Consider the following 57,671-nt stretch of genomic DNA (forward strand, 5'->3'; position numbering starts at 1 on the left):
ATGAACAGGGCGAAGGACACGATCCGGGTCTTGACGATGCCGCGGACGCCGTCGAGGCCGTACATGACGGTGATGGTGTCGATGAAGACGTTGACCGCGCGGGAGCCCGACCACAGGGCGAACAGGAAGCCGATGGAGATGACGTCGGGCCGGCCGCCCTTCATCACGTCGTGCAGGATCGGCTGGGCGATCTCGTGCACGCCCTTGTCGGACAGGACCGTGCGGGACGCCTCCAGGATGTTGTTCTCCAGGCCGGCGATGCTGTCGGCGCCGGTCCAGCTGTCGACGTAGCCGAGCAGACCGATGAGGCTCAGCAGGAGCGGCGGCACGGACAGCAGCGTGAAGAACGCGGCCTCGGCCGCGAGGCCCAGGATGCGGTACTCCATGCAGGAGTTGACGGTGTCCTTGACCAGCAGCCAGGCGGTCCTGCGCTTGGAGACGTTCCGGTAGAGGGCACGCGCCCGGTGGAACCGGCTGGTGGGCCGCTCGGGGGGTTCACTTGCTGACTGCACGCCCTAAAGGTATCCGGCGGGCCGGGATGCACTCGTCCCCCGGGGGCGCCGGCCGGGCGGCACGCCCTCGGGGACGGTCGTGTCATGCTCGCGGTGGCCGAAAATAATCGCCCCGGCAATCGAAGCCGCATTCGATACTTCGGCGGCCGTTTCGGAAAGTCTCCCGGTGAGGACTTCGGCCGTCAATTCATGTTGACCCGCACCCCGGTGGGCGAAGACGAAAAAGCGCCATTGACCGAAACAGCCTTGACCCGTTCCGGAATGTCCAGAAATAATCCGGACTGCATTCGTTGCGCGCGTTGGGACGACGTCAGCGCACACGACTCGGGGGAATCAATCGGCCCAGGACCAGGGCCCGGTCCATATGGAAACTCAGCACACAACAGGGAACTCAAATCTCAGGAATTCCCATTTACCCCACCCGTTTCGCGTGTTATTCAATTTGCCCCTGCCGTGAACAACGGGCGCGACTCCACCGTATTCGCCTTTGACAATTCAAAGGCGACGATCAGCACCAAGGAGCCACGTGGTGGGAAAACCCGGCACCGTCACCGAGACCGTCCTCGCGGAGGTCCTGGCCGGTGTCGTACGCAAGGAAGTCATACCCCTCGACAGTCACTTCTTCGAGGATCTGGGCGCCAACTCGTTGGTGATGGCACATTTCTGCGCCCGGGTCAGGAAACGCGAGGATCTGCCGTCGGTGTCGATGCGGGACGTCTACGGATATCCGACGATCCGCAGTCTGGCGGCGGCGCTCGCCGACACACCCGAGCCCGCCGCACCGGTCGAGGCGGCGGTGACGCCGGCCGGGAGCACGGCTCGCTATCTGCTGTGCGGGGCGCTTCAGTTCATCATTTTCGCCGTGTATTGCGTGCTCGCCGGGATCGTCACGGGACAGGGCTACGAATGGGTTTCCTCCGGTGCCGGAGTGGTCCAGGTATATCTGCGGTCCGCGATATTCGGCGGCGCGGTGTTCGTCGGTGTGTGCACGGTTCCGGTGGTGGCCAAGTGGATTCTCGTGGGCCGCTGGAAGGAGACCGAGTTCCCGGTCTGGGGCCTCGCCTACGTCCGGTTCTGGACGGTCAAGGCGCTGCTGCACGCCAACCCGATGATCCTGTTCGCCGGCAACCCGGTCTACGTCCTGTACCTGCGTGCCCTCGGCGCCCGGATCGGCAAGGGCGTCACGATCCTGTCCCACTCCGTACCGGTCTGCACCGACCTGCTGACCATCGGCGACGGAACGGTCATCCGCAAGGACACCTTCTTCCTCTGCTACCAGGCACGAGCCGGCCGTGTCCGCACCGGCCGGGTCACCCTCGGCAGCGAGGTGTACGTCGGCGAGAAGACCGTCCTCGACATCGGCACGGTCATGGGCGACGGGTCCCAACTCGGCCATTCCTCCGCCCTGTACGACGACGCCCAGGTCCCGGCGGGCCGGCGCGTGCACGGCTCCCCGGCCCAGCCCACGGACGTCGACTACGTCCGCGTCCCGCACGCGGACTGCTCGACCCCGCGCCGCTTCGGCTACGGCCTGGGCGCCGTCCTGCAGATGCTGCTGGTCTACGTCCCGCTCGCGCTCGGCGGCACGTACATGCTGCTGACCGTGGCACCGGGTCTCGACCATCTGCTCGACCCGAACGCGAAGGACCTCGACTCGGCCCGGTTCTACGGCGAGACGCTGGCCCTGTCGCTCGTCGCGTTCGTCGCGTTCGTCGTGCTCGGCTTCGCCGCCGTGTCACTGGTGCCGAGGCTGCTCCGTCCGCTGCTGCGCCCCGACACGGTGTATCCGCTGTACGGCTTCCACTACTCGGTGCAGCGCGCGGTGGCCCGGATGACCAACCTGAAGTTCTTCAAGTGGCTGTGCGGGGACAGCTCGTTCATCGTCGGCTACCTAAAGGCGATCGGCTACGACCTCGGCGAGGTGGAGCAGACCGGCTCCAATTTCGGTACGGAGGTGCAGCACGAGACGCCGTATCTGGCCACCGTGGGCAGCGGCACGATGGTCGCGGACGGGCTGTCGATCGTCAACGCGGACTTCTCCGGTACGTCGTTCCGGCTGTCGCGCGCCGAGATCGGGCCGCGCAACTTCCTGGGCAACAACATCGCCTACCCCTCAGGGGGCCGCACCGGCGACAACTGTCTGCTCGCCACCAAGGTGATGGTGCCGATCGACGGCGAACTCCGCGAGGGCGTAGGCCTGTTGGGCTCGCCGTGCTTCGAGATCCCGCGCTCGGTGGAGCGCGACAGCCGCTTCGACCATCTGCGCGAGGGCGCCGAGCTGAAGCGCCGGCTGGCCGCGAAGAACCGCTCCAACCTGCGCTCGATGGGCCTGTACCTGTTCGTGCGCTGGCTGCACTGGTTCGTGCTCACCGTCCTCGGCTTCGCCGCCGTCGACCTGTACGGGGGCGAGGGCATCGGCGGGGGGCTGCTGATCGGCGCGTCCCTGATGCTCGGACTCGGTTTCACCGCCGGGTACTACGTGCTGGTGGAGCGCCTGGTGGGCGGATTCCGGCCGCTGGAGCCGAAGTTGTGCTCGATCTACGACCCGTACTTCTGGTGGCACGAGCGGCTGTGGAAGGTGCCGGACACCTACATCCAGGTGTTCAACGGGACGCCGTTCAAGAACCTGATCTGGCGGCTGCTGGGCGTGCGGATGGGTCGCCGGGTCTTCGACGACGGCGCCTACATCACCGAGCGCACGCTGACCGCGATCGGCGACGACTGCACGCTGTCGGCGCACACCAAGGTGCAGTCGCACTCGCAGGAGGACGGCACCTTCAAGTCCGAAATGATCACCATCGGCGCCGGCTGCACCCTCGGGGTGGGTGCGCTCGTCCACTACGGCGTCTCGATGGGTGACGGGGCCGAACTGGCCGCCGACTCCTTCCTGATGAAGGGCGAGGAGATGCCGGCGCGGTCCCGGTGGGGCGGGAATCCGGCGGTGGCGCCACGGCGCGCCGGACAGCACAGGACTCCCTGACGGCTCGTGCCGCAGGGGGAAGGAAACAGGGGGGAAAGAGAACGATGGAGATCATTCCGCGGTGGACGCTCACTCCGGTGCCCGGTGTGGCGGAGTACGAAGTGTCCCTGCCCGAAGGGCTTTCGACCGAGCCCGCCGCACTGAAGGTCGCCCACACCAAGGTCCTCGGGGCGCTGTCGGGTGAACCCGCCGAGGAGGACCCGGCGTTGGAGGTGAGCGTCACCGGCCGGACGCTGCGGCTGCGGTACCGCACCGACGTCCTGGACGCCGGGGCCGCCGCCCGCATCGCGGGCTATCACCTGACCGCGCTCACCGAGCCGGACCGGCCCATGCTGCTGTCGGACGCCGAACTCCGCTTCCAGCTCGACGAGTTGACGGGCCCGTACCGCGAGCTGCCCGAGCGGCGGGTGCACGAGCTGTTCGAGGACATGGTGGCGGTGTGCCCGGACGCGGTCGCCGCCGTGCAGGGCGACCGGCAGTGGACCTACCGGGAGCTCAACTCCCGGGCGAACCAGCTCAGTCGGGCGCTGCTGTCCCGGGGACTGACCCGCGAGGGTGTCGTCGCCGTGGTGCTGGAGCGGAACCTGGACTGGATGGCCGCCGTCCTCGCCGTGTTCAAGGCGGGTGGGGTGTATCTGCCCGTCGAGCCGCACTTCCCGGCCGACCGGGTCGCGAGGGTGCTCGAACGCGCGGGGTGCGCACTGGTGTTGACCGAGCGCGGCAGCGACGGCGCGCTGGGCGACCCGACCGACGGCACGCTCTATGTCGACGAGGCGTATTCCGAGGGCCACTCGGACGGCGACCTCGGGATCGCGGTGTCGCCGGGTCAACTCGCCTACATCTACTTCACGTCGGGCTCCACGGGTGAGCCCAAGGGCGCCATGTGCGAGCACGCGGGTTTCCTCAACCACGTGTTCGCCAAGCTGGACGACCTGGGGATCGGGGCCGGGCAGGTGGTCGCGCAGACCGCGCCGCAGTGCTTCGACATCTCGCTCTGGCAGTTGGTGTGCGCGCCGCTCGTGGGCGGGCGGACGCTGCTGGTGGCGCAGGACGTGATCCTGGACGTGGCGCGGTTCGTGGACACGATCGAGGCGGGGCGCGTGAACGTGCTTCAGGTCGTGCCGTCGTATCTGGAGGCCGTGCTGGCCGAGTTGGAGCGGCAGCCGCGTGAACTCCCGGACCTGCGCTGTGTGTCGGTGACCGGGGAGGCCGTGAAGAAGGAACTCGTGGACCGTTGGTTCGCGGCCCGCCCCGGGGTGCGGCTAGTCAACGCCTATGGCCTGACAGAGACTTCGGACGACACCAACCACGAGGTCATGGACCGGGCACCGGACGGCGACCGCGTCCCGCTCGGCCGGCCCGTCTCCAACGTGCGGGTGTACGTCGTCGACGAGGATCTGGTGCCCGTGCCGCTGGGGGCACCCGGCGAGATCGTGTTCTCCGGTGTGTGCGTCGGCCGGGGGTACGTCAACGATCCCGAGCGCACGAGGGCCGCGTTCACCGAGGACCCGTACCGGCCCGGCGAGCGGCTGTACCGCAGCGGTGACCACGGGCGCTGGCGGCCGGACGGGAAGCTGGAGTTCCTGGGACGCCGGGACAGCCAGGTGAAGATCCGCGGCTTCCGTGTCGAGATCGGCGAGATCGAGAACGCGCTGCTGCGGGTGGACGGGGTGCGGGACGGCGCGGTGGTCGTGGTGCGCGGGACGCAGCTGGTGGCGTTCTGCACCGGCCCGCTGCCCGTCGAGGCCGGCGCGGTGCGGGCCACGCTCGGCGAGTCGCTGCCCGCGTACATGGTGCCGTCGGTCGTGCACTGGCGGGCGAGCCTGCCGTTGACCGCCAACGGCAAGACCGACCGCAGGACGCTCACCGCGCTCGCCGGTGATCTGGACGCCGTGGGGGACGGGCCGGACACGCCCGCCGAACGGCGGTTGGCGGCGGCCTGGGCCGTGGTCCTGGGCATCCCGGCCGAGCGGATCGGCCGTCAGGACCACTTCTTCGACCGCGGCGGCACCTCGCTGGCCGCGGTGAAGCTGGCGGTCGCCCTCGACCGGGCGATCAGCCTCAAGGACGTCACCCGACACCCGGTCCTCGCGGACCTGGCCGGACTGCTGGACCCGCCCGTCTCCTCCTGAGACCCGCCGCACCGCCGGCCGAACGATCGACAGCACCACCGAAAGGAACACCGAGATGTCGCTCTCTTCCGCGACGCTGCTCAACTCCGTCGCCCTGAGCCCGGACAGCCCACCGCTGCTGCACGCCGATGTCGGCGGAGACCCGGTCGGCTGGGCCGCCGGGCACCGTGACGCGCTGCGGTCCGTCGTCGCCGAGCACGGCTGCGTCCTGGTCCGCGGGCTCGGTCTCGCCGACCCGGCCGGGGCGGAGACCGTCTTCCGGCGGCTCACCGACTCCCTGATGGCGGACCGGGAGCCGTTCGCTCCCCGCCGTACGTACGCGGAGGGCGTGTACTCCGCCACCAAGTGGCCGACCGACCAACCGATGTGCCAGCACCACGAGTTGAGCTACGCCCTGGACTTCCCCGGCCTGCTGCTCTTCGCCTGCCTGGAGGCGCCGACGGAGGGCGGCGCGACCCCGGTCGCCGACGCCGAGGCCGTCCTCCAGTCGCTGCCCGCGCCGCTGGTGGAGCGGTTCGAGCGGGAGGGCTGGATGCTGACGCGGACGTACCACGAGGAGATCGGGGCGTCGGTCGCCGAGGCCTTCGGCACCGACGACCGTTCCGTCGTGGAACGTTACTGCCGCACCCAGGGCATCGAGTTCGCCTGGCAGCACGACGGCTCGCTGCGCACCCGCCAGCGCCGCGCCGCCGTCCTCCGCCACCCGGTCACAGGACGGCGCTGCTGGTTCAACCAGATCGCGTTCCTGAACGAGTGGACGATGGAACCCGAGGTCCGCGAGTACCTCGTCGACGTCTACGGCGCCGACGCGCTCCCCTTCAACACCCGCTTCGGGAACGGCGATCCGATCGACGCGGGCGTCGTGACGACCGTCAACGAGGCCTACGACCGGCATGTGCGGCGCGAGCCGTGGCGCTCCGGGGACCTGCTGCTGGTGGACAACATCCGTACCGCGCACGGCAGGGAGCCGTTCGAGGGGCCGCGCGAGGTGCTCGCCGGGCTCGGCGATCCGGTGCGCCTGACGGACCTCGCCCCGTCGGCCGGCGGGAGGGCGGCATGAGCGTCGACACACCGTCGTTCTCGGTCATCAGCGGCGAACAGGTCCAACAAGCCCTGACCGGACGGGAGTCGGAGATCGCCGACCTCGTGGAGGCCACCTACCGGCTGCACGGCGCGGGCGACTCGGTGAACCCGCCGTCGTACTTCCTGCGCTTCCCCGACCGTCCTTCGTCCCGGATCATCGCGCTGCCCGCGTCGCTCGGGGGGCCGTTGCGGGTGGACGGGCTGAAGTGGATCTCCAGTTTCCCGGGGAACACCGGGTCGGGGCTGCCCAGGGCCTCGGCGGTGCTGATCCTCAACGACCCGGACACCGGCTATCCGTACGCCTGCCTGGAGAGTTCGGTGATCAGCGCGACCCGTACGGCGAGTTCGGCGGCGCTCGCGGCCGACAAGCTCAGCCAGGGACGCGAACGGCCACTGCGGGTCGGGTTCGTGGGGACGGGCCTGATCGCCCGCTACATCCACACCCATCTCCGCGCCACCGGCTGGGAGTTCGAGGAGACGGGCGTGTACGACCTGTCCGCGGACAGCGCGGAGGGGTTCCGGGGATACCTGGAACGTTCGGGTGCGCCGGGGCGGGTCACCGTGCACGACAAGGCCGAAAGCCTGGTCCGCTCCAGCGACTTGCTGGTGTTCGCGACGATCGCCGGCTCGCCGCATGTGCACGATCCGGCCTGGTTCGACCATCATCCGCTGGTCCTGCACGTGTCGTTGCGGGATCTCGACCCGGCGATCCTGCTCGGGTCCGCGAACTTCGTGGACGACGTCGAGCACTGCCTGAAGGCCGACACGTCCCCGCACCTGGCCGAACAGGCCACCGGGGGGCGGGAGTTCATCGACGGCACGCTGGACGACGTACTGACAGGCCGCGTGAGCGTACCGACCGACCGGACGGTGGTGTTCTCGCCCTTCGGCCTGGGGGTGCTCGACCTCGCGGTCGGCAGGTTCGTCCATGACGAAGTGGTCCGACGGGGCGAACTCCACGTCGTCGACGGGTTCTTCCACGAGCTGCGCCGGTACGGCTGACGGCGATCGTGGCGCACCAATAGGGGGAGAACATGGCTGTTATTTCCGATCCCGCGGAGTTCAACGAGGACGACCTCTACGTCGACCTGCGGGCAGCGCTGGAACTGCCGCTCTATCTGAAGTGCGAGGGGTTCAACTTCGCCGGCTCGGTCAAACTCAAGGCCGCCACCGAGATGGTGGACGCCGCCGAGCGGGCCGGCATCCTGCGGCCCGGCTCGGTGCTGGTCGAGTCGTCGTCCGGCAACCTGGGGGTGGCCCTGAGCGTGCTCGCGGCGAGCCGCGGCTACGGGTTCCTCTGCATCACCGACAGACGCTGCAACGTGCCCACGGTGCAGCTGATGGAGGCGCTCGGCAGCCGGGTCCACGTCATCGACCAGCCCGACGCGCACGGCGGTTTCCTGGGCGCCAGGATCGCGTACGTGCGGGCGCTGTGCGCCTCCGACGAGCGGTACGTATGGCTCAACCAGTACAGCAACCAAGGGAATTGGCGGGCGCACTACCGCACCACGGCACCCGCCATCGCCCGCCGGTTCCCACAGTTGGACGTGCTGTTCGTCGGCGCCGGCACCACCGGGACGCTGATGGGCTGCGCGCGCTGGTTCTGGCAGTGGCGGCGCCGGGTGCGGATCGTCGCCGTGGACGCGGCCGGGTCGGTCACCTTCGGCGGGGAGGCCGGGCCCCGGATGATCCCGGGCCTCGGCACCAGCGTGGCGCCGCCCTTCCTCGACACGTCGTACATCGACGACGTGATCCATGTCGGGGAGCCGGACACCGTGGCGACCTGCCGTCGGCTGGCCGCGCGGGGCTTCCTGTTCGGCGGGTCCACCGGCACCGTCGTCAGCGGGGCCGAACAGTGGCTCGCGCGGAACGGCCGGCACGGCACCACGGCGGTGGCGATAGCCCCTGACCTGGGCGAACGCTATCTGGACACGGTGTACCGCACCGGCTGGCTGGAGGAGGAGGTGCCCGAGACCGCGATGCTGGCGGCCATGTCCCGCTCGGCCTGACGCCCGCGACGGCGGTTGTGCCAGGGTGGAGATCCACCGCACGGCAGGGTGGAGATCCAGACCACCGCCGTCCCCACGGGTAGGTTCCAGCCATGGCACGCACCACCCACACCGTGACCAACCAGACTCCCCCGCTGGTCGGATACGACGTCTTCACCGCCGACCGGGTCCTGACGGCGGCGGTCGAGCGGCACACGGCACCAGGACTGCTGGACGAGGTCCGCGAGGACCTCTCGGCACTGGGCCGCGCCGCCGGCTCGGCCCAGCTCCAGGAGTGGGGTGTGCAGGCCAACGACAACCCCCCGGGCCTGCGTACCCACGACCGCTACGGGGACCGGATCGACGAGGTCGAGTTCCATCCGGCCTGGCACCGGCTGCTCGGCAAGGGTGTGTCGGCCGGGCTGACCGCCGCCTGGGACCGGCCCGCCGGACATGTGCGGCGGGCCGCCGGACTCCTGGTCTGGACCCAGGTCGACGCGGGCAACGTCTGCCCGCTGTCGATGACCCACGCGGCGGTGCCCGCCCTGCGCGCCGACCCCGCGCTGGCCGCCGAGTGGGAGCCCCGGCTGACGTCCACGGTCTACGACCGTGAGCTGCGGCCCGCCCACCTCAAGGCCGGGGTGGTCTTCGGGATGGGCATGACGGAGAAGCAGGGCGGCAGCGACGTCCGCGCCAACACCACGGAGGCGCGCCCGCTCGCCGAGGACGGGACGTACGAGCTGACCGGCCACAAGTGGTTCTGCTCGGCGCCGATGTCCGACGGTTTCCTCGTGCTGGCGCAGGCACCCGGCGGACTGACCTGTTTCCTGGTCCCCCGGGTGCTGGCGGACGGCACGCGCAACGTGTTCCTCCTCCAGCGCCTCAAGGACAAGCTCGGCAACCGGTCGAACGCCTCCGCCGAGGTCGAGTTCGACGGGACCTGGGCCCGCCGGGTCGGTGACGAGGGCGCCGGGGTGCGGACCATCATCGGGATGGTCGCGGCGACCCGGCTCGACTGCGTGCTGGGCTCGGCCGGTCTGATGCGGCAGGCCGTCGCGCAGGCCGTCCATCACGCCGCCCACCGCGAGGCGTTCGGCGGCAAGCTCATGCACAAGCCGCTGATGCGCAACGTGCTGGCCGACCTCGCCCTGGAGTCGGAGGCGGCCACCGCCCTCGGACTGCGGCTCGCGGCGGCCTACGACGACGGTGGCGAACAGGAGCTGGCGTTCCTGCGGTTGGCGGTCCCGGCCGCCAAGTACTGGGTGACCAAGCGCTGTTCGCCGCTCACGGTCGAGGCGGCGGAGTGCCTGGGCGGCAACGGATACGTCGAGGAGTCCGGACTGCCGCGCCTGGTGCGGGAGTCGCCGCTCAACTCGGTCTGGGAGGGCGCCGGGAACATCCAGGCCCTCGACGTCCTGCGGGCGTTGCGGCGTGAACCGCAGGCGCTGAACGCCTTCCTGGTCGAGGTCGGCCGGGTGCGCGGCGCCGATCACCGGCTGGACGGGGCGATGAAGAACCTGCTCGCCGAGTTCGCCGACCTGGAGGGCATCGAGGGCCGCGCCCGGCGCGTGGTCGAGCGGATGGCGCTGGTGCTTCAGGGGGCGCTGCTCGTGCGGCACGCTCCGCCGGAGGTCGCCGACGCGTTCTGCGCCTCCCGGCTGGGCGGCGACTGGGGCTCCGCGTTCGGCACCCTGCCGCCGAGCCTGGACCTCACGTCGATCGTGGAACGGGCCCGGCCGGCGGTCTGAGGCGCACCGGCACAACGCGAGGGTGGTGCTGCGCCGACACGGCACCACCCTCGCAGCTGGGACAAGTTTCAGACACCGTACGGCTGTTCACCAGGGTTGCAGAGGGTTGCAACTTGGCGGCTTCTGTGTCCGGACTGTCTCCCTCCGTCACCGCGGAGCGGCACTATGAGACCAACAGTCGATACGAGAACAGCAGTCGACAGATACCGGACCGGAGAGAAGGACCCATGGCGAACCCGCCGGCCGGACTGCCGCGGCGCACCACCGTCGACGCGGCGCGGACGGCCCGGATGCTGAGCGACGCCCGGTACGCCACGCCCTTCGGACAGCGCGCCCGCACCGTTCCGCGCCCGGTGATCGAGGAGTCCTGGGAGCGCGCGTTACGCGGCGGGACCCACCCCGACCACGATCTGCGGACCGGGCTGCTCTCCCGCGAGGAGGTCGAACGGCGGCGCGGGACAAGCCCGTTGAGGCATGTCCTGCCGGTGCTGCGGGAGGGCCTGGTGTCGGTCGCGGACGCCGCCCACCACATCGTGCTGGTCGCCGACGACGAGGGCCGGGCGCTGTGGCGGGAGGGCAGCGCCGCCGTGCTGCGCAAGGCCGACGAGGTCGGCATCGAGGTCGGCACCGACTGGCGCGAGGACGTCATCGGCACCAACGGCGTGGGCACCCCGGCGGTCGTCCGGCGGCCCGTGCAGGTCTTCGCCGGCGAGCATCTCTCGCGCGCGCTGGCCGCGTTCACCTGCGCGGGGGCTCCGATCACGGACCCCAGGGACGGCCGGCTGATCGGTGTCGTCGATGTGAGCGGCCCGCTGGAGACCATGCACCCGGCCACCCTCGCCTGGGTCGACTCGGTGGCCAAGCTCGCCGAGGCCCGGCTGCGTGAGTTGCACATGACCTCGCTGGAGCGGCTGCGCGCGGTGGCGGCGCCGATCCTGCCCCGCGTCGGCGGCCGGGCCCTGGTGGTGGACCGGGACGGCTGGACGGCCGCGGTCACCGGGATGCCGTACGTGACGCGGATCGCGCTGCCCAAGTCGCCCTCCGGGGGCCGCCGTTGGCTGCCGTCCCTCGGGCTGTGCTCGCTGGAGCCGCTGGCCGGGGGCTGGTTGGTCCGCGTCGCCGACGCACCGGTGCCCGGCGCCGCCCGGATCGTCCTCGACCTCGCCCTGCCGCGCCGCTGGTCGGTGACGGTCTACGGCAGCGCGGGCTCCTGGACCCGTGAACTGAGCCCCCGGCATGCCGAGTTGCTCTACCTTCTGGCCCTGCACCGCACCGGCCGCAGCGCGGCGGCCCTGGCCGAGGACATGTTCGGCGACCCGGGCCGCACGGTGACGGTGCGTGCCGAGATGTCGCGGGTACGGCGCTACCTCGGGGCACTCCTGGAGCACCGTCCGTACCGGTTCCGCGAGGACGCCGAGGTCGAGGTGCTGCTGCCGGACGACCCGCGCGAGCTGCTGCGGCACTCGACGGCACCCGGGGTGACCAGGGGACGGACGGCGACCCAAGTGCCGTAGCGGAGAGGTCGGTTTAGCTGCCGCGGCCCGGACGGCAGGAGCCCGCCGGAGGCGGAGGCGCGGGTCAGGGCACTGCTGCGGACAGGTGGCGCAAAAGGCACGTCCGGCTGCATCTTCCGCATATTTGCGGGGTCTTACCCCTGGGGCGGCCATGACTGCCGTAGCATCCCTTTACGGGCCACCCCACCTGCTCCCTGGTCAACGCACGGATCACCAGGCGCAGTTGGCTCGCCTCGGGAGGACACTATGAGTGCACGTGGGCGACATCGCCGGCGCAGGCGGGGCAGGGCGCTGCGCGCCGTGCTCACCGGGGCCGCGCTCGGCCTCACCGCGGCCGCGACCCTGATCAGCGCCTCGCAGGCGACGGTCGGTTCCGATCCCGGGGCGCTGAAGCCCCTCACCTCGGCCTCCGACATGAGCGCGTTGCGGCTGCGGGAGCATCTGGAGCCACAGCGGTCCCTGGACCGGCTCTCCTCGGCGATGGGCCGCCCGGTGGGCGTCGGCACCGTCCTGGAGAGCGCCGACCACACCCTGCGCGACGCCGCGGACTGCACGACCGACGAGAAGTCGGCGCTGCCCGTCGAACCGGCGGCCACCCGCGCGTACTGCTGGGACAGCGGCGACGCGGCCGACCCCGCCTGGACACCACGCTCGGTGACCACGTCGGGCGACGCCGACGAGGACGGCTGGTGGGGCTCGAACCGGGTGATCCTCTCCGGCTGGAGCGCGAACACCCGCGGCCTGGCCAGGGTCGCCTTCGTGAACGCCGCCGACACCGCGCATCTCACCTACACCTGGGCCCTCCTCGCCGTACCGACGGACGGCGGGCGGGACTATCGAGGGCTCGTCTCCAAGATCTCCGGCATGGTCTGGTACGAGGACAAGCTCCTGGTCACGACCACCAGCGGGACCCGCGACGCGCTGTACGTGTACGACATGAACCGCATCCAGCGCACCACGGTGACGGCCTCCGCGGTCGGCCGGGTGCGCGAGGGCTGGTCGGCGGCCGGGTACCGGTACGTGCTGCCCGCGGTCGGGTCGTACCGGCTGGCCGGCGGCAAGGCGGCCGTACGGCCCGCGGGTCTGTCCCTGGACCGGAGCACCGTGCCGAACAGTCTGGTCGCCAGCGGGTCGAAGCGACTGTGGCGCTACTCCTTCAGCGGGGACCCCGCGCGTCCGGGGCTGCTCGCCACCGACTCGGCGGGGCGCGCGGCCGCCGACGAGGCGTACGCGACGAAGGTCGACGGCGCCGGGGGCTTGCTCGCGAACCGGTCCGCCTGGTACCTGGGCGGCGCGGCCGGGACGGACGGCGGCCGGGGCTCGATGTGGCGCCAGAACGAGCACGGCGCGAAGGCCACCGAGTGCGGGGCCGACGAGACGCACCAGTGCTGGAGCCCGCAGACCGACTCCCTCTCCTACTGGCAGGAGACCGGCGAGGTCTGGTCGGTGTCGGGGCGGATGCTGTTCGCCCTGCCGCTGAAGTCGATCGACAGCTCGCTCCGTTGATCAGCTGATCGACAGATCCCGTGCCCGGATGATTCCCTGACGGACATGACGAACATGCCGGTGACCACCTGGTCCCTGGAGCAGACCGACCCGAGCGACCTCCTCCCGGCCATCGCGCCGGAGGGGGACGTGCGGATCGCCCGCTCCGAGCTGCCCTCCCCCGAGTTCAGCCGCTATCTGTACGCGTCCGTGGGCGGGGACATCCTCTGGATCGACCGGCTGCACTGGACGTTCGCGCAGTGGCAGGAGCACCTGGACCGGCCGGGAGTGGAGACCTGGGTCGTGTACGACCGGGGCACGCCCGGCGGGTACGTGGAACTGGAGCCGCAGGACGACGGGGTCGTCGAGATCGTCTACTTCGGTCTGGTCCCCGCCTTCCGTGGCCGCCGCCTCGGCGGCCACCTCCTCTCCTACGGCGCCGCCCGCGCCTGGGACCTCGCCGACCGCTGGCCCGGGCGGGCCCCCACGAAGCGGGTCTGGCTGCATACCTGCAGCCTGGACGGCGTGCATGCGATGGACAACTACCAGCGCCGGGGCTTCAAGCTCTTCGACACGCAGGTCGAGGAGGTGACACAGGCGCCCACCCCGGGCCCCTGGCCGGGCGCCTACCGCGCCTGACCTGCGCCGACAAGACAGCGTGCGCGGCTTGTGACCGATGACACCCTCGTCTCACATAGCGGGACCAGGGTGTCCGCATGACGGACGAAGCTGGACTGTGTCCAGAACGCCGTGACACGCTTCCGTCATGTCCGGAACTGGAATTGCCTTGGTGAGTCGGCGGCACGTCGACCTCGGCCGCATGTCCAGCGCCATCTGTCCGGCGGGCTAGCCGAGCCGCAGCACCGCCGGTTTTCCCCGTATCTGCCTCATACTGCGCAAAGACGCGCGCGTATGCCCGCATGCGCCCGTACACGCAGGTCAGAGCCGATCACCCGCCTGTCCCGGAGGACGTAGAACCATGGCCGCCACCCCTGAGAACCCTGCAGCCGCAGCGCCCCGCCGCAAGGTGAGCCGTCACCGCGGTGAGGGTCAGTGGGCAGCCGGACACTTCACCCCGCTCAACGGGAACGAGCAGTTCAAGAAGGACGACGACGGTCTCAATGTGCGGACACGCATTGAGACGATCTATTCCAAGCGCGGGTTCGACTCGATCGACCCGAACGACCTCCGCGGCCGTATGCGCTGGTGGGGGCTGTACACCCAGCGCAAGCCCGGGATCGACGGCGGCAAGACCGCGATCCTGGAGCCGGAGGAGCTGGACGACAAGTACTTCATGCTGCGCGTCCGGATCGACGGCGGCCGGCTGACCACGGACCAGCTGCGGGTGATCGGCGAGATCTCGCAGGAGTTCGCGCGCGGCACGGCCGACCTCACGGACCGGCAGAACGTGCAGTACCACTGGATCCGCATCGAGGACGTGCCCGAGATCTGGAACCGCCTGGAGGCGGTCGGTCTCTCCACCACCGAGGCCTGCGGCGACACGCCCCGCACCATCCTCGGCTCGCCGGTCGCCGGGATCGCCGAGGACGAGATCATCGACGGCAGCTCGGCCATCGACGAGATCCACCGCCTCTACATCGGCACCAAGGAATTCTCCAACCTCCCGCGCAAGTTCAAGACGGCGATCTCAGGATCCCCGCTCCTGGACGTCGCCCACGAGATCAACGACATCGCGTTCGTCGGCGTCGAACACCCCGAGCACGGCCCCGGTTTCGACCTGTGGGTCGGCGGCGGCCTGTCCACCAACCCGAAGATCGGCGTCCGGCTCGGTGCCTGGGTCCCGCTGGACGAGGTCCCGGACGTCTGGGCCGGCGTGATCGGCATCTTCCGCGACTACGGCTACCGGCGGCTGCGCACCCGCGCCCGTCTGAAGTTCCTCGTCGCCGACTGGGGCCAGGAGAAGTTCCGCCAGGTCCTGGAGGACGAGTACCTCAAGCGCAAGCTCGTCGACGGCCCCGCCCCCGCGCAGCCGGTCCAGCGCTGGCGCGACCACGTCGGCGTCCACCGCCAGCAGGACGGCCTCTTCTACGTCGGTTTCGCCCCGCGCGTCGGCCGCGTCGACGGCACCACGCTCACGAAGATCGCCGAGCTGGCCCACGCGCACGGCTCGGGCCGGCTGCGCACCACCGTCGAGCAGAAGATGATCGTGCTCGATGTCGAGGAGGGGCAGATCGAGTCCCTGGTCGAGGGTCTCGAAGCGCTCGGCCTCACCGCCAGGCCCTCCCCCTTCCGGCGCGGCACGATGGCCTGCACCGGCATCGAGTACTGCAAGCTGGCGATCGTCGAGACGAAGCAGCGCGGCATCACGCTCATCGACGAACTGGAGCGCCGTATCCCGGAGTTCGACGAGCCGATCACCATCAACATCAACGGCTGCCCGAACGCCTGCGCCCGTATCCAGGTCGCGGACATCGGTCTCAAGGGCCAGTTGGTCCTCAACGACGAGGGCGAGCAGGTCGAGGGCTTCCAGGTGCACCTCGGCGGCGCCCTCGGTCTTGAGGCCGGCTTCGGCCGCAAGGTCCGTGGCCTGAAGGTCACTTCGGAGGAACTGCCCGACTACGTCGAGCGGGTGCTCACCCGGTTCCAGCAGGAGCGCGAGGACGGCGAGCGCTTCGCCACCTGGGCGACGCGCGCCAGCGAGGAGTCCCTCACGTGAGCGAGCGGGCCGCCCCCTTCTACTGCCCCTACTGCGGCGACGAGGACCTGCGTCCCAACGAGCAGGGCCACGGCGCATGGGAATGCGCGGCATGCAATCGGGCCTTTCAGCTGAAGTTCCTCGGGCTCCTCGCCCGGGGGCTCCGGCAGACCGACGCAGGGGGAGACGAGATATGACGACGACTCAGAAAGCGCGCCCCACCGACGACTTGAAAGCCCTGGCCGAGCAGGCGGGCCGCGACCTGGAGGACGCCTCCGCGCTGGAGATCCTCCAGTGGGCGGTCACGACCTTCGGCAAACAGTTCTGTGTGACCTCCTCGATGGAGGACGCGGTGGTGGCCCACCTCGCCTCCCGCGCGATGCCCGGCGTCGACGTGGTGTTCCTCGACACCGGCTACCACTTCCCCGAGACCATCGGCACCCGCGACGCGGTCGAGGCCGTGATGGACGTCAACGTCATCACGCTCACCCCGCGCCGGACCGTCGCCGAGCAGGACGCCGAGTACGGCCCCCGACTGCACGACCGCGACCCGGACCTGTGCTGCAAGCTGCGCAAGGTCCAACCCCTGGAGCAGGGCCTGACCAAGTACGCGGCCTGGGCGACCGGACTGCGCCGCGACGAGTCCCCGACCCGGGCGAACACCCCGGTCGTCGGCTGGGACGAGAAGCGCCGGAAGGTCAAGGTCTCCCCCATCGCCCGCTGGACCCAGGACGACGTGGACGCCTACGTCGCCGAACACGGCGTCCTCACCAACCCGTTGCTGATGGACGGCTACGCGTCCGTCGGCTGCGCGCCCTGCACCCGCCGGGTCCTGGAGGGCGAGGACGCCCGCGCCGGCCGTTGGGCGGGGCGCGGGAAGACCGAGTGCGGGCTGCACGAATGACCATCACGGAGAAGGAGTCGCACGTGACGACCGGAGCCACCGTCTGGCTCACCGGACTGCCGAGTGCCGGCAAGACCACCATCGCGTACGAGCTGGCCGACCGGCTGCGCGAGGAGGGCCACCTCGTCGAGGTGCTCGACGGCGACGAGATCCGCGAGTTCATCTCCGCGGGCCTCGGCTTCAGCCGCGAGGACCGGCACACCAACGTGCAGCGCATCGGCTTCCTGGCCGAACTGCTCGCCCGCAACGGTGTGTTGGCGCTCGTCCCGGTCATCGCGCCGTACACCGACAGCCGCGAGGCCGTCCGCAAGCGGCACCAGGAGAGCGGCGCCGCGTACATCGAGGTGCATGTGGCCACCCCGGTCGACGTGTGCTCCGTACGCGATGTGAAGGGTCTCTACGCCAAGCAGGCCGCCGGTGAACTGACCGGGCTCACCGGGGTCGACGACCCGTACGAGGAGCCCGAGTCGCCCGACCTGCGGATCGAGTCGCAGCACCAGACCGTGCAGGAGTCGGCGGCGGCTGTCCACGCGCTGCTCACCGAGAGGGGACTGGCATGACGACGACCGCTGCCAAGGCCGAGGACGGTACGGACACGCCGTACGCACTCTCCCACCTCGATGCTCTTGAGTCCGAGGCGGTGCACATCTTCCGTGAGGTGGCGGGTGAGTTCGAGCGGCCGGTGATCCTCTTCTCCGGCGGCAAGGACTCGATCGTCATGCTGCACCTCGCGCTGAAGGCGTTCGCGCCCGCGCCGGTGCCGTTCTCGCTGCTGCATGTGGACACCGGACACAACTTCCCCGAGGTCCTTGAGTACCGCGACCGTGTGGTCGCCGCACATGGGCTGCGGCTCCATGTGGCCTCCGTACAGGACTACATCGACCGCGGTGTGCTGCGCGAACGCCCCGACGGCACCCGGAATCCCCTCCAGACCGTGCCGTTGACGGAGAGGATCCAGAGCGAGAAGTTCGACGCGGTCTTCGGCGGCGGTCGTAGGGACGAGGAGAAGGCGCGCGCCAAGGAGCGGGTGTTCAGCCTCCGCGACGAGTTCTCGCAGTGGGACCCGCGCCGCCAGCGCCCCGAGCTGTGGAATCTCTACAACGGGCGGCACGCGCCCGGTGAGCACGTCCGCGTGTTCCCGCTGTCCAACTGGACCGAGCTGGACGTCTGGCAGTACATCGCCCGCGAGGGGATCGAGCTGCCCGAGATCTACTTCGCGCACGAGCGTGAGGTGTTCGCGCGGGACGGCATGTGGCTGACCGCAGGTGAGTGGGGCGGGCCGAAGGCGGACGAGACCGTGGAGAAGCGGCTCATCCGGTACCGGACCGTCGGTGACATGTCGTGCACCGGTGCCGTCGACTCGGACGCGGTGACGCTGGAGCAGGTCATCACCGAGATCGCGGCGTCCCGGCTGACCGAGCGGGGCGCGACGCGCGCCGACGACAAGATGTCCGAGGCCGCGATGGAAGACCGCAAGCGCGAGGGGTACTTCTAACCATGAGCACCATCACGACCGAGGAGCTCTCGGCCACCACGCTGCTGCGGTTCGCCACGGCGGGCTCCGTCGACGACGGCAAGTCCACTTTGGTCGGGCGGCTGTTGCACGACTCCAAGTCGGTCCTCACCGACCAACTGGAGGCTGTGCAGCGGGTGTCGGCCGACCGCGGCCAGGACGGTCCCGACCTCGCGCTGCTCACCGACGGTCTGCGGGCCGAGCGCGAGCAGGGCATCACGATCGACGTGGCGTACCGCTACTTCGCCACGCCCCGGCGCCGGTTCATCCTCGCCGACACGCCCGGTCACGTGCAGTACACCCGCAACATGGTGACGGGTGCCTCCACGGCCGAGCTGACGGTGATCCTCGTCGACGCCCGCAACGGTGTCGTCGAACAGACCCGGCGCCATGCGGCGATCGCCGCGCTGCTGCGCGTCCCGCACGTGGTGCTCGCGGTCAACAAGATGGACCTGGTCGAGTACCAGGAGACCGTGTTCGCCGCGATCGCCGAGGAGTTCACCGCGTACGCAAGCGAGTTGGGCGTCCCGGAGATCACCGCGATCCCGATCTCGGCGCTGGCCGGCGACAACGTGGTGGACCCGTCCGCGAACATGGACTGGTACGGCGGGCCGACCTTCCTGGAGCACCTGGAGTCGGTGCCGGTCGCCCACGACCTGAGCCACTGCCACGCGCGGCTGCCCGTGCAGTACGTGATCCGGCCGCAGAGCGCCGACCTCCCGGACTACCGGGGTTACGCGGGTCAGATCGCGGCCGGCAGCTTCCGCGTCGGCGACCCCGTGACGGTGCTGCCCTCCGGGAGCACCACGAAGATCTCCGGCATCGACCTCCTCGGCAAGCCGGTCAGGACCGCGTGGACCACACAGTCGGTGACGATCCTGCTGGAGGACGACATCGACGTCTCGCGCGGTGATCTCATCGTGCCCAGCAAGGACGCCCCGGCGACCACGCAGGACATCGAGGCGACGGTCTGCCATGTCGCCGACGCGCCGCTGACCGTGGGCCACCGGGTGCTCCTCAAGCACGGCACCCGCACGGTGAAGGCGATCGTGAAGGACATCCCGTCCCGGCTCACGCTCGACGACCTGTCCCTGCACCCGCATCCGGGACAGCTCGTCGCCAACGACATCGGCCGGGTGAAGATCCGCACCGCGGAGCCGCTGCCGGTCGACTCGTACGCCGATTCGCGCCGAACGGGCTCGTTCATCCTGATCGACCCGGCCGACGGCACCACGCTCACCGCCGGCATGGTCGGCGAGTCGTTCGCGGCGCCGGAGCCGGTCAAGGACGCGTCGGACGAGGACGGTTGGGACTTCTGACCATGAACTCCACGGACTTCTACTCGACGTTCGCGAAGGAGGGCGGCCGCGTCGGCAGCGGCGCCCTCGGCAGCGGGCAGGGCGGGGTGGCGCGATGTGCGTGCTGACGTACGCGCACCGCTTGCGCGCCCAGTCCCCCCACCTTCCCCCACATTCTCGACTTCGCTCGAATCCGGGGGGACACCCACCCCGGACGCGACGAAAACGAAGACCTGCCGACCTCCCGGCCACGACCTGAGACCGTGACCGCCGGGCCAACGAGAGGAACACCTCCCGTGCCTGCCAACCGCTCGACTTACCTCCGTCGCGGCATAGCCGTGTTCGCCGCGCTCCCTCTGCTCACCCTCGCCGCCTGCGGTTACGGGTCCGACTCCAAGAGCACCAACTCCAAGGAGAAGGTCGCCGCCGGGTCCTCGAAGATCGAGGGTCTCGCCTCCGTGAAGATCGGCTACTTCGGTAACCTGACCCACGGGACCGCACTGGTCGGCCGTGAACAGGGCCTCTTCCAGAAGGAATTGGGCGCCACCAAGGCCGACTACGCCACCTTCAACGCGGGCCCGTCCGAGATCGAGGCGCTCAACTCGGGCTCCATCGACATCGGTTGGATCGGCCCCTCCCCCGCGATCAACGGTTACACCAAGTCCGACGGCAAGAGCCTGAAGATCATCGGCGGTTCGGCGTCGGGCGGCGTGAAGCTGGTCGTGAACCCGAAGAAGATCAAGTCCCTGAAGGACGTCAAGGGCAAGAAGATCGCGACGCCTCAGCTGGGCAACACGCAGGACGTGGCGTTCCTCAACTGGATCGCGGACCAGGGCTGGAAGGTCGACGCGCAGAGCGGCAAGGGTGACGTGACCGTCGTCCGCACCGACAACAAGATCACCCCGGACGCCTTCAAGGCCGGTTCGATCGACGGCGCCTGGGTGCCGGAGCCGACCGCGTCGAAGCTGGTCGCCGAGGGCGGCAAGGTGCTGCTCGACGAGTCGACGCTGTGGCCCGACAAGAAGTTCGTGATCACGAACATCATCGTGTCGCAGAAGTTCCTGAAGGCGCACCCGAAGGTCGTCGAGGCGGTCCTGAAGGGCTCGGTCGCGGCCAACAAGTGGATCAACGCCAACCCGACCGAGGCGAAGGCCGCGGCGAACAAGCAGCTGGAGGCCGACTCCGGCAAGGCGCTGCCCGCCAACGTCCTCGACCCGGCGTGGAGTTCGATCCAGTTCACCAACGACCCGCTGGCCTCCACCCTCAACTCCGAGGCGGAGCACGCGGTCAAGGCCGGTCTGCTGGAGAAGCCCGACCTGAAGGGCATCTACGACCTGACGCTCCTCAACAAGGTCCTCAAGGCGGACGGCGACAGCACGGTCGACGCCGCCGGCCTCGGCACGAGCTGATCGAGGGATCCCGATGACTTCCCAGGAGGTGACGACCATGGCCACGACCCTCGCCAAGGAGACCGCCACGTCGGTCGAGCACGCGGCACGCCTTGAGCATGTCTCGAAGTCCTTCGCGACGCCGCGCGGGCAGCAGCTCGTCCTCGACGACATCAGCATCGATGTCGCGCCGGGCGAGTTCGTCACCCTCCTGGGGGCCTCGGGCTGCGGCAAGTCCACGCTGCTGAACCTGGTGGCGGGCCTCGACAAGCCCACCGCCGGGTCCATCACGACGGACGGCCGCCCCGCGCTGATGTTCCAGGAGCACGCCCTGTTCCCCTGGCTCACCGCGGGCAAGAACATCGAACTCGCCCTGAAACTCAGGGGAGTTCCGAAGGAGGAGCGGCGCGGCAGGACCGAGGAGCTGCTCGAACTGGTCCGGCTTCAGGACGCGTACGGCAAGCGGGTGCACGAGCTGTCCGGCGGTATGCGCCAGCGTGTCGCCCTGGCCCGCGCGCTCGCCCAGGAGAGCCGCATCCTGCTGATGGACGAGCCGTTCGCGGCCCTCGACGCCATCACGCGGGACGTCCTGCACGACGAACTGACCCGTATCTGGGGCGAGACGGGCCTGTCCGTCCTGTTCGTCACGCACAACGTGCGCGAGGCGGTACGGCTCGCGCAGCGGGTGATCCTGCTGTCCTCCCGGCCCGGCCGGATCGCCCGCGAGTGGACGGTCGGCATACCGCAGCCGCGCCGCATCGAGGACGCGCCCGTGGCCGAACTGTCCCTTGAGATCACCGATGTACTGCGTGGGGAGATCCGCCGTCATGGCCAGCACTGAGACGACGACGGTCAAGGACGGCGGCAGCGTCGAAGCGGGCCTGGACGCACTGGAGTTCACGGCCACCGGTCGGCCGAGCCTGCGGCAGACCTTCGTCAACAAGATCTTCCCGCCGATCGTCGCGCTCGCGGTGGTCATCGTGGTGTGGCTGATCCTGACCCCGATCGTCGACGACCCGAGCAAGCTGCCCTCGCCGAGTTCCGTGGGCGGCGAGTTCAAGGACGCCTGGCTGAAGGGCGATCTGCTCGGGTACATCTGGACCAGCGTCTCGCGCGGTCTGCTGGGCTTCTTCTTCGCGCTGCTGATCGGCACCCCGCTGGGGCTGCTGGTGGCGCGGGTCAAGTTCGTGCGCGCGGCGATCGGCCCGATCCTGTCCGGCCTCCAGTCGCTGCCGTCGGTGGCGTGGGTGCCGCCGGCCGTGATCTGGCTGGGTCTGAACAACTCGATGATGTACGCGGTGATCCTGCTCGGCGCGGTCCCCTCGATCGCCAACGGGCTGGTGTCCGGCGTCGACCAGGTGCCGCCGCTGTTCCTGCGCGCGGGCCGCACGATGGGCGCGACCGGCGTCAAGGGCGTCTGGCACGTCACGCTGCCGGCGGCACTCCCCGGTTATGTGGCGGGCCTGAAGCAGGGCTGGGCGTTCTCGTGGCGCTCGCTGATGGCGGCAGAGATCATCGCCCAGTTCCCGGACCTGGGCGTGGGCCTCGGCCAGTTGCTGGAGAACGGCCGTACCAACAGCGACATGTCCATGGTGTTCGAGGCCATCATCCTCATCCTGTTCGTCGGTATCGCCATCGACCTGCTGATCTTCAGCCCGCTGGAGCGGTGGGTGCTGCGCAGCCGCGGTCTGCTGGTGAAAAGCTGAAGTCCTATGCACCAGAAGCCTGTTCTCCTCGTCATCGCCCACGGCAGCCGCGACCCGCGGCACGCCGCGACCGTCCACGCCCTCGTGCGGCGGGTACGGTCGCGGCGGCCCGGGCTGCGCGTGGAGGTCGGCTTCCTGGACTTCACCATCCCTTCCGTGCATGGGGTGTTGGAGTCACTGGCAGCGCAGGGCGTACGTGACGTCGTAGCCCTCCCGCTGCTCCTGACCCGCGCGTTCCACGCGAAGGCGGACATCCCCGCCGTCCTGCGGGACGCGCCGCCGCAGCTGCGGATCAGGCAGGCGGAGGTGCTGGGCCCGTCGCCGCTGCTGGTGCGCGCGCTCGAACGGCGGCTCTACGAGGCCGGGTTGACGCCCGCCGACAAGTCGACGACGGGAATCGTGCTGGCCTCGGCGGGGTCCACCGACCCGGAGGCGATCGCGGTGATCGACGACCTCGCGCGGGAGTGGTTGCACACCGGCTGGCGCGCCGTGCGCCCAGCGTTCGCCTCGGCGGCGCTCCCCCGCACCGAGGACGCGGTCCGCGAACTCCGGGCGCTCGGCTGCCGCCGGATCGCGGTCGCGCCGTACGTCCTCGCGCCCGGCTTCCTGCCCGACCGCATCGCGCGGGGCGCGGCGGAGGCGGACGTCCTCGCCGACGTGCTGGGTCCGGCACCCGAAGTGGCGCGGGTCCTGCTGGAGCGCTACGACGCGGCCGGGGCGCCGCTGCTCGCGGCCGTCGGCGCGTAACGCCTTCACGGTTCCCACCTGCCCGGTTTCCCGGAAAGGGGTCTCCCCCGGCCCCCGGATCTGCTGGGATGGTTCCTCCGAGGGCTAGTGGGGAGCAAGTACACGTGGCGGGTAGGGAGTTCGGGCATCACGAAGGGCCTGTGCCGGCCCAGCTGCACTACACCTCGGCGCCGTCCGGCTCCGACGGTTCCGGCTCCCCGTTCACGGTGGTCGGCGCGGATGTGCCCCAAGGGGTGCTACGGGAGGCCGAGCGGCTCATCGGGTACGAGACTCCGCGCGACAGTCCGGAGCGGCCCGACGCCGAGCAGCTCAAGGGCTTTCCGAAGGCCTTCAGCTTCAGTGAACTCGCGGACGGCGGACGGCTGTTGAGCCGTACGGTGTGCACCGGGACGAACGACAGCGGGCGTCCGGGCGCCTTCCACGCACACGCTTTCCTGCTGCCGTCCGGGACCCGCTTGCCCGACGGTGTCCTGCCCATCTCCACCTGGGAGTCGCCGCGTTGGGCCGAGTCGACGCCGCCGGACGGCAGGCCCGACCCCGTCGACCGGGTCGAACCGTCCGGGCTGCTGCGCAAGGAGGCGCTGACCCCGTTCGCGCGGTCCCGGGGCGGGTGGCTCGCGCCGTTCTTCGCCGATCTGCGGGCGGTGGCGGCGGATCCGGGTGCCGGGCAGATCGTGGTCGTGGAACACGACAGCGCCGACGTGGCCCGGTGGATCGCGCTCGCCTGCACGGTCCTGCCCCGCGAGCAGGCGCACCGGCTCACCTTCACGACGTACACCCGCCGTCCGCAGGAGGCGCGCCAGCAGGTCGTCGGCGCACTCCCGTCCTCCGAACCGGTGACCCACGATCCCCGTTACCGCGTGCACGACTGCACGGCCCAGCCGCCGTCCGGACCGGTTCCGGACACCTGGGCGGAGCTGTCCGCCCGGATCTGGCGGGCGGGCCGTCCAGAGTTGTTCGGCAACTCGCCTGAAGAACTGGGCGCGTTGGCGGTGTCCGCGCTCACCTCGGGCATCGACCTGCGTACGGATGCCCGTGCGGCGGCGGCGAGTTGGGCGGCCGAGCAGGCGGACACACTGCCGGACGAGACGTTGATGGCGCTGGTCGCCGGGTTGTGCGGCGGCCCGGTGCCCCACCTGGGCTCGCGCTCGGCGACCCTGCCCGGCGAGGACGAACAGACCGCCCTGGCAGCCCTGTTGGCCCGGCTGGACGGGCGCGTACCGGCCTCGGTGTCGGGGCCGCTCGCCGCGCGCGTACTGGCGTCGGCGGTCCTCGCCCGGGGACCGGTGCCCGTGCTGCGCGCGGGGTCCCTCACCGCACGCGCCCATGACGACCTGGCCCGCGATCTCGCACCCGCGCTGCGGGCCGGCATCGCGGACACGGCCGAGCCCGCGTCGGGTCGGCCCCTCGCACTGCTGCGCGCCGCCGACCTCCTCGACGTCGACTGCCAGGACCAACTCCCTGAGCTGGCCGAGCGGTTGGCCAGGGAGCTGGTGGACACCTCGGCCCCGGACACCACGACGGGCGGGGCCACGAAGCCGTCGCCGGAACCCACCGGCACCCGTCATGGCAGCGAGCCTCCCGCCGACGGCTGCCCGGCCGCCCTCCTCGACGCGGTGCACACCCACCCCGGGCTGCGGGTGGCGCTGTTCGGCTCGCTCGACACCCTCGCCTCGGCCGAACCGACAGCTGTGGCAAGGGTGTTGAGAGATTCGGGGCTTCCGCTCGGCCTCCAGCAGTCGGGCTTCCCGCACCTACGGATGTGTGCCGCGCCCGCAGTCCCACCCGCGGAGTCCGGCGACCGGCTCGACCGGTTCCACGGGCTGCTCCGCACGGCAGGGGTCTCGCCACACGCCGATCCGACGGTCCTGCGCACGGCCCTTGGTCTCACCTGGTCCGGCGACGAACTGCCGACCGGCCAGGAGGCGGGCCTGCTGCTGAAGGAGCTGGGGTCCGACTCCCACCGAGCCGCCGGCACAAGGGAGTTGCTGATCGAAGCGGCACTCGCCGCGCCCCCGGACGACCGTGACGCACCGGCACTCGCCACGGACCTGCTCCGCTGCTTCACCACGGAGCTGCGGCCCGGCCAGCGCACGGCCCTGCAACTCCTGCAGTTCACCGGGCTGTTGGGCACAGCGAACGAGGGCGAGGAGTGGGTCGCCCGGGTACTGAGCCTGAAGGCAGACGCCGCGGAACCGGTGCCGGACACCGTCGCAGAGCGCGCCTTCGAGGCCCTCGCGTGGCGGCTCCTGGAGGGGACGGCACCGCCGAACGAGCTGTACGCGCTGGCCCGTTCGGCCGAGCCACGCCTTCTCGCGGCGTACGAACGGGCGGCCCGTTCGGACCGGGTGACCGAGCGGCTGCGGACCGGTCCCGCGTATGTCGCCGCCCGCTTCTGCGACTGGAGCGCGTTCCCGGGCACCCATCCGGCCTGGGACGAGACCCGTACGACTTTGCTGACCAAGGTGTTGCGGCCGACCGTACGGGCACTGCCCGCTGCGGACCAGGCCGAGGTCGAAGCGGCGCTCGATCACGCGGGCCGCGGCAGACTCGACGCTTTCCGCGCCTGGAACCGCCCCGGCGCACTCGGACGCCTCGCGGGACGACTGTCGGGACGGGGGCGGCGCACCGAGCAGCCCGGCACATGACCGACCGACCCCGCCGGCCGAGGTACTGCGGCTGCCTCTACGGGCACTGCCCACCGAGGACCAGAGCAAGGCCGAGGCGGCACTCGATCGCGTCGGCCGCGGCAGACTCGACGCATTCCGCGCCCGGAACCGCCCCGGCGCACTGGAACGCCTCGCGGGACGACTGTCGGGACGGGGCCGTCGCGCCGAACAGCCCGGCACATGACCGACCGACCCCGCCGGCCGAGGCACTGCGGCAGTCTGTACGGGCACTGCCCACCGAGGACCAGAGCAAGGTCGAGACGGCACTCGATCGCGTCGGCCGCAGCAAACTCGACGCCTTCCGCGCCTGGAACCGCCCCGGCGCACTGGAACGCCTCGCGGGACGCCTGTCGGGACGACTGTCGGGACGGGGCCGTCGCGCTGAACAGCCCGGCGCGTGACCGACTCCGGGACGTGACAGGGCTCGGGACGCGACCGGCCTCGGGGATGCCCCACCTCGGAGCGTGGCCAACGCGGCGATCGACGGGGAAGCGCCGCCCGGGGTCCGGCACTCCCCTGTGATGTCGGACCCCGGACGACCCGTCCGCAGCACGGCCCCCGGCGGCATGAGCATGATCGCGGGGGTCGCTTTCCGTACTGCGTCGCTCGCCGCGTTTATGTCACTGCGCGACGACAACCTCCCCGACGCACGCCGCTGCTGACGGTCATCGGGCTCAGTGGAAGGACAGACCCCCGGTACGCGTCCGCTTCAGCTCGAAGAAGTCGGGGTTCGTGGCCAACACCCGGAAGCTGTCGAAGAGTTCGGCCGCCTTCGCGCCGCGCGGAATCGCCCGCAGCACGGGACCGAACCACACCGTCCCGTCGACATGCAGGGTCGGCGTCCCGACGTATCCGCCCGACTCCTCCTCCACGCCCGCCTCATGACTGCGGCGCACGGCCTCGTCGTAGGACGGATCGTGGGCGGCTTCGGCCAGTTCGGCGGGGAGGCCGAGTTCGGCGAGGGATTCGGCGACGACGGCGTCGAAGTCGTCGTAGCGCCGCTCGTGGATGCGGATGCCCAAGGCCGTGTAGAGGTCCCGCAGGACCTTGTCGCCCCGCTGTTCGGCCGCGGCCACGGCGACGCGGACCGGGCCGATGGACTTGTCGACCAACTCCCGGTACCAATCGGGGAGTTCGTTGCCGGTGTTGTGGAGGTAGAGGCTCATCGGGTGGAAGCGGAGATCGAGCGGGCGCTCGCGCTCGACCTCCAGCAGCCAGCGGGAGGTGATCCACGCGAAGGGGCAGGCGGGGTCGAAGTAGAAGTCGACGCGGACCGGGTTGTCGTGACTCATACGGATTACGCTAACCGCCGATTAGGCCGAGCGCTCGGCCCAATCGGGCGATCTCTCACTGGTCCACTTCGGCCGTGACCCGCTGCCTCGGGTTCCGTCCGCTGGACGCGAGGGCGCGTTCGAAGACGGGGGCGTCGGCCGGTACGGGTACCGGGTCGGCGAAGCCGTCGTACTGGCGGTAGAGGTCGCCGTGCTTCTCCACCACGGCGAGGACGAGGCTCGCCGCACCGTCCGGGACGGTGTACTGCTGGCCGGTGGCCGCGGCCACGTCCCAGCCGTGCACCGCCAGCTCCTTGATGATCATCGAGGCGAGTTCGTCGGCCGGCATCTTCGCCATGCCGAGGTCGACCTCGCCCTCCCACACCGCCGGGTCGGCCCAGGCGGCGACGGCCCGGTCCAGCTGGGCCGCGTACGCCTCCGCCCAGTCCGGATCGGCGGTGAAGTCGCGCGCGGTCAGCTCCTCGGAGAGCTGTTTGCGCAGGGCACGGTGCTCCAGGCCGTGCGAGGTGTAGAGGACCCAGTGGTTGACCATCGCGCGGACGTCCCAGTCGGGGCAGTGCGTGGGGTCGTCGAGCTGTGTCGCACGGACACCCCGCGCGACACGGGCCGCCTCGGCGGCGCATTCGATCATGTGCGGGTACAGGTCGTGCGGGTGCGGGTGCTGGTCGTGGTTGCTCATGGCTCCCACGGTAGGGAGGGCGCCCTCAGGACTCTTGAACAAACGCGACAGCCTCGTCGGCGAGACGGACCAGCTCGTCGAACGGCAGCGACCCGGGCGTCCTGCGCTCGCGCGCGAACCCGTTCGCCAGCCGTTGCAGCAGGTCGTTGAGCGGTGTCGGTACACCGTGCAGCCGCCCCAGCAGCGCGATCTCGCCATTGAGGTAGTCGGCCTCGATGGTGCCGGTACCCCGGTTCAACGACTGCCAGGAGGAGCCGCCGCCGCGCGGGGCGCCGTCGATCTCCACGAGCCGGATCTTGTCGCCGCGTGCCGCCTTCTGCTCCTCGGCGTCCGCGTACGCGATACCGGCCGCGTCGAGCACGGCCGCGCCCTCGGCCCGCACCCGCCGGTAGAACGCCAGGTGCTCCTCGGTGCCGCGCATCTCGGCGACCGCCTCGATCGCGTTGCCGAGGTTGCCGAGCAGCTTGGCGTACTGCCAGCGCGTCACGTCCGGCACGACCGGCGCCTCGAACCTCGACTTCTCCAGGTCGGCGGAGATCAGCCGGGCGGTCTCGTCCCAGCCGTGCGGATAGCGGCCGAGGTGCAGGATGCCGGTGAGCGGGGTGCCCTCGGCGGCGACCACACCCGGTTCGACGAAGGTCGCGGGCAGCCAGACGCAGACGCCGTAGACCCGCCGGAAGCGGCGCAGCGCGAGCCGTTGGCTCTCCACCCCGTTCTGCGCGCAGACGACGGGGAGTCGCTCGGCGGCCGTGCCGCCGCCGGTGACCGGTGCCGGGCCCCAGAGCGCGAGCGCGGACTCGCTGTCCTGTGTCTTGACGGCGAGCAGGAGTACGTCGTCGGTCCTCAACTCGCCGAGTTCGGCGGGCTCTTCGACGACCGGCAGCCGGTACGTCGACTCGCCGTCCGGCACCTTGAGCCGCAGCCCGTGCTCGGCCAGCGCCGCCCGTTGCGCACCCCGTGCGACCAGCACGACCTCGCACCCCGCCCCGGCCAGCCGGCCACCGATGGCCCCGCCGACCGCCCCTGCTCCGATGATGATGTAGCGCATGGGACGAGCCTCGCACAGCGCGTGCGGGCCGGGTCATCGGGTACGGCTGGTGGTCAACTGGCGGTCATCTCAACGAGCTTGACCACGGTGTTCCAGTTGCGGGACGTCGCGATCAGCCCCTTGTTCAGCCGCGGCCGGGAGAGTTCCGCGGCGAGCTTGGAGCGGCCGAGGCCGTCGGGGGCGTAGAGGTACAGGGCCCGGTCGCCGAGCCGGAACTCCTCGGGGAGGTACGCGGACCGGTCGAATTCCGCGAAGCGGTCCTCGGCGACCGGCGCCGAGTAGTACGTGACGTGGAGTTGCTTGCCCTCCAACTCGGCTGCCGGGAAAGGACAGTTGTCGGCGATCGCCTTGAGGTAGGCGTGGTCGCGGACGATGACGTCGACCGTGAACCCGAACCGCTTCTCGATCGCCTGCGCGAGTTCGGCCGCGAGGGACTCCGCGTCGCCGTGGCCGCTCGCGAACACGGCCTGGCCGCTTTGGAGATAGGTGCGGACGTCGTCGTGTCCGAGGCCTTCGAGGAGCGTTCGCAGCTCGGCCATCGGGAGCTTCTTGTTGCCGCCCACGTTGATTCCACGCAGGAGCGCCGCATAGGTCGTCGTCATCCGCACACCATAAAGCGGCCTTCGTGCCCCGTGGGGGTGGGCACGAGGGCCGCTCCATGTGGTGCGGGTGTGCGGGTGTCCGCTCCCTGTGGGGTGCGGGTGTGCGCAAACTCTGGCGGATGAGGTGGCTCCGGATCAACACCTACAGGCCCGTCCACCGCCACTGTGACTTGTCCAACAAGGTTTCGTAATAACAAAGCGGACCCCGCCCGACGCATCGGACACCCTGATCACCACCCCCGAGCCGCCGCGATAGATGTAAGGGGCCGCCGTCCTCCCCAGTGGTGAGAGACCGGTGTCCGTGCGGAGGAGCCGGTCGTCCAATACCTCACCGGTCAGCACGAGGGGACGTTCTTATTCCGCGCATACCTTCGAACCATGAGGTGGCGGCAGGGGGCTGGCACCGTGCACAAAGGGGCAAGCCCGTCATGGGGAACGGAGATTCGCGGGTACGGGGGCTCGCCGCCCGAGCCGGCGGCTGGAGCGCCCGGCACCGGTGGGCCGCGGTCGGCATCTGGGTGCTGTTCGTGGTGCTGGCAATGGGGATCGGTTCGGCGGCGGGCCGTGTCGACGTCGACGAGAGCGACCAGCTGAAGGGCGAGACGCACACCGCCGCCACGATCATCGACGACGCCGGGATCAAGGAACCGGCCGGTGAGACCGTCCTGATCCAGTCGAAGGACGCGTCGGTCACGTCCACCGACAGCGAGTTCCGCTCCACGGTCACCGCCGTCGTCAAGGCCGTCGAGGGGACCGGCCGGGTCACCGACGTGACCTCGCCGTACGACACGAAGACGATCTCGAAGGACGGCCGGAGCGCGCTCGTCCAGTTCGACATGCGCGGCGACGCGGACACCGCCGGCGACCGGGTGGAGCCGGTACTGAAGGCCATCGCCGGGGTGCAGAAGGACCACGGCTCGCTGCGGATCGAGGAGATCGGCAGCGCGAGCATGGCGAAGCAGTACTCCGACGCGTTCGGCGACGACTTCGCGAAGGCCGAGTACTCCGCCGTGCCCGTCGCCTTCGGCATCCTGCTGATCGCCTTCGGCGCGCTGGTGGCGGCGCTGCTGCCGGTGGCGCTGGCCGTCACCGCGATCGTCGCGACGATGGGTCTGATGGGCCTCGTCAGCCATGTCCAGCCGATGAGCGACACCGCCAACTCCGTGATGCTGCTCGTGGGGTTGGCCGTCGGTGTCGACTACTGCCTGTTCTATCTGCGCCGCGAACGCGAGGAGCGCGAGGCCGGCCGGGATGCCGGGGCCGCGCTGCGGATAGCCGCCGCGACCAGTGGCCGCGCCATCATCGTCTCCGGTGTCACGGTGTGCGTGGCGATGGCGGGCATGCTGTTCACCGGGCTCGCCGAGTTCGAGGCGATGGGCCTGGCCTCGCTGATGGTCGTCGCGGTCGCCATGGTCGGCTCGGTGACCGTACTGCCCGCGCTGCTCTCGCTGTTGGGCGAGCGGGTCGAGAAGGGCCGCATCCCGTTCCTGCGCCGGCGCGGTCGCCGGGGCAACGGGGAGAGCCGGTTCTGGACCGCCGTCCTCAAGGGCGTCCTCGCCAAGCCCCTCGTCTCCGTGCTCGTCGCGGCCGGCGCGCTGCTCGCGATCGCCGCTCCCGCGGTCGGCATGAAGACCGAGAACCTCACCCTGGACCAGGAGTTCGGCAACTCCCTCCCGATCGTGGGGACTTACAACCGCGTCAACGACGCCTTCCCCGGTGGCTCCGACCCGGCCGAGGTGATCGTCAAGGCGAAGGACATCAACTCACCCGAGGTCAAGCAGGCGTTGGCCGACTTCAAGGCGCAGGCGGTCAGTTCGGGCGCCTCGCGCGGCCCGGTCGACATCAAGCTGCACGACGCACAGAACGTCGCCTTCGTCTACGTCCCACTCGTCGGCGGCTCCGACCAGGACAAGGCCTCGAAGAGCCTGGAGAAACTGCGCGACGAGGTACGCCCCGCCACCCTGGGCAAGGTCGACGGCGTCCAGGCCCCGATCACCGGAAACGTCGCGGGATCGAAGGACTTCAACGACCAGCTCCTCGGATCGGTCGTCCCGGTCTTCGCGTTCGTCGTGGTCTTCGCCTTCCTGTTGATGCTGCTCTCGTTCCGCTCACTGACGGTCGCGATCACCTCGATCGTCCTCAACCTCCTTTCGGTGGGCGCCGCTTACGGCATCCTCGTCGCCGTGTTCCAGCACGGCTGGGGTGCCTCGCTGGTGGGCGCGGAGGGCGTCGGCGCGATCGTCACCTGGCTGCCGCTGTTCCTCTTCGTCATCCTGTTCGGCCTGTCGATGGACTACCACGTGTTCGTCGTCTCCCGTATCCGCGAGGCGCGACTGCGCGGCCGTTCGACCCAGGACGCGATCCGGCACGGCGTGGTCACCACGGCCGGCGTCGTCACCAGCGCCGCGGTCATCATGGTCGCCGTCTTCGCGATCTTCGGCACCCTGTCCATGCAGTCCATGAAGCAGATGGGCGTCGGCCTCGCGGCGGCGGTCCTCATCGACGCCACGGTCATCCGAGGCGTCCTGCTCCCCGCGGTGATGGCGCTGCTCGGCGAGCGCAACTGGTACTTCCCGAAGTGGCTCCACCGCCTGCCCGACCTCACGCACGACGAGTCGCCGGAGGAGGTCGCGCCCACGTCCACGGTGACGGGCGAGGGCGAGCCCCTGCGGGTGTGAGTCCGCGGAGGTAACTCCCCACGATCGAGGGCCTGTTGGTATCCCGGGGGAACCAGCAGGCCCTCACCCGTGTCCTACGACATCTCCTGTCCTACGACGTCTTCAGCGCCGCGTGCAGCCGTAGCCAGTGGTCCGGGGACACCTCGCCCACCAGGACGCGTGGGTCGAGGCGTGCCGCACGGAACGCGGCGTCCACGCGTCGTCTCGGGTGGGCCCGGCGCAGCGAGGCGTGCAGCGAGCCGCCGACCCCGGAGAAGCCCAGCTCGACCAGGTGCCGCCAGTCGCGCAGGGCGGCCGGTTCGAGCAACGGGGTCCGGCGCCGTTCGATCCGTACGATCCCGGCGTCGACGCGCGGCACGGGGCTGAACCGGCGCCGGTCGACCCGGCCGACCAGCCGCCACTCGTAGCGGGGCCAGCTGCGGACCGTCAGCAGGGTCCAACCGCCGTAGTCCCCGGTGCGTTTGCGGGCGTATTCGAGTTGGGTGAGCAGGGTGGCGTCGGTGAGGGCGGGGGCGCGCAGGCACCAGTCGACGATGTCGGCGGTGCGGGAGAACGGCACGTTTCCGGCGACGGCGAACGGGGTGTGCGGGGGCCGGGTGTCCATGAAGTCTCCGGCGACGACGTGGACTTGGGGGGTGGTGGAGAAGCGGGTGCGGAGTTTCGGTACGAGGCGGGGGTCGATCTCGTGGGCGTGGAGTTCGTGGCAGTGGGGTGCGAGTTTCGCGGTCAACGCGCCTTTTCCCGCACCTACTTCGAGGAGGAGCGGTACCTGTCGTCCTTGCGGGACGGCCAGGCGGGCCACGTATTCGGCGGTGGCGCGGTCGGCGAGGAAGTTCTGCGAGAGCGCGCGGGAAACGGGGGTGGGGCGGGCCATGGCCTGCGGTCCTTGTCTTCCGTGAAGGGCATACGGGCAGACGAAGGCCCTGACCGGAAGAACAGGGAGAAGAGTCAGCGGGCGTGCGCGCCCGGGCCGGTCAGGGCACCGGGGCCGCGGCGGATGCGGATCGCATGCGTGCAGCTCCGGTTGGGACCGGAGTTCACGATCGCGTTCGCTGCTGACATGTGAGGCACGCTAGGTGGCTCGGGTGGGGTGGGGCAACGGGGTTTTCTTGGTGGGGACGCCATCCGGGGAGGGCGGTGCAGTTTGGTGGCGGGTGCGGGCCCGTGGGGGCTGGTCGCGCGGTTCCCCGCACCCCTGAAGAACGTCACCTCATCGTTGGTATCTCGCCAGCACCAAGTTGCCGTCCTTCTCCAGGCGTTGGCGTAGTTCGGTGAGGGTGATCGCGCCGCTGTAGTACTCCTGGAACGCCGGGGTTGCCACCTTGTCCTTCCATTCGGGGTAGCCGCGTACCGACTGTGCGGGGGCCGGGACCAGGTCGCCGGCCAGTGCGGTGCCGGTGGACCAGTCGTCCTTGGGGGTGTGCAGGGCCGGGGACTTGAGGGCCTGGGTTCCGGTGGGGAGCATCCAGTCGCCCAGGGCCAGGCGGACCATGTTCTTGGGCTGGAGGAGGAAGTCGATGAACTCGGCGGCCTGCTTCTTGTGCGGGCTGTCCTCGGCGATGGACAGGGTCTGTGGGCTGACACCCTGGGCCAACCCGTCGGCGCCGGCCGGGGCGGGCAGTACCTGCCAGTCGAAGCCCTTGGGGGCCTGCTGGACGATCTGTTGGCGGTAGGAGAAGCCGAGCGGGATCATCGCGTACTTGCCGCCGAAGAACCCGGGGAGCGTGTCCGAGCCGCCGCTGCCGAGGGTGGTGGGCGAGGCGCTGTGGTCCACGTTCGCCTGGTCGTGGATCGTGCGGGGGACGACCTGGTCGGCCTTGTCGAAGCGGACGGTCACCTTGCCGTCCGTACCCCGGTGGAAGAGTTCGCCGCCCGCCGACAGCGACAGGTTGAGCGTGGCGGACACCGGCTCCTTGAGCGGCCAGGCCACGCCGTACTTGCCGTTGCCGCTCAGCCGTCGGGTGATGTCCCTGAACTCGGGCCAGCTCCACGGGTGTTCGGGGGTCGGGATGCGTATGTCCGCCTTCTTCAGCCAGGTGGCGTTGGCGACGAGCACCCGGGGCTCCTGGAGGAAGGGCACGCCGTAGATGCCGTTCCCGAAGGTTGTCGTAGCCCAACTGCGTTGCGGGATATCCGACTTGAGGCGAGTGGGGAGCAGGTTTCGGAGGTCGGCGAGGTAGCCGCCGTAGGCGAAGTCCGCGAGGTCGTCGGAGGCGTCGTGGATGATGTCCGGGGCCTCACCGCCCTCGAAGGAGGTGAGCAGTTGGTCATGGACGCTGTCCCAACTGCCCTGTACGTACTCGACCTTGACGTCCGGGTGGGTGGCGTTCCACTCCTTGACCAGTTCCTTGTTGGCGGTGACGGACTCGTCCTGCCAGGCCAGGGACTGGAAGCGCAGGGTGATCCGGCCGTTCGTGGAGTTGTTTTCGCCGCTCGCGCAGCCGGTCAGGAGCAGGGTCAGGGCGAGGGCGAGGATCCATCGGGGTCGCATCAGCTCTTCACCGCCCCGGTCAACATGCCGCCGGTGATTCGCCGTTGGATCAGGGCGAAGACGATCAGGGAGGGCAGGGTCGCGAGGAACGCGGCCGCGGCGAGCGGGCCCAGGTCGGCCACGCCCTCCGCGCCGATGAAGTGGGTGAGGACGACCGGAAGGGTTTGTTTCTCCGGGGTCTTGAGGAGGACCAAGGCGAAGAAGAACTCGTTCCACGCCGTGACGAACGCGAACAGCGCCGTCGCCGCGATCCCCGGCGCGAGCAGGGGTGCCGTCACCGACACGAGCGTCCGCAGCTTCCCGGCGCCGTCGACCGCCGCGGCTTCCTCCAACTCCGGTGGTACCGCCCGGACATGGCCGACGAGCATCCACAGGGCGAACGGCAGCGACCACACCACGTAGACCAGCACCAGCCCGGCCAGGGAGTCGATCAGCCGCAGGTTCTTCAGCACCAGGAACAGCGGGATGATCACCAGCACGAACGGGAACGCCTGGCTGACCACCACCCATCCGGTCGCGGCCCGCGCGAGCGGTGTCCGGCGCCTGGCCATGACCCACGCCATCGGTGTCGCGATCACCACGGCGATCAGCGCGGCCCCGAGCGCGGCGAGCAGGGAGTTCAACGCGGCGTGCAGCAGCGGCTGTTCGTCGAAGGCCTGGCGGAAGTTGGCGAGGGTGGGGTGCCTCGGGATCCAGGTGGGGTGCAGACTGCCCAGCTCGCGCGGGGACTTGAACGCGGTGGAGATCAGCCAGAGGAGGGGAAAGGCGAGGAAGACGAGGTACGCGAGCAGGGCGACGTACTGGCCGACGCGGGCCCCGGTACTCGTCCTCATCCCTGAAGTACGGCTGGTCCTCATGCGTCGTCGCCTCCCGTCAACCGGCCTACGAGGAAGACGGCCAGGAGTACCGAGATCACCGCGACCATCACGCATCCCATCGCCGCCGCGTAGCCGAACTGGCCGTAGCGGAAGGCCTCTTCGTAGGCGAAGAGCATGGGCAGCCGGGTGCGGCCGCCGGGTCCGCCGTTGGTCAGGACGTAGACCAGGGCGAACGAGTTGAAGTTCCAGATCAGGTTGAGGGCCGTGATCGCCAGCGCCACCGGTCTGAGGGCGGGCCAGGTGACCGTGCGGAAGCGGCGCCACGCTCCGGCGCCGTCGACCGCCGCCGCCTCGTGCAGTTCGCGCGGGGTGTTCTGCAGTCCGGCGAGCAGGGCGACCGTCGTCTGCGGCATGCCGGCCCAGACGCCGACGACGATCACGGCGGGCAGCGCGGTCGTGAGGCTGCTGAGCCAGTCCCGGCCGTCGCCGAGGCCGAGGTCGCGCAGGGTCTCGTTGAGGATGCCCGCGTCCGGGTTGTAGACGATCCGCCACATGATGCCGACGACCACTTCGGGCATCGCCCACGGGACGATCGCCAGCGCCCGGGCGAGTCGGCGCAGCCGTAGGTCCTGGTTGAGCAGCAGGGCGAGGCCGAGGGCGAGCAGGAACTGCGGGACGGTCACGCCGACCGCCCACACCAGGCCGATGCGGAACGACTCCCAGAACAGGGTGTCGTGCAGCAGATCCCGGAAGTTGAGACCGCCGATCCACTGGGTGGGCACGGTGCGGCCCGACTGGGAGTCGGTGAAGGCCAGCAGGACGCCGTAGAGAAGGGGGCCGACGCTGAGCGCCAGGATGGGGATCAGAGCGGGTAACACCAGGAACCAGGCCGCGTGGTCGGGAGCGCGTCGCTGCCGGACGCGGCTCGACGCGCGGCTCGACGGCCTCCGCACCTCCGTCACCGATGTCATGGAATCAGCCCCTTTGCGCGGCCCGGTCGGGCCCCGTCATGGTCGTGAACACGTCGTGCCTCGTCAAGGCACCTCGCACGCCGTCCCACCTGTGCGAATGGGACACTGGCCGTCGGATGGCGGGAACCCGACGCCGTACGCACACGCACAGGGATCACTCGGAGGCGGACGATGGACGAGGCACGGGCCCGGGACGTACTGGCCGCGGCGGACGTACTGCCCGGCGCGGCGCGGGACGCGCGGCTCCTCGCCCTCGGCGAGAACGCGGTGTTCGCCGCCGGTGACCTGGTCGTCAAGGTGGGCCGTGACGCCGAACTCCTCGACCGTGCCCGGCGCGAGCTGGATGTCGCGCTGTGGCTGGCCGAGGCGGGCGTCCCCGCGGTGCGGGCCGCCGAGCCGAAGGCGCGCCTGGTCGAGGGGCACCCGGTGACGGTGTGGCACCGGCTGGCCGATTCCGTACGCCCCGCCGAGCCGCGGGATTTGGCCGAACTGCTACGCCTCGTCCACGCGCTTCCCTCCCCCGCCTTCGAGCTCCCGCCCCGCGAGCTGCTGGGCGGCGTGGAACGCTGGCTGCGCCTCGCCGGTGACGCGATCGATCCGGCGGACGCGGACTATCTGCGCGAGCGGCGGGACGGGTTCGCGGCAGCGGCGGCAGCGCTGACGCCACAGCTGACGCCGGGGCCGATCCACGGAGACGCGTTGCCCCGCAATGTGCATGTCGGGCCGGACGGTCCGGTGCTGGTGGATCTGGAGACCTTCTCCGCCGACCTCCGTGAGCACGATCTGGTGGTGATGGCGCTCTCCCGCGACCGTTACGGGTTGCCCGCGGCGGCTTATGACGAGTTCACCGAGGCGTACGGCTGGGATGTGCGCGAGTGGGAGGGGTGCGGTGTGCTGCGCGGCGCCCGAGAGACGGCCAGCTGTGCCTGGGTCGCCCAGCATGCGCCGAGCAACCCTGAGGCGCTTGTTGAGTTTCGGCGGCGGGTGGGGTCTTTGCGGGGCGGGGACGAGACGGTGCGGTGGTTTCCGTTCTGAGCGCCTATTGATCCGGGTGCGACAGGTGCTCGGGCGACTGCGGGTTCGCTGTGGCTGGTCGCGCCCACGCGGCGGAGCCGCGAATCGACACAGCCCCGCGCCCCTTTTGGGGCGCTTTTGGAGCCTGTCGGGTCAGACCGTCTCGTCCTCCAGCTCCCGTAGCGGCCACGTGCTGTCGATCACCGCGGTCTGGTCGCCCTTGCGGCGTAGGAAGCTCTGGAAGTCGGCGGCCCATTCCGCGTACCACTCGATCTGGCTGCGGTGGAGTTCGGCCGGGCCGAGGGCGGCGACCTTGGGGTGGCGGTCGGCTATCGCGCCGGCCAGGCGGGCGGCGGCGAGGGCGTCGGCCGAGGCGTCGTGCGCGGCGTCGAGGACCACGCCGTACTCCTGGCAGACCGCTTCGAGGTTGCGCTTGCCGCGGCGGTAGCGGTCCACGGAGCGGTCGATCGTGTACGGGTCGATGACCGGGGCGGGGTCGATGCCGCCCAACCGGTCGCGCAGGGACGGCAGTCCGTGCCGGCGCAGCTCGGCGGAGAGCAGGGTCAGGTCGAAGGCCGCGTTGTAGGCGACGACGGGGACGCCCGTCTTCCAGTACGTCACGAGGACGTCCGCGATCGACTCGGCGACCTGGTCGGCGGGGCGGCCCTCGGCGGTGGCCCGTTCGTTCGTGATGCCGTGCACGGCGACGGCGTCCGCCGGGATCTCCACGCCCGGATCGGCCAGCCACTCCCGGCGGCCTATCGGCCGTCCGCCCCTGACCTCGATGACCGCGCCCGTGACGATGCGCGCCTCGCGCGGCTCCGTCCCCGTCGTCTCCAGGTCGAAGCCGATGAGCAGCTCCTGGTGCCAGGCCATGACGGCCCCCCTTCTCGGTGGTGCTTTCCCCCAGTGGTCTCCACGATCGCATGCGCCACTGACAATCCGATGACCGCGTTCCGCTTACCGCCGGAGCGGACCGCGGTCCCGGCCCTGGGACAGGTCAGGACACCGGTCGCGAATCCGCCCACATCTGCTCGAACTCATCGCGATAGATGGGGAAAAGCGCGCTGTCGTCCATTTCGTCCGACTTGACCAGTCGGCTGCCGTTCCGCAGCACCAGCACCGGCGCCTCCATGCCACGGCTGCGGCGCAGATAGGACTGCACGACGGCTATGCCGTCCGAGCCGTCGCCGTCGACGAGGTACGCCGTGAAGCGGGGCGTCTCGTCGAAGACCTGGATCTCGAAGGCGGCCGGGTCGCGCAGCCGGGACCGCACCCGCCGCATGTGCAGGATGTTCATCTCGACGGCGCGACTCAACTCGCCCCGCTTGATGCCGAGTTCACGCTCGCGCCGCTTCACCGCGCTGGAGGCGGGGTTGAGGAACAGCAGCCGCGTCCGGCAGCCCGACTCGGCGAGGCGGACCAGCCGGCGGCCGGAGAAGTTCTGCACGAGCAGGTTGAGGCCGATGCCGATGGCGTCGACCCGGCGGGCCCCGCCGAAGATGTCCTCGGCCGGGAACTGCCGCATCAGCCGCACCCGGTCGGGGTGGACGGCGACCACGTCCGCGAACCGGTCGCCGATGAGTTCCTCGACCGCGTCGACGGGCAGCCGGCGCGCCGAGGGCACGTCGCTGCCGGCGCCCAGGGTCTCCAGGAGTTTCGCGGAGGCCCGCTCGGCCTGGTTGAGGACGGCCTCGGACAGGGCGCGGTTGCGCGAGACGACGTTGCGGGTCACTTCCAGTTCGTCCAGGGCGAGTTCGACGTCCCGGCGCTCGTCGAAGTACGGCTCGAAGCACGGCCAGTGCTGCACCATCAGCTCGCGCAGCTGCGGCAGCGTCAGGAAGCTGATGACGTTGTCGTCGGCCGGGTCGAGCAAGTAGCCCTTGCGGCGGCTGACTTCGCGTACGGCGACCGCGCGCTGCACCCACTCCTGGCCGGCCGGACCGGCCGCGGCGACCACCCACTCGTCACCGTGGACGGGTTCGTAGATGGGCCGCAGCACGGCGGCCACGACCGCGCGCAGCCGCTGTTCGACGAGGTTCAGCCAGATGTAGGCGCGGCCGGCTCGCTGGGCGCGCGTACGCACCTCGCGCCAGGCGTCGGCGTCCCAGTCCAGCTCCGGACCGATGGAACCAGCCGCGTCCATCGGACGTGCCAGGGACACCGCGCCGGGCGGGACTTCTGCGGAGTTCCCCTCGTGACCCTCGTCACCAGGGGGCAACTCCAGCCCTCCCGAGCCCACCCGTGCACCGCCTTCCGCTCCCCCGAGCTCTCCCCAGTCTCAACGATCAAGGAAGGGTACTCCGGGACCGGTCGGCGGTGCAGCCGGATGGACAGGGTCATTTCTCAACTTCCGCCGAGCACATTGCCGTTCTGGTTCGCGAGCGCGGCCGGAGTGAGCGGATTCATAGCGGTGACATCGCGCGGGGCGATCGAGAATCCCTGCCAGTGGACCGGCATCGGCTGCTGGTCCTCGTCACGGGCGATGTGGTGGAAGCCGACGTTCACCCAGACCACGGGCTGTGTGAGGGTCTGTCCGTTGACCCATTTGTCGACCTGCTTCGGGTGCCCCGCACCGCAGTTGGGCAGGTTGTCGCTGGCGAACTGCTCGCACTTGTTGTACTGGGTGAAGTACACGTCGTGCTGGGTGAAGCTGCGGCCCGGGTACTTGGTGGTGGGGCCGGGGACTATCTCGTAGGACCGGGCGTGGTTGTCCTTGTTCTTGCCGGTCGCGCTGACGATGCGCCACCAGCGCATGTTCTTGGCGTCACCCGCGAGTTCCTTGGTGACCTTGGTCAACGTGGTCTTGTTGGTGGGGGTGTTGGCGCCGTGCGTGGTGACCTTGGAGTCGTACTGCTCGACGCGGCCCTTGGAGGAGCCGTCGAGGGCGAAGTCCAACTTCCAGAAGACGTCGTGCTGGTGGCTCGTCGCGTACGCCGTGGCGCCCTTGCCGAGCGGCCAGCCGCGGCCGTCGCCCGCGTCGTAGTCGTAGGGCGAGAGGCTGCCGGTGGCACCGACGTTCATGTTGATGGTGCCGTCGTCCTGGAAGCGCCACTCGGTGATGTACTCGTACCAGCCGACCTGGTTGACCGTGTAGACGAGGAAGTCCTTGCCCTGGGTCTGGAAGACCTTGTTGGCGCTGTCGCCCTGCATACGGAAGGCGTGGCCGCGCGAACGGGTCGTCGTACAGAGGCCCTTGACGTTCGGGTGGGCCGGGTCGATGGCGTCGGGGACCTTGACGGTCTTGATGGTGCCGCCGGGGCACTCGCCGGGCGCCATGTTCATCAGGCCGGTGCCGAAGCCGTACTGGGTGAGGTCGCTGTACTCGTTCTTGCCGTCGTCGTACGGGACGTGGATCTGGGCGAGCTTCGCGTCGGCGAGCACCTTGATGGGGGTGGCCTGGCCGGGCGGCTGGTAGGAGATGTTCTCCAGGACGAGGCCGGCCTCGCGCTCGTAGTGCCAGCACATCCGCCAGGTGGTGCCGGTGGAGAGCTTCTGCTCGATGGTGTAGGCGGCGCTGCAGCCGGGTGCGGCGGCGGCCGGGGCGGTCTTCGGCTGGGCGACGGCCGGTCCCGCGCCGGCCGTGGCACCGGCGGCCAGGGTGGCGAGGGCGAGCCCGACGGCCCCCCGCCTGCGGGCACGGCTGATTCTGTTGACGCGCATGAAGAAGTGACTCCCTTACAGGAGAAGCAAGTTGGGACAGTGGACGAGGAACTGCGCTGTCTGCGCGGTCGGTTCAGCCGGTGAGCTTGCCGACCTTGCGGGCGCTCAGGTCGATGACGAAGTCACGGGCGTCGATCCACGGCCCGTTCTTGACCTTCGGGAACAGCCGTACGCAGCGGTGCTCGCCGCACTGGTCGAGGTCTCCGGACTGCCGTCCCGGAGTGGCCTTGTAGACCATGGCCATCAGCAACAGCTGGTCGGGCGAGGTGAGTTCGTTGCCGGTGGCGTCCTTGTAGTCGGCCTTCAGGCCCGCGCCCTGCGGGCTGGCGAGCAGCAGTTCGGCCGCCTCGACGTTCTCGGCGTGGCTCGCCGGCGGCTGCACTCCGTGCTGGGTGCCGGTCTGTTCGACCTTGCCGGTGTCGAGGTTGACGGTCTTGGTGACGACCGTGTCGTCCTTGTAGTCGTAGAACGTCACGTCCGCGCGGCGCGGCGCGTTCGGGTTGTCCAGCTCGTCGGGGTTCGGGTCGGCGAGCTGGACGTCGAGGCGCTGCGGGCCACGCTTCCCGTCCACGTTCTCACTGGAGTTGAGGAACTGCTGGTTCACCGCGAGCTGCTCGACGCGCTGGGTCTCGTCGTCGGTGAGCGGGTCGCGGCCCGTGCCCTTCTCGCCCTCGGCGGGGGCCTGTTGCACGACACCGGGTGCCGCGCCCTGCCCGTCCGCCGCCTGCTGCTGCTGCGTGGACCCGGCGGCCTTTCCGGTGCCCCCCGACTCGTCGGCCCCCGCCGTGCCCGGCAGGGTGACGGCGACCATCACGGCGGTCCCGGCCACCGCTATGGCCGTACCCGCCACCACTTTCCCCAGGTGGCGGTGCACTGTCCTTCGCACATTTCCCCCTACTCCCCCTGGGCCCATCCCCGGACCGTTGGGAGCGGTGTCTGTCGCGCTCGCTTGGGGATACGGCATACGTCGTATCCACTGGTCATTTGGTAAGAGGGACGTAAGTCATAGGTGGTTCCCTCACTTTCGGGGAGACTCATGGCCAAGGCGCCCCGGTGGCGGGGCCCGGCTGAAAGAGTCGTGACCATGCAGGTCTGGCCTGGAGAGGCGTATCCACTCGGTGCCACGTACGACGGCGCCGGCACCAACTTCGCGGTCTTCACGGAGGCCGCGGACCGAGTAGAGCTGTGTCTGCTGCACGACGACGGCTCGGAGACGGCGGTGGAACTCCGCGAGAGCGACGCGTTCGTGCGGCACGCGTACGTGCCCGGCATCATGCCCGGACAGCGCTACGGCTTCCGCGCGCACGGCCCGTACGCCCCCGAGCGCGGCCAGCGGTGCAACTCCGCGAAGCTGCTGCTCGACCCGTACGCGAAGGCGGTCAGCGGATCGATCGCCTGGGGCGAGGAGGTGTACGGCTACCACTTCGACGCGCCCGACAAGCGCAACGACCTGGACTCGGCGCCGCACACCATGACGTCGGTCGTGGTCAACCCGTACTTCGACTGGGGCGACGACCGGCTGCCCCGGCACGGATACCACGAGACGGTGCTCTACGAGGCCCACGTCAAGGGCCTGACGATGCAGCACCCGGGGCTGCCGGAGGAGCTGCGCGGCACGTACGCGGCGCTCGCGCATCCGGCGGTCATCGAGCACCTGGTCGGGCTGGGGGTGACCGCCCTGGAGCTGATGCCGGTGCACCAGTTCGTGAACGACCACCGGCTGGTCGACATGGGGCTGAACAACTACTGGGGCTACAACACGATCGGTTTCTTCGCCCCGCACAACGCGTACGCCTCCTGGGGCGACCGCGGCCAGCAGGTCCTGGAGTTCAAGTCGGCGGTACGGGCGCTGCACGAGGCCGGTATCGAGGTCATCCTGGACGTCGTCTACAACCACACCGCCGAGGGCAACCACCTGGGGCCGACGCTGTCCTTCAGGGGCCTCGACAACCCCTCCTACTACCGCCTGGCGGAGGACCCCCGCTACTACATGGACACCACGGGGACGGGCAACTCGCTCCTCATGCGGTCCCCGCACGTGCTCCAGCTGATCATGGACTCGCTGCGCTACTGGGTCACCGAGATGCACGTCGACGGCTTCCGCTTCGACCTCGCGGCCACCCTGGCACGGCAGTTCCACGAGGTGGACCGGCTGTCGTCGTTCTTCGACCTCGTGCAGCAGGACCCGGTGGTCTCCCAGGTGAAGCTCATCGCGGAGCCCTGGGACGTCGGCGAGGGCGGTTACCAGGTGGGCAACTTCCCACCCCTGTGGACCGAGTGGAACGGCAAGTACCGCGACACCGTGCGGGACATGTGGCGGGGCGAGGGGCGCGCGCTCGCGGAGTTCGCGTCCCGGCTGACCGGCTCGTCCGACCTCTACCAGGACGACGGCCGTCGTCCCCTGGCGTCCATCAACTTCGTGACCTGCCACGACGGGTTCACCCTGAACGACCTGGTGTCGTACAACGACAAGTACAACCAGGCCAACGGCGAGGACAACCGGGACGGTGAGAGCCACAACCGGTCCTGGAACTGCGGGGCCGAGGGCGACACCGACGACGCGGCCGTCCTGGAGCTGCGCGCGCGGCAGAAGCGCAACTTCGTCGCCACGCTGATGCTGTCCCAGGGTGTGCCGATGGTCAGCCACGGGGATGAGTTCGCGCGCACCCAGAAGGGCAACAACAACGCGTACTGCCAGGACAGCGAGCTGGCCTGGGTGAAGTGGCCCGAGGGCGAAGCCGATCCGGCGGAGTTGCTGGCCTTCACGCGCGCGCTGGTGTGGCTGCGCAAGGAGCATCCCGTGTTCCGGCGCCGGCGCTTCTTCCACGGGCGGCCCGTGGAGGGCACCCACGACGAGCTGTCGGACATCGCCTGGTTCACCCCGGAGGGCAAGGAGATGACCCAGCGGGACTGGGACTCGGCGCAGGCGTCCGCGCTGTCGGTGTTCCTGAACGGCAACGCCATCTCGGAGCCGGGTCAGCGCGGGGAGCGGATCGCCGACGACTCCTTCCTCATGATGTTCAACGCCTCCCCGGAGACGCTGGACTTCGTCGTGCCGGTCAATCACGGCCGCCAGTGGCAGGTGGTCGTGGACACGGGCCGCCCGGAGGGGGTGCCGGCGGGCACGGGCGCGAAGGTGGAGGCCGGGGACCGGCTGACCCTGGTGGACCGCAGCATGATGGTGCTGCAACGCCCCACCTAGAAGGAGCACGGTCGGCCGGCCGGACGCGCGGTCGGCCGATCAGCGGACCGGATGCGGGAGTCGATGACACGAAAGACGGCCGGGCGGGTACGTAGTGCTGCATGACACCTGAGCGACCCGACCCGGCAGTGCCCACGGCCACCTACCGGCTGCAGCTGCAGCCCGAGTTCCCGTTCGCGGCGGCGGCGTCGGCCGTGCCGTACCTGGCGTCGCTCGGCGTCTCGCACCTGCACCTGTCCCCCGTCCTGGAGTCGGTGCCGGGTTCGACGCACGGCTACGACGTCGTCGACCACGCGCGCGTGCGGGACGAACTCGGCGGCGAGGACGGCCTGCGGGCCCTCGCGCGCACCGCGCGGGAACACGGTCTCGGGCTCGTCGTCGACATCGTCCCGAACCACATGGCGATGGCCCCGCGCCACAACCACGCCCTGTGGGAGGTCCTCCGGGAGGGCCCCAAGTCGCCGTACGCGCGCTGGTTCGACATCGACTGGGAGGCCCAGGGCGGGCAGGTGCTGCTGCCGGTGCTGGGCGGTCCGGTCGGCGCGGAGCTGGAGCACCTGGAGGTCGACGGTGACGTCCTGCGCTACTACGACCACGTCTTCCCGCTGCGGGAGGGCACCGCGGAACTGCCGCTGCCGCGGCTCCTGGACGCGCAGTGGTACCGCCCCGTGTGGTGGCGGCTGGCCCGCACCGAACTCAACTACCGGCGCTTCTTCAGCATCTCGGAGCTGATCGGCGTACGCGTCGAGGACCCGGAGGTCTTCGACGCCACCCACGCCAAGATGCTGCAACTGCTGCGCGAGGGCGTCGTCGACGGCCTGCGCGTCGACCACCCCGACGGCCTCGCCGACCCCGACGACTACCTGGCGCGGCTGCACGAGGCGACCGGGGGCCGCTGGACGGTGGTCGAGAAGATCCTCGCGGACGGTGAGCACCTGCCGGCGTCCTGGCCCGTCGCGGGCACCACCGGCTACGACGCCCTCCGGCAGGTCGACGGGCTGTTCACGGACCCGGCGGGTGCCGGTGAACTCCTGGGCCAGTACCGGAGGTTCGCGGCCCCGCAGACCGACCGGGGCGGGCAGTGGGAGGCGACGGTACGACGGGCGGCCTACAAGGTGCTCACGCACGAGCTGGTCGCCGAGATGGACCGGCTGACCCGGGTCGCGGCCCGGCTGTGCGCCACCTCGCCGGAGCCCGCGTTGCGCGACCGTGCCCCCTGGGCGCTGCGGACAGCGCTGCTGGAGCTCCTGGTCCGCCTGGAGGTGTACCGGCCGTACACCTCGGGCGACACCGCCGCCGTCGTCACCGAGGAGGCGGCGGCCGAGGCACGGCAGGCGTTCGTCGTCCCGGAGGAGGCGGGCGCCGTCGACGTCGTACGGGAGCTGCTGCTGGGGCGGTACGGGGACGGGCCCGAACAGGTGGAGTTCCGGACGCGGTTCGCGCAGACCTCGTCCGCGTTGCGGGCCAAGTCCGTCGAGGACACGGCGTTCTACCGCTATGTGCCGCTGCTGTCGGCGACCGAGGTGGGCGGGAACCCGGGGAGTCCGGCCGTGTCCCCGGAGGACTTCCACGCGTACTGCGCGCGCGTGCAGCGCGACTGGCCCGCCATGGGCACCGTGCTGTCGACCCACGACACCAAGCGCAGTGCCGACGTACGGGCCGCGCTGGCCGTGCTCACCGAGGTGCCGGAGCGCTGGGCGGACGTGCTGGCCGAGGTGACTCGCACCGGGGAGGGCGTGCCGGACGCGCAACTGGCGTGGGCGGCCTGGCAGACGGTGTTCGGGCTCGGCCCCGCGGACGCCGAGCGCGTCCAGGAGGCCCTGCTGAAGCACGTGCGCGAGGCGGGCCTGTACACGAGCTGGACGGAGCAGGAGCCGCCGTACGAGGAGGCGGTGGCGGCGTTCGTCGCGGCGGGCCCGTGCGGGGCGCCCGGCGAGCACGTGGCCGCGTTGCGTACGGCGCTGGAGCCGCACGTCCGGGCCAACATGCTGGGCGCCGCCCTGGTCCAGCTGACGATGCCCGGCGTACCGGACCTCTACCAGGGCACGGAGGCCGAGTACCGGGCTCTGGTCGACCCCGACAACCGGCGCCCCGCACAGTTCCCGCCCCCGCACCCCGGCGACAAGGGCGCGCTCACGGCCGCCGCGCTACGGCTGCGCGCCCGCCGCCCCGAGGTCTTCGGGGACGCGGCGACGTACGCCCCGCTGGCGGCGGAGGGCCCGGCCGGGGCGCACTGCGTGGCGTTCGCGCGCTCGGAGGCCGTGGTCACGGCGGTGACCCGGCTGTCGGCGCGGCTCGCGGAGGCGGGCGGCTGGCGCGACACGGTGCTGCCGCTGCCGCCGGGGCGATGGGCCGATGTGCTGGCTCCGGAGCGGGAGTTCACGGGGCACGCGCGCGTGGAGGACGTTTTCGGGGAGTTGCCGGTGGTGCTGTTGGAGCGGGTGGGCGAGAGCCACTAGCGGGTGTGGACCCTGAGGATCTTGGGCGAGCGCCGGACCAGGTCCTCAGGCACCGTCCGGGCGCCCTCTGCGCGACGGAGGCCCGGCAGGGCGGCCAGCAGGGCCCGTAGACCGTGTTCGGCCGTGAGACGGGCGAGGAGGGCTTCGGAGGAGGTGGGGCGCCCGGTGCCGTGGGCGAGCGGGCCGGGGCCGGGGCGGAACGCGTCGTAGCGGTCGGGGTCGGTGAAGCGTTCCGGGTCACGGCCGGCGGCGCCGAGGAGGCAGGCGACGGTGGCCCCGGCGGGGATCGCGCCGACGGGTTCGACGGCCCGGCGCAGCACGACGTGCAGCGGCGGATCGCGACGCAGGGACTCCGCCCAGGCAGCGGCCACGAGCCCGGGACGGACGCGGAGCACCTCCAACTGACCCGGATGGTCAAGGAGGTTGGCGAGGAACGACGCGAGCGCCCGCGCGCTGGTCTCACCGGCCGCGCCGAGCAGCGCGCCCACCAGATCCGTGACGGTCTCGTCGGTCCCCGCGGCGCACAGCACGGACAGCAGGTCACCACCCGGGTGGGCGCGGCGCCGGGCCATCAACGGGCGCAAGAAGACGCCCAGTTCGGAACGCCCGCCCCCGGAGGGGCCGAGCCCCGTGCGGCACCAACAGTGCACACGCGCGGTCTCCTCGTACGGCAGCCCGAGCGCGGCCACGACCGTCGCGGTGGGCAGCCAGTCGCAGAACTCGGCCACCAGGTCGGCTTCTTCACGCCCGGCCAGCCGGCGGGCGAGGACATGGGCGCCGCGTTCGACGGCCGCCGTCAGGGCGGCCAGGGCGGGCCCGCGCAGCGCCCGGTCGAGGAGCCGGCCCGCTTCGGCCGGCCCGTCGCCGGGAAGGGCGACGAGCCGCGGGTCGGCGAGCGCGGCGCGGACGTCGTCGTAGCGGCTGACGAGCCAGGCGCCGAAGGGCTCGTCGTACACCAGGGGGTAGTGCGTGCGGAGGGTGCGGTAGAGCGGGTACGGGTCCCGTACGACCGTCCGGAGGCTCGGTGGGCCCGGTGGACGGGCCGGGATGCCCGCGGTCCGCGTGACGAGCACGTCCGTGAGACACAGCACCGCCGTCCGCTCCCGTGGTCGTCGCTCCGCCCCGCGCCGTGGAGGGCACGCGGCCGGTCGTCCGCGCCGTGCGCACACGCGGATGCCTCCAGCCGACCACCGTCGCGCGCGAGACGCAGCCCTCGTAGGGCCGTACGGGTGAAGCAGGCGTCCTGTGGTCCTACGGCGTACGCGGACCGACCGCACGCCGTAGGACGGTCTCGGCCACCGGCTCGCACCCGCGTACGGACCCGGGTGCGGCCCGGGCGGCGGGCGTGCGGGGACGAACGGCGTCGTCGGTGTTCCCGGTGCGGGGGTACACGCGTGTGCACTACGGGGACGTCACCGGGAGTGACGGCCGATGCCCGGGAGACCCTCTGGAGAACCCCGGCCCCCTGCTGGCACCAACGCCCCTACCGGCTGCCGGTAAGTGCGCCTGGGCGCCCCCGGTAGCCTCCCCCACCGTCTTCTTGACACTTCCCGGAGCCCGTGAAGTACTGCGGTTGCGAAGCCGGGGCTGACTAGTCGGGGGTGAGTCTCCTGCCGGAGTTGCGATACCCCAGTGTGACCGAACTGGTCTCGTCCGCAAGGGCGTTGGCCGCGCATCGGCCGGGCCTGTGCACCCTGAGGCAGGTGGGTGCCTCCCGCGCGGGCAGACCACTCCAGCTGCTGTCCGTGGGGCACGCCTACCGCGCCGTGCTGGTGGTCGCGGGCGCCCACGCCAACGAGCCGACCGGCGGCTCCACTCTCCTCGCCCTGGCCGAACGGGTCATAAGGGAAAGGGAGTTGAGGTCGGACACCTCCTGGCACTTCCTGCTCTGCGCGGACCCGGACGGGGCGAGTCTGCATGTCACGCCGGCGCCGCGCAGTCTGCTCGACTACCACCTGGGCTTCTACCGTCCGGCCGGGCCCGAGCAGCCGGAGTGGGCGCCTTCCGTGCTGCCGCCCGATCGACTGCCACCCGAGACACGGGCGTTGACCCGGGTGATCGACGAACTGCGGCCCTACCTCCAGGTGACCCTGCACGGGACGGATCTGGGCGGCAGCTGGGTGCAGTTGACGAAGGACATACCGGGGCTGGCCGAGCCGTTCGCCAAGTCGGCGGCCGAGTTGCACATCCCGGTGGAGACGGGTGCCTCGGACGCGGCGGGCTGGCCCGCTTCGGGACCCGGGGTGCATGTGATGCCGGCGCCCGGTTCGGACGTGGCGTACCCGAGCATGCCGGACGACGCCCGGCACAGCACCTGGTACCACGCGCACCGCTACGGCGGTCTGACCGCGGTCGTGGAGGTGCCGATGTGGGCCAGCGACCTGGTGGACGACCCGGCGCCGCATCCCGCCCCGGCGGCGGCGATACGGCGGCTGGCGCGCCGCCTGCTGCGGGACACGCGGGAGGTGGAGTGGGTCCTCGCCGACGCGCTGCCGCGGCTCCAGGGCGTCGACACTCCGCTGCTGCGGGCCGCGAGGTGGGCCCTGGAGCTGGTGCCCGGTCTGGCCGCGGACTGGATGCACACGCCGCCGGCCGACACGACGATGGCGTACGTCGGCAGCGTGGACGCGTTCGGGCGCCGGCTGCCGTTGCGGGCCGCGGCGATGCTGCTGCGGGTCCTGCGGGAGCGGGACGACCGTGCGGCGCCCCTGCTCGAACACCTCGTGGCGTCCTGGAGCGACGCCTTCGCGGAACGCTTCCGGGCCCGCTGGGTGCCCCTGGAGCACCAGGTCGAGCACCAGTCCCGCACGGTCGTGGCGGCGGCGCTGCACGCGCGCGTACAGGCGGGCGGATTCGGAGACGTACCCCACGCGCGTGCCCAACGCTCGGCCTGACGCCGCCCGCCCCGAGCACACCTCAGCTGTCCAGCGCGAAGACCTCCCCCGTGCGCGCGGCCAGGACGCACGCGTTCGAGAACGTCTTCCTGTAGTCGACCTGGCGCCCCTTCCACTCCCCGCGCGCGTGGGCGGTCACCGGGGCGTAGATCATCGGGCAGAACACGCTCCTGGCCGGGACGGCGTCGATGTCGCCGTCCGCGGCGCCCAGTTGGGCACAGGCCTCGGTCGCGTGGGCGTGCCCCTGGGGCGGGTCGCACAGCAGCAGCGTCCCGCGCGTGTCACTGGAGCGGCTGTCTCCCCGGGTGACGGTGAGGTAGAGCCAGTCGCCCTGGATGCCGTGGTGGGGAGCGGACGCCTGGGCCGGTGCCTGTCCGGCGGCGAGGAGCACAAGTGCCGCCGGAAGCAGGGCACTCCGGAGAAGGGACGCTGTGAAGGTCTTGACGGTGCAGGTCATTCCCGGTGCATCGGCACCGCGGTCTCCGTACCCCAGCCCTGCTCACCCGAACGAGAGCGTACGGGCGCGTGCCGCAGGGCCAGTTCGAACGCGCCGAGCACCACGCGCGACTGGTACTCGACCTGGCGCGCGACCGGGATCCAGCGTGCCCCGCAGCCGTCGCGGTAGTCGGCGCACCACTCGTCGATCAGCCGGTCCAACTCCGGCAGCACACCGGCCTGATCGCGCCCGGAGACGATCACGAGCTGGTACAGCAGCCCCGCCGTCCGCAGCGCCAACCGCCGTCCCGCGATGCGCAGGGCGGCCAGGTGGGCGGTGTTGAGCGGTGGCAGCGGGCGGGCGGCGCCGGTGTCGACATCGGGATCCCACGCGTCGGCGAGCCCGGGGATCACCAGTAAATAGTCGTCGACCGGGGCGAGCAGCCGCGCCGCGTCGGACACGACGAGGGTGCGGGGGCGCGCGTCGGCGGTGTCCCGCGCGCGCGTGCCGATCGGGTCGGCGGCGGGCCGCGGCCAGGCGTCCCGCAGCCCGACGCCCGTCCCCGTCTCGGTACCGCCCTGCACGAACGGCCGTATCCGTGCGAGGAGTTGTTCCAGGATGCGGCTGTCGTGGCGCAGGGTGTGGCTCACGGTGCGGAGGAAGGCGTCCGCGTCGGCGAGCGGTGCGCCGTTCTCGACGCCGGCCACGCCCCACATCGGGGCCTCCACGACCGCCGTGATCGTGCCGTGCCGGTGCGGGTGGTACCAGGTGGACTCGACGGCGGCCTCGGTGATGGCGGCGGCGAGGTCGCCCGGGCGCGGTGGCGGGATGCGGTAGACGGCGGGGCCGAGGCTCGGCCAGTACAGGGTGTCGTAGGGGCCGAGTTCGCGCGGGATGCCGAGGCGGGCCGCGGTGTGGGCGACGCGGCGGGCGAGGCCCGGGAGGTCGTGGGTCAGCTCCACGAAGCCGCCGCCCACGTCGACGCCGTGCAGGGAGCACTGGAGGAACGGCCTCAGTTCGTCCTGGATCTCCAACAGGGCGCGCGTCTCCGGGAGTCGGGCCCCGGCCGCGCCGTCCGGCAGCCACTCGGGCTGTTCCAGGAAGCCGGGCCGGAAGAAGTTCCGGAAGTACCGGCCGAGGCTGTACGGGCCGGGCAGCCAGCCCTCGTTGCGGCGCGAGCCGTCGGGGTCGAGGCACAGCAGCAGGTTCCAGGTGGCGTCGGCGCCCTCGCTCAACCGAGGGTCGGCGAGGACCCGTTCGGCCAGCCGCAGCACCGTGGCACCGCCCACGGGCTCGTTGGCGTGCGGTCCGGCGACCACGAGGGCCTGACGGCTGCCGTGGCCCACGGAGAGCAGCCACAGGGGCGTACCGGCGCGGGAGGTCCCGACGCGGCGCAGCCGGGCGTCCTGGGGGTGACGGGCGACGAGCGCGGCGGCCTGGGCGGCCAACTCGTCCACGGACGGGTAGCGGAGGAGTGGCGGCAGGGCACACCTCCACAAATGTGGTGCCGTCGGTTCACCTGATGTGCATGGTGTACGCACAGTCAGTCACGGCGCGAGAGGTACGTCAACACCGCCGTACGGAAAGGGATTTGACGTACGTCCATGGTCGCCACATCGGGTAATGCCCAGGCCAGAGGTGAGGTGGGGCTGTGTTCGGGCTCAGGTGACGGCGAGCCGGAACGCCATCCGACCGAAGCCGATCTGGTCGCCCTCGCGGACGACGGCCGCGCCGATCACCCGTCGGCCGTTGACCGTCGTGCCGTTGGTCGAACCGAGGTCGCGCAGGATCCACATGCCGCCCTGGCGGCTGAGTTCGGCGTGCACCCGGGACACCGTCTCGTGGGTCAGGCGCAGCCCGTTGGCGGGGTCGCGGCCGATGCGCAGCGGATGTCCGTTGCCCGGGTGGGGCAGCAGCAGCTTGGGGAGCCGCTCGGCCTGCCAGGCCCTCCGGAGTCGCACGGTGAAGCCGGAGACGGCCTCCACGGTGCCGAACAGCGCGCGGGAGAGGCGGCTTTCGGTGGGCAGGTCGGCGGTGAGCGGCACGAGGTCCTCGGACCGGCGGGCGGCGAGCGCCAGCTCCATGCGCCGGATGAACGTGTCGTGGGACAACCGCCCCATGGCGACGCCGTCATGGAGAACCTTGAGCGCCTTGTCGCGCTCCGCGTCGGAGATCCGCGCGGGGTACGTGTGGAACTCGAAGGACGACGTCACGCTCGTGATTGTCGGGCAGTGAACCCCAGGTGTCCAGAAGACGCGGAAACGGCACGCACGCGCGTGGAGATGACGACACCTGCGCCAAAGGGGTGGATTCAAAAGCGGATTGATCTCGTTTGAAGCACGATGGACGGGCTACATCCCGGTGAGCAGACGAAGGGGAACCGTCCGTGCAGTTCGAGGTGTGGGCACCAGAGGCAGACCGTGTGACGCTCCATCGCGAGGGCGCCACGCGCGCGTTGGAGCGCGATCCCGAGCGCGTGGGGTGGTGGAGCGGCGAGGCGGAGGCGGAGGACGGCACGCGGTACGGGTTCGCGGTGGACGACGGGCCGCCGCTGCCCGACCCGCGCTCGCGCCGGCAGCCGGACGGCCCGGACGGGCTGAGCGCGGTCGTCGACCACGAGCGCTACGCGTGGCGTGCCGCCGCGTGGCCGGGGCGCCCGCTGCCGGGCGCGGTGCTCTACGAGCTGCACGTCGGCACGTACACACCCGAGGGCACCCTGGACGCCGCCGCCGACCGGCTCGGCCATCTCGTCGAACTGGGCGTCACCCACGTCGAGTTGATGCCCCTGTGCCCGTTCCCGGGTCGGAACGGCTGGGGTTACGAGGGCGTCTCCCTGTGGGCCGTGCACGAGCCCTACGGCGGCCCCGAGGGACTCAAGCGATTCGTCGACCGGGCCCACGAACTGGGCCTGGGTGTCGTGCTCGACGTGGTGCACAACCACCTCGGCCCGTCCGGGAACTACCTGCCCGCGTTCGGCCCCTACTTCACGGACACGCACCAGACCCCCTGGGGCAGTGCCGTGAACCTGGACGCGCCCGGTTCGGACGAGGTGCGCGCGTTCCTGCTGGGCAGCGCGCTGGCGTGGCTGCGCGAGTACCGGATCGACGGGCTGCGTCTTGACGCGGTGCACGCGTTGCAGGACACGCGCGCGTGCCACTTCCTGGAGGAACTGTCGGCCGCCGTCGACACGCTGGCCGCCGAGACGGGCCGGCCGCTGTTCCTGGTCGCCGAGTCCGACCTGAACGACCCGCGTGTGGTCACCTCCCGCGCGGCGGGCGGCTTCGGGCTGCACGCGCAGTGGAACGACGACTTCCACCACGCCCTGCACACCGCGGTGACCGGTGAATCGCAGGGCTACTACGCGGACTTCGCGCGGGCCCCGCTCGCGGCGATCGCCAAGACGCTGACCGGCGGCTTCTTCCACGACGGCACCTATTCGAGCTTCCGGGACCGGCACCACGGCCGCCGCCTCGACCGCACGCGCGTGGCCGCGCACCGCCTCCTCGGCTACAGCCAGACCCACGACCAAGTCGGCAACCGCGCCCAGGGGGACCGCCTTTCGGCCTCCCTCTCCCCCGGACTGCTGGCCTGCGCCGCCGCGCTGACCCTGACCGGACCCTTCACGCCGATGCTCTTCATGGGCGAGGAGTGGGCGGCGGGCACGCCCTGGCAGTTCTTCACCGACCACACCGACCCGGACCTCGCGGAGGCCGTACGGCAGGGCAGGCGGCGGGAGTTCACATCGCACGGCTGGGCCGCGGAGGACGTACCGGACCCGCAGGACCCGGCGACCCGCGACCGCTCCTGCCTCGACTGGTCGGAGCCGGAGAACGAGCCCCACGCGCGCGTGCTGGCCTGGTACCGCCGGCTCATCGCCCTCCGGCACGAACAGCCCGACCTCACCGATCCCGACCTCACCGACACGAAGGTGGCCCACGACGAGGACGCCCGCTGGCTCGCCCTGCGCCGCGGGGACGTACGCGTCGCCGTGAACCTCGGCAAGGAACCGGCCGCGATCCCCCTGGGCACGCGTCCCGCGGAGATCCTGGCCGCGTGGGAGCCCGTGGGAGCGCCGGGGGCGGACGGGTTGCTGCGACTGCCCGGGGAGTCGTGCGTGGTGCTGGCGCAGGCGTAAACGCTTGCGCAATCGCTTGCGGACGACTGACGTAAACGTGTGCGTAAACGCTTGCGCGAGCGTTTACGTGCTACAACTCCCCCTCTCCGTCCCGCAGTTCCGTCACCCGCTCCAGCAGGATCGCCTCCCAGGTGCGTCGTAGCTGGGTCCTGAGGACCGGGACGGGCCCGGCGTCGCGGCCCTTGAGCTGGTCGGCGAGGCGGACGACGGTGTCGCAGCGGGCGAGCCAGAGGCCGCGCAGGCAGGGGCGGGCGCCGTAGCCGGCGAGGGTCGCGGCGCGTACGGCGGCGGGCGAACCGACCGCCAGGGCGAGGCCGGCGATGTCCTCGGCGGGGTCGCCGAGGGTCGCGTCGGTCCAGTCCAGGACGCCGCGGACCCGGCCGTCGGTGCTCACCACGAGGTGGTCGCCCTTGAGGTCGTGGTGGACGAGGACCGCGGTACCGGGCTGGGCGGCGAGCTGGATCGCGCCGGGCTGGGTGAGCTGGTGGAGGCGTGCGGCGTCGAACTCGTCGGCGGCGGCGAGGCGTTCGGCGGCCTGCCCGGCGGCGCCGCGCAGTGCCTCCAGGGAGCGCGGTGCGGTGCGCGGGATCCCGAGCGACTCGGCCTGCCGGACGGGCACCTCGCGCAGCCCGGTGAGCAGCCCCGCCAGGTCGGCCTCGCCCACGGCGGAGACGTCCTGGCCCTCGCCGGAACGGCCGGGCACCTTGGTGTCGAGCGTGTAGGTGAGCCCGGGTGCCCACTCGCCGTGCGCCACGCTCGTCGGAACCGCGACGGGGAGATACGGCCGTACGAGGTCGCGCAGGCGCAGTTCGCGGCGTTGCCGCACGGTGGCCGCACGGTTCGGGGCGAGGCGCAGCACATGGCGGGAGCCGACCCACCAGGTGGCGTGCTCGCCGCCCTCGGCGACGGGCGCGATCTCGGGTCCGGCACCGTCGGCCGTACCGTCCTTGAGCAGGGAACGGACCAGCTGGCGGACGGTGTCCGCGGTGGGTGTCGGTGCCTGGGTCATGGTCGCGCCGTCGCCGTTCGGGGTGTCGGGAACTCCTGGTCGTCGTCAGTTCACCAGGGCCATCTCGCGGTCCGTGTTGTTGAGCCGGCGGCCACCGTGCTCGGTCACCGTGACGATGTCCTCGATGCGCACCCCGAAGCGGCCGGGCAGATAGATGCCGGGCTCCACGGAGAAGCACATCCCGGGCACGAGGGGCTGTTCCTCGCCCTCGATCATGTACGGCGGCTCGTGCGTGGTGACGCCGATGCCGTGGCCGGTGCGGTGGATGAAGTAGGGGCCGTACCCGGCGTCGTCGATGACCGCGCGGGCGGCGCGGTCGACCTCCTGGCAGGCGACTCCGGGGCGCACCGCGCGGAAACCGGCCTCCTGGGCCTCGCGGACGAGGTCGTGGACGCGCTGTTCCTCGTCGTCGGGTTCGCCGACGTGGACCGTGCGCGAGGTGTCGGAGCCGTAGCCGTCCTTGAGGCCGCCGAAGTCGAGGACGATCATGTCGCCCTGCTGGATGACTCGGTCGCCGACCTCGTGGTGCGGGTTGGCTCCGTTGGGGCCCGAGGCGACGATCGTGAAGTCGACCTGGGAGTGCCCGAACTGCCGCAGCAGATCGGCGAGATCGGCGCCGACGTCGGACTCGCGGCGGCCGGCGAAGGGGACTTTCCGGATCTCCTCGTACGTCGCGTCGGCGGCTGCTCCGGCGGCCGCCATGAGGTCCAGTTCCGCCGCATCCTTCACCGCGCGCAGCATCGGCAGTGCGTCGGTGAGGGAGGCGTAGGTGGTGTCGGGCAGCGTCTTCTGGAGGCCCAGCAGGTGCATGGACCAGGCGTTGTCGCTGATGCCGAAGCGGCCCGTCGCGTCGAGGAGCGCGGCGGTGGCGGCGTAGGGGTCCTTGCCGTCGGTCCAGTCGCGCAGGGTGAGGGCGTCGGCGCCAGGCGCCTTGGCCGCGTCGGGGGCCTCCAGGGTGGGCACGACGAGGACCGGGGAGCGGCCGGGGGCCAGGACGAGCACGGTGAGCCGTTCGGTGATCGCGGTGGGCGCGTAGCCGGTGAGCCACACCAGGTCCGGTCCCGGAGCGACCAGGAGCCCCGCGAGACCGGCGTCGGCGGCGGCGTGCGCGGCGCGGTCCATGCGGGCCCGGTAGTCGGCGGCGGTGAAGGGCGCGGGCGGGCTACCGGTCATTCAGGCCTCCGAGGACGGACGGAACGGGGCTACGGTCAGCATCCTGCCCGGACCCGGGGGGCCACGCGAGCCGATCGGCGGGACTTCCCCGGTCCCGGCATCGTCATCGGGCTGTCCCGGCCGACGATCGGCGTCACGTCGTAGGCCGCTTCCAAGGGGACGCGCGATGTGGTGTCAGACGACGTACCCGGGGACCACGGTGAACTGCTGGAAGCCGCCGCTGTGGTGCCGGACCGTGATCGTGACCTCGTCCCCGGGGTGGGCACGCGCGACCGCGCGCGCGAGGTCGGCCGCCGAGTCGACCCGGGTGCCGCCGAACGTGAGCAGGACGTCGCCGCGGATCAGGCCGGCCGTGTAACCGGGCCCGGGCAGGTGGACGCCGACGATCAGGGCGCCCGCCTTCTCGGCGTCCACGGCCTCCACGCCGAGCGACGCGGCGGCGGGTGCGGGCGACGGCGATGGGCTCGGGGAGGACGTGGTCCTGCCGGTGGGGGCGGTCGTCGGCGCCGGTTGCCCGGCCGCCCGGCGCTGCATCTCGGCGAGTTTGCTCATCCCGATCACCGTGGCGCCGACCGTGCCGAGCCCGACCCCCGACAGCACCAGGACGGTCCCGACGAACAGGCCGAACAGCAGGGTCATGAGCCGTCGGCCGCGGCGGCGCGCGGCGTGCGGGCGCCGGGTGGGGCCGGGCTTGGTGCCGTCGCCGGGTTCCTGACCGGGCATCGGCTTGGGACGCAACGCAGTCTGTTCCATGGATCGCCTCCGGCAGATGCTCTACCCGGCG

At 70.9% G+C, this 57,671-nt stretch carries 47 protein-coding genes (1 of these 47 only partly in view); 27 read left to right on the forward strand and 20 right to left on the reverse strand.

From position 1 onward, the window contains the following. Positions 1-512, reverse strand: the 5' portion of a protein-coding gene (locus tag OG226_RS12990; RefSeq protein WP_328677225.1) for a YihY/virulence factor BrkB family protein. 661 nt of this gene lie to the left of the window's left edge; only the first 512 of its 1,173 coding nucleotides appear in the window; it begins with the start codon at positions 510-512; its stop codon lies off the left edge, out of view. A 529-nt stretch (positions 513-1,041) separates the two neighbouring features. On the opposite strand from OG226_RS12990, the gene OG226_RS12995 reads away from it, so the two are divergent. The 21 genes from OG226_RS12995 (at position 1,042) to OG226_RS13095 (ending at position 26,302) form a co-directional block, all read left to right on the forward strand. Beyond that, positions 1,042-3,492, forward strand: coding sequence for a Pls/PosA family non-ribosomal peptide synthetase (locus OG226_RS12995; RefSeq protein ID WP_329349050.1), 2,451 nt, complete (start codon positions 1,042-1,044; stop codon positions 3,490-3,492). Between the two features lie 44 nt (positions 3,493-3,536). Continuing rightward, a complete protein-coding gene (locus tag OG226_RS13000) occupies positions 3,537-5,624 on the forward strand; it encodes a non-ribosomal peptide synthetase (RefSeq protein ID WP_329349051.1) in 2,088 nt (695 codons plus the stop codon). Between the two features lie 55 nt (positions 5,625-5,679). Beyond that, a complete protein-coding gene (locus tag OG226_RS13005) occupies positions 5,680-6,684 on the forward strand; it encodes a TauD/TfdA family dioxygenase (RefSeq protein ID WP_328677230.1) in 1,005 nt (334 codons plus the stop codon). Next, positions 6,681-7,709 carry a 2,3-diaminopropionate biosynthesis protein SbnB gene (gene sbnB / locus OG226_RS13010; protein WP_328677232.1) on the forward strand — a complete coding sequence of 343 codons (1,029 nt, stop codon included), beginning with the start codon at positions 6,681-6,683 and terminating at the stop codon, positions 7,707-7,709. Before OG226_RS13005 ends, sbnB begins: the two co-directional genes overlap by 4 nt. Before the next feature lie 32 nt (positions 7,710-7,741). After that, on the forward strand, positions 7,742-8,716 hold the full coding sequence (gene sbnA / locus OG226_RS13015; protein ID WP_328677233.1) for a 2,3-diaminopropionate biosynthesis protein SbnA: 975 nt from the start codon (positions 7,742-7,744) through the stop codon (positions 8,714-8,716). Between the two features lie 92 nt (positions 8,717-8,808). Next, positions 8,809-10,443, forward strand: coding sequence for an acyl-CoA dehydrogenase family protein (locus tag OG226_RS13020; RefSeq protein WP_328677235.1), 1,635 nt, complete (start codon positions 8,809-8,811; stop codon positions 10,441-10,443). A gap of 227 nt (positions 10,444-10,670) precedes the next feature. Then, positions 10,671-11,957, forward strand: a complete 1,287-nt coding sequence (locus OG226_RS13025; protein ID WP_328677236.1) for a helix-turn-helix domain-containing protein — start codon at positions 10,671-10,673, stop codon at positions 11,955-11,957. A 246-nt stretch (positions 11,958-12,203) separates the two neighbouring features. Next, complete coding sequence (locus OG226_RS13030; RefSeq protein WP_328677238.1) at positions 12,204-13,463, forward strand: hypothetical protein; 1,260 nt, start codon at positions 12,204-12,206, stop codon at positions 13,461-13,463. A 45-nt stretch (positions 13,464-13,508) separates the two neighbouring features. After that, positions 13,509-14,081: a GNAT family N-acetyltransferase gene (locus OG226_RS13035; protein ID WP_328677239.1), complete on the forward strand. Its 573-nt coding sequence runs from the start codon at positions 13,509-13,511 to the stop codon at positions 14,079-14,081. Positions 14,082-14,208: 127 nt separating this feature from the next. Then, on the forward strand, positions 14,209-14,292 hold the full coding sequence (locus OG226_RS13040; protein ID WP_309500612.1) for a putative leader peptide: 84 nt from the start codon (positions 14,209-14,211) through the stop codon (positions 14,290-14,292). 129 nt (positions 14,293-14,421) lie between these two features. Continuing rightward, a complete protein-coding gene (locus OG226_RS13045) occupies positions 14,422-16,119 on the forward strand; it encodes a nitrite/sulfite reductase (protein ID WP_328677241.1) in 1,698 nt (565 codons plus the stop codon). Then, on the forward strand, positions 16,116-16,295 hold the full coding sequence (locus OG226_RS13050) for a hypothetical protein (protein WP_328677244.1): 180 nt from the start codon (positions 16,116-16,118) through the stop codon (positions 16,293-16,295). The genes OG226_RS13045 and OG226_RS13050 overlap by 4 nt, the downstream gene beginning before the upstream one ends. Continuing rightward, positions 16,292-17,002 (forward strand): phosphoadenylyl-sulfate reductase, encoded by a 711-nt coding sequence (locus OG226_RS13055; protein WP_328677245.1) that lies wholly within the window; start codon positions 16,292-16,294, stop codon positions 17,000-17,002. Before OG226_RS13050 ends, OG226_RS13055 begins: the two co-directional genes overlap by 4 nt. A gap of 23 nt (positions 17,003-17,025) precedes the next feature. Beyond that, positions 17,026-17,562, forward strand: coding sequence for an adenylyl-sulfate kinase (gene cysC, locus OG226_RS13060; protein WP_365303643.1), 537 nt, complete (start codon positions 17,026-17,028; stop codon positions 17,560-17,562). Beyond that, positions 17,559-18,497: a sulfate adenylyltransferase subunit CysD gene (gene cysD, locus OG226_RS13065; RefSeq protein WP_328677250.1), complete on the forward strand. Its 939-nt coding sequence runs from the start codon at positions 17,559-17,561 to the stop codon at positions 18,495-18,497. Before cysC ends, cysD begins: the two co-directional genes overlap by 4 nt. A gap of 2 nt (positions 18,498-18,499) precedes the next feature. Beyond that, complete coding sequence (locus tag OG226_RS13070; protein ID WP_328677252.1) at positions 18,500-19,834, forward strand: sulfate adenylyltransferase subunit 1; 1,335 nt, start codon at positions 18,500-18,502, stop codon at positions 19,832-19,834. A gap of 275 nt (positions 19,835-20,109) precedes the next feature. Next, entirely contained in the window at positions 20,110-21,222 is a 1,113-nt protein-coding gene (locus tag OG226_RS13075) for an aliphatic sulfonate ABC transporter substrate-binding protein (protein ID WP_328677254.1), read from the forward strand. Between the two features lie 37 nt (positions 21,223-21,259). After that, positions 21,260-22,042 carry an ABC transporter ATP-binding protein gene (locus tag OG226_RS13080; RefSeq protein ID WP_328686298.1) on the forward strand — a complete coding sequence of 261 codons (783 nt, stop codon included), beginning with the start codon at positions 21,260-21,262 and terminating at the stop codon, positions 22,040-22,042. Beyond that, the gene (locus OG226_RS13085; RefSeq protein ID WP_328677256.1) at positions 22,029-22,907 is read left to right on the forward strand and encodes an ABC transporter permease; all 879 of its coding nucleotides are present in this window, start codon (positions 22,029-22,031) and stop codon (positions 22,905-22,907) included. The genes OG226_RS13080 and OG226_RS13085 overlap by 14 nt, the downstream gene beginning before the upstream one ends. A gap of 6 nt (positions 22,908-22,913) precedes the next feature. Beyond that, positions 22,914-23,654 carry a sirohydrochlorin chelatase gene (locus tag OG226_RS13090; RefSeq protein ID WP_328677258.1) on the forward strand — a complete coding sequence of 247 codons (741 nt, stop codon included), beginning with the start codon at positions 22,914-22,916 and terminating at the stop codon, positions 23,652-23,654. Between the two features lie 140 nt (positions 23,655-23,794). Beyond that, on the forward strand, positions 23,795-26,302 hold the full coding sequence (locus OG226_RS13095) for a GTPase-associated protein 1-related protein (RefSeq protein ID WP_329349052.1): 2,508 nt from the start codon (positions 23,795-23,797) through the stop codon (positions 26,300-26,302). A gap of 695 nt (positions 26,303-26,997) precedes the next feature. Here OG226_RS13095 and OG226_RS13100 read toward each other — a convergent pair. Genes OG226_RS13100 through OG226_RS13115 form a run of 4 tightly spaced genes read right to left on the reverse strand, consistent with a single transcriptional unit; the run spans position 26,998 to position 29,944 of the window. Then, the gene (locus OG226_RS13100; RefSeq protein ID WP_329349053.1) at positions 26,998-27,615 is read right to left on the reverse strand and encodes a mycothiol-dependent nitroreductase Rv2466c family protein; all 618 of its coding nucleotides are present in this window, start codon (positions 27,613-27,615) and stop codon (positions 26,998-27,000) included. Positions 27,616-27,670: 55 nt separating this feature from the next. After that, positions 27,671-28,294 carry a TIGR03086 family metal-binding protein gene (locus tag OG226_RS13105; protein WP_328677262.1) on the reverse strand — a complete coding sequence of 208 codons (624 nt, stop codon included), beginning with the start codon at positions 28,292-28,294 and terminating at the stop codon, positions 27,671-27,673. 25 nt (positions 28,295-28,319) lie between these two features. Further along, a complete protein-coding gene (locus tag OG226_RS13110; RefSeq protein WP_329349054.1) occupies positions 28,320-29,342 on the reverse strand; it encodes a ketopantoate reductase family protein in 1,023 nt (340 codons plus the stop codon). Positions 29,343-29,395: 53 nt separating this feature from the next. Beyond that, entirely contained in the window at positions 29,396-29,944 is a 549-nt protein-coding gene (locus tag OG226_RS13115) for a DUF1697 domain-containing protein (protein ID WP_328677264.1), read from the reverse strand. A 428-nt stretch (positions 29,945-30,372) separates the two neighbouring features. Here OG226_RS13115 and OG226_RS13120 point away from each other — a divergent pair, with 428 nt between their 5' ends. Continuing rightward, a complete protein-coding gene (locus tag OG226_RS13120; protein WP_329349055.1) occupies positions 30,373-32,622 on the forward strand; it encodes an MMPL family transporter in 2,250 nt (749 codons plus the stop codon). A 91-nt stretch (positions 32,623-32,713) separates the two neighbouring features. Here OG226_RS13120 and erm read toward each other — a convergent pair whose 3' ends face one another. The 4 genes from erm to OG226_RS13140 all read right to left on the reverse strand — a co-directional run bounded on the left by erm (position 32,714) and on the right by OG226_RS13140 (position 36,902). Next, a complete protein-coding gene (gene erm, locus OG226_RS13125; protein ID WP_329349056.1) occupies positions 32,714-33,496 on the reverse strand; it encodes an ErmE/ErmH/ErmO/ErmR family 23S rRNA (adenine(2058)-N(6))-methyltransferase in 783 nt (260 codons plus the stop codon). Between the two features lie 336 nt (positions 33,497-33,832). Continuing rightward, positions 33,833-35,113 (reverse strand): ABC transporter substrate-binding protein, encoded by a 1,281-nt coding sequence (locus OG226_RS13130; RefSeq protein WP_329349057.1) that lies wholly within the window; start codon positions 35,111-35,113, stop codon positions 33,833-33,835. Next, entirely contained in the window at positions 35,113-35,946 is an 834-nt protein-coding gene (locus OG226_RS13135; protein ID WP_328677268.1) for a carbohydrate ABC transporter permease, read from the reverse strand. Before OG226_RS13135 ends, OG226_RS13130 begins: the two co-directional genes overlap by 1 nt. Positions 35,947-35,966: 20 nt before the next feature. Continuing rightward, positions 35,967-36,902 carry a carbohydrate ABC transporter permease gene (locus OG226_RS13140; RefSeq protein WP_329349058.1) on the reverse strand — a complete coding sequence of 312 codons (936 nt, stop codon included), beginning with the start codon at positions 36,900-36,902 and terminating at the stop codon, positions 35,967-35,969. A 171-nt stretch (positions 36,903-37,073) separates the two neighbouring features. On the opposite strand from OG226_RS13140, the gene OG226_RS13145 reads away from it, so the two are divergent. After that, positions 37,074-37,937 carry a phosphotransferase enzyme family protein gene (locus OG226_RS13145; RefSeq protein WP_329349059.1) on the forward strand — a complete coding sequence of 288 codons (864 nt, stop codon included), beginning with the start codon at positions 37,074-37,076 and terminating at the stop codon, positions 37,935-37,937. A gap of 132 nt (positions 37,938-38,069) precedes the next feature. On the opposite strand, the gene OG226_RS13150 is transcribed toward OG226_RS13145, so the two are convergent. The 4 genes from OG226_RS13150 to OG226_RS13165 form a co-directional block, all read right to left on the reverse strand. Next, entirely contained in the window at positions 38,070-38,792 is a 723-nt protein-coding gene (locus OG226_RS13150) for a 3'-5' exonuclease (protein WP_328677272.1), read from the reverse strand. Between the two features lie 124 nt (positions 38,793-38,916). Continuing rightward, positions 38,917-40,158, reverse strand: a complete 1,242-nt coding sequence (locus tag OG226_RS13155) for an SAV2148 family HEPN domain-containing protein (protein WP_328677273.1) — start codon at positions 40,156-40,158, stop codon at positions 38,917-38,919. A 104-nt stretch (positions 40,159-40,262) separates the two neighbouring features. Then, entirely contained in the window at positions 40,263-41,579 is a 1,317-nt protein-coding gene (locus OG226_RS13160) for a copper amine oxidase (protein WP_328677274.1), read from the reverse strand. Between the two features lie 73 nt (positions 41,580-41,652). Further along, positions 41,653-42,465, reverse strand: a complete 813-nt coding sequence (locus OG226_RS13165) for a Tat pathway signal sequence domain protein (protein WP_329349060.1) — start codon at positions 42,463-42,465, stop codon at positions 41,653-41,655. A gap of 198 nt (positions 42,466-42,663) precedes the next feature. On the opposite strand from OG226_RS13165, the gene glgX reads away from it, so the two are divergent. After that, positions 42,664-44,781 carry a glycogen debranching protein GlgX gene (gene glgX, locus OG226_RS13170; protein ID WP_329349061.1) on the forward strand — a complete coding sequence of 706 codons (2,118 nt, stop codon included), beginning with the start codon at positions 42,664-42,666 and terminating at the stop codon, positions 44,779-44,781. 101 nt (positions 44,782-44,882) lie between these two features. Continuing rightward, complete coding sequence (gene treY / locus OG226_RS13175; RefSeq protein WP_329349062.1) at positions 44,883-47,240, forward strand: malto-oligosyltrehalose synthase; 2,358 nt, start codon at positions 44,883-44,885, stop codon at positions 47,238-47,240. On the opposite strand, the gene OG226_RS13180 is transcribed toward treY, so the two are convergent. Then, on the reverse strand, positions 47,237-48,331 hold the full coding sequence (locus OG226_RS13180; protein WP_329349063.1) for a cytochrome P450: 1,095 nt from the start codon (positions 48,329-48,331) through the stop codon (positions 47,237-47,239). The genes treY and OG226_RS13180 overlap by 4 nt on opposite strands. A gap of 510 nt (positions 48,332-48,841) precedes the next feature. Here OG226_RS13180 and OG226_RS13185 point away from each other — a divergent pair. Beyond that, positions 48,842-50,134, forward strand: coding sequence for a M14 family zinc carboxypeptidase (locus tag OG226_RS13185; protein WP_328677282.1), 1,293 nt, complete (start codon positions 48,842-48,844; stop codon positions 50,132-50,134). A 22-nt stretch (positions 50,135-50,156) separates the two neighbouring features. On the opposite strand, the gene OG226_RS13190 is transcribed toward OG226_RS13185, so the two are convergent. The 3 genes from OG226_RS13190 to OG226_RS13200 form a co-directional block, all read right to left on the reverse strand. Beyond that, positions 50,157-50,591, reverse strand: a complete 435-nt coding sequence (locus tag OG226_RS13190) for an SSI family serine proteinase inhibitor (RefSeq protein ID WP_328677284.1) — start codon at positions 50,589-50,591, stop codon at positions 50,157-50,159. After that, positions 50,588-52,069 (reverse strand): M14 family zinc carboxypeptidase, encoded by a 1,482-nt coding sequence (locus OG226_RS13195; RefSeq protein ID WP_329349064.1) that lies wholly within the window; start codon positions 52,067-52,069, stop codon positions 50,588-50,590. The genes OG226_RS13190 and OG226_RS13195 overlap by 4 nt, the downstream gene beginning before the upstream one ends. Before the next feature lie 162 nt (positions 52,070-52,231). Continuing rightward, a complete protein-coding gene (locus tag OG226_RS13200; protein ID WP_328677288.1) occupies positions 52,232-52,783 on the reverse strand; it encodes a DUF1707 and FHA domain-containing protein in 552 nt (183 codons plus the stop codon). A gap of 173 nt (positions 52,784-52,956) precedes the next feature. On the opposite strand from OG226_RS13200, the gene treZ reads away from it, so the two are divergent. Further along, entirely contained in the window at positions 52,957-54,705 is a 1,749-nt protein-coding gene (gene treZ / locus OG226_RS13205; RefSeq protein ID WP_329349065.1) for a malto-oligosyltrehalose trehalohydrolase, read from the forward strand. A 70-nt stretch (positions 54,706-54,775) separates the two neighbouring features. Here the strand turns inward: treZ and OG226_RS13210 are convergent, their stop codons facing one another. The 3 genes from OG226_RS13210 to OG226_RS13220 all read right to left on the reverse strand — a co-directional run bounded on the left by OG226_RS13210 (position 54,776) and on the right by OG226_RS13220 (position 57,640). After that, the gene (locus tag OG226_RS13210) at positions 54,776-55,714 is read right to left on the reverse strand and encodes a phosphotransferase family protein (protein ID WP_328677293.1); all 939 of its coding nucleotides are present in this window, start codon (positions 55,712-55,714) and stop codon (positions 54,776-54,778) included. A 45-nt stretch (positions 55,715-55,759) separates the two neighbouring features. Continuing rightward, on the reverse strand, positions 55,760-56,887 hold the full coding sequence (locus OG226_RS13215; RefSeq protein ID WP_328677295.1) for an aminopeptidase P family protein: 1,128 nt from the start codon (positions 56,885-56,887) through the stop codon (positions 55,760-55,762). A gap of 174 nt (positions 56,888-57,061) precedes the next feature. After that, complete coding sequence (locus OG226_RS13220) at positions 57,062-57,640, reverse strand: PDZ domain-containing protein (protein WP_328677297.1); 579 nt, start codon at positions 57,638-57,640, stop codon at positions 57,062-57,064. Positions 57,641-57,671 lie beyond the last annotated feature (31 nt).

The sequence above is a fragment of the Streptomyces sp. NBC_01261 genome, assembly GCF_036226385.1.
In the GTDB taxonomy this organism is placed as follows: Bacteria; Actinomycetota; Actinomycetes; order Streptomycetales; family Streptomycetaceae; genus Streptomyces.

Coding starts and splice junctions, on each gene's coding strand:
- OG226_RS13135 (WP_328677268.1), bottom strand. CDS start 35,946: ATGAGGACGAGTACCGGGGCCCGCGTCGGCCAGTACGTCGCCCTGCTC.
- OG226_RS13160 (WP_328677274.1), bottom strand. CDS start 41,579: ATGCGCGTCAACAGAATCAGCCGTGCCCGCAGGCGGGGGGCCGTCGGG.
- OG226_RS13005 (WP_328677230.1), top strand. CDS start 5,680: ATGTCGCTCTCTTCCGCGACGCTGCTCAACTCCGTCGCCCTGAGCCCG.
- OG226_RS13030 (WP_328677238.1), top strand. CDS start 12,204: ATGAGTGCACGTGGGCGACATCGCCGGCGCAGGCGGGGCAGGGCGCTG.
- OG226_RS13070 (WP_328677252.1), top strand. CDS start 18,500: ATGAGCACCATCACGACCGAGGAGCTCTCGGCCACCACGCTGCTGCGG.
- OG226_RS13040 (WP_309500612.1), top strand. CDS start 14,209: ATGTCCGGAACTGGAATTGCCTTGGTGAGTCGGCGGCACGTCGACCTC.
- OG226_RS13105 (WP_328677262.1), bottom strand. CDS start 28,294: ATGAGCAACCACGACCAGCACCCGCACCCGCACGACCTGTACCCGCAC.
- OG226_RS13220 (WP_328677297.1), bottom strand. CDS start 57,640: ATGGAACAGACTGCGTTGCGTCCCAAGCCGATGCCCGGTCAGGAACCC.
- OG226_RS13150 (WP_328677272.1), bottom strand. CDS start 38,792: ATGGCCTGGCACCAGGAGCTGCTCATCGGCTTCGACCTGGAGACGACG.
- OG226_RS13025 (WP_328677236.1), top strand. CDS start 10,671: ATGGCGAACCCGCCGGCCGGACTGCCGCGGCGCACCACCGTCGACGCG.
- OG226_RS13000 (WP_329349051.1), top strand. CDS start 3,537: ATGGAGATCATTCCGCGGTGGACGCTCACTCCGGTGCCCGGTGTGGCG.
- glgX (WP_329349061.1), top strand. CDS start 42,664: ATGCAGGTCTGGCCTGGAGAGGCGTATCCACTCGGTGCCACGTACGAC.
- OG226_RS13210 (WP_328677293.1), bottom strand. CDS start 55,714: ATGACCCAGGCACCGACACCCACCGCGGACACCGTCCGCCAGCTGGTC.
- OG226_RS13035 (WP_328677239.1), top strand. CDS start 13,509: ATGACGAACATGCCGGTGACCACCTGGTCCCTGGAGCAGACCGACCCG.
- OG226_RS13140 (WP_329349058.1), bottom strand. CDS start 36,902: ATGACATCGGTGACGGAGGTGCGGAGGCCGTCGAGCCGCGCGTCGAGC.
- OG226_RS13120 (WP_329349055.1), top strand. CDS start 30,373: ATGGGGAACGGAGATTCGCGGGTACGGGGGCTCGCCGCCCGAGCCGGC.
- OG226_RS13145 (WP_329349059.1), top strand. CDS start 37,074: ATGGACGAGGCACGGGCCCGGGACGTACTGGCCGCGGCGGACGTACTG.
- OG226_RS13100 (WP_329349053.1), bottom strand. CDS start 27,615: ATGAGTCACGACAACCCGGTCCGCGTCGACTTCTACTTCGACCCCGCC.
- OG226_RS13020 (WP_328677235.1), top strand. CDS start 8,809: ATGGCACGCACCACCCACACCGTGACCAACCAGACTCCCCCGCTGGTC.
- OG226_RS13045 (WP_328677241.1), top strand. CDS start 14,422: ATGGCCGCCACCCCTGAGAACCCTGCAGCCGCAGCGCCCCGCCGCAAG.
- OG226_RS13115 (WP_328677264.1), bottom strand. CDS start 29,944: ATGACGACGACCTATGCGGCGCTCCTGCGTGGAATCAACGTGGGCGGC.
- sbnA (WP_328677233.1), top strand. CDS start 7,742: ATGGCTGTTATTTCCGATCCCGCGGAGTTCAACGAGGACGACCTCTAC.
- OG226_RS13190 (WP_328677284.1), bottom strand. CDS start 50,591: ATGACCTGCACCGTCAAGACCTTCACAGCGTCCCTTCTCCGGAGTGCC.
- erm (WP_329349056.1), bottom strand. CDS start 33,496: ATGGCCCGCCCCACCCCCGTTTCCCGCGCGCTCTCGCAGAACTTCCTC.
- OG226_RS13215 (WP_328677295.1), bottom strand. CDS start 56,887: ATGACCGGTAGCCCGCCCGCGCCCTTCACCGCCGCCGACTACCGGGCC.
- OG226_RS13080 (WP_328686298.1), top strand. CDS start 21,260: ATGGCCACGACCCTCGCCAAGGAGACCGCCACGTCGGTCGAGCACGCG.
- OG226_RS13055 (WP_328677245.1), top strand. CDS start 16,292: ATGACGACGACTCAGAAAGCGCGCCCCACCGACGACTTGAAAGCCCTG.
- OG226_RS13085 (WP_328677256.1), top strand. CDS start 22,029: ATGGCCAGCACTGAGACGACGACGGTCAAGGACGGCGGCAGCGTCGAA.
- cysD (WP_328677250.1), top strand. CDS start 17,559: ATGACGACGACCGCTGCCAAGGCCGAGGACGGTACGGACACGCCGTAC.
- treY (WP_329349062.1), top strand. CDS start 44,883: ATGACACCTGAGCGACCCGACCCGGCAGTGCCCACGGCCACCTACCGG.
- OG226_RS13090 (WP_328677258.1), top strand. CDS start 22,914: ATGCACCAGAAGCCTGTTCTCCTCGTCATCGCCCACGGCAGCCGCGAC.
- OG226_RS13130 (WP_329349057.1), bottom strand. CDS start 35,113: ATGCGACCCCGATGGATCCTCGCCCTCGCCCTGACCCTGCTCCTGACC.
- OG226_RS13110 (WP_329349054.1), bottom strand. CDS start 29,342: ATGCGCTACATCATCATCGGAGCAGGGGCGGTCGGCGGGGCCATCGGT.
- sbnB (WP_328677232.1), top strand. CDS start 6,681: ATGAGCGTCGACACACCGTCGTTCTCGGTCATCAGCGGCGAACAGGTC.